Here is a 57,671-nt window from a genome sequence, read left to right as displayed (position 1 = left end):
CCGCGCCTGATCCCCCTGCGCGGTCCGGCGCCCGACACGCCCCCGGTATGCCTCCTTGCTGACCCTCCGTGTCCGTGGGAGCCTGAGAGTCCCTCCGCTTGTGCGTTTGTGAAGCGGTTCTCCAAGGGGCGCTCACGAGTGCACCCACCCAAGCGGGGGACTCACCCAGGAGGTGGCTCTCTTCATGCTCGTCCGTGACGCCATGAGCACCGTGATCCTCACCCTCGGACCCGCGCACACCCTTCGTCAGGCGGCTTCCCTCATGTCCGGCCGGCGCGTCGGCGCGGCCGTCGTCCTCGACCCCGAGCACAGCGGCATCGGCATCCTCACCGAACGCGACATCCTCAACTCGATCGGCGCGGGCCACGATCCCGACCGGGAGTCGGTGGGCGCGCACACCACGAACAACGTCGTCTTCTGCACCCCCGAGGCCACCGTCCAGGAGGCGGCCGAGGCCATGGCCCTGGGCGGCTTCCGGCACCTGATCGTGCTGGAGGACGGCGGCCCGGTGGGCATCGTCTCCGTCCGCGACGTCATCCGCTGCTGGGTCCGGGCCCGCGGCGCCGTCCCCGCGTAACGCGACGACGGCGGGCCGGGAGCCCCTAAGGGGATCCCGGCCCGCCGTCCTGCCACGACAAGCGGCCGGGTACTAGCCGCGGAGGGCCTGGACCGCGGCTTCCAGCCGCTTGCCGAAGTCTTCGTCCGCCCGGCGGAAGTTCTCGATCGCCCGCTCGGCGATGTCGTCACGGGAGACCTTGGCGATGAAACCGGACAGGTTCTCGACCAGCCGGGTCTTCTCGTCCTGCGAGAACAGCCGGTAGAGGTCGCCCGCCTGGACGAAGTCGTCGTCCTCGGCGTGCGCCGGGTTGGCGTGGCCGCCCGTACCGCCGGTGACGGCGGCGGGCTGCCACAGCGGGCGGTCCGTCTGGACGGGCCCGCCGAAGCTGTTCGGCTCGTAGTTCTTCGCGCCCTTGTGGCGGCCGTCGTACAGGGAGCCGTCACGCGAGTGGGTGCGCGCTTCGGTGGCGTGCGGGCGGTTCACCGGCAGGTGGTCGGCGTTGATGCCGACGCGGTAGCGGTGGGCGTCCCCGTACGCGAAGAGGCGGCCCTGGAGCATCTTGTCCGGGGAGGGGCCGATGCCGGGGACGAAGTGGGCCGGGCTGAATATGGACTGCTCGACCTCGGCGAAGACGTTCTCCGGGTTGCGGTTCAGCTCCAGCTTGCCGATCTCGATCGGCGGGTAGTCCGCGTGCGGCCACACCTTGGTGAGGTCGAACGGGTTGAAGCGGTACGCGGCCGCGTCGGCCGCGGGCATGATCTGGACCTGCACGGTCCAGCTCGGGAAGTCGCCGCGCTCGATGGACTGGCGCAGGTCGCGCTGGTGCGAGTCGGGGTCCTCGCCGGCGAGGGCGTTCGCCTCGGCCTGGGTGAGGTTCTTGATGCCCTGGTCGGTCTTGAAGTGGTACTTGACCCAGAAGACCTCGCCGGCCTCGTTGTTCCACTGGAACGTGTGCGAGCCGTAGCCGTTCATGTGGCGGTAGGACGCCGGGATGCCGCGGTCACCGAACAGCCAGGTCACCTGGTGGGTGGACTCGGGCGACAGGCCCCAGAAGTCCCAGACGTTGTCCGGCTCCTGCGAGCCCGTGTACGGGTCGCGCTTCTGGGTGTGGATGAAGTCGGGGAACTTGATCGCGTCCCGGATGAAGAAGACCGGGGTGTTGTTGCCGACGAGGTCGTAGTTGCCCTCTTCGGTGTAGAACTTCAGCGCCCAGCCGCGCGGGTCACGGCGGGCGTCCGCGCCGCCGAGGCTGTCGGCGACGGTGGAGAAGCGCAGGAAGGTCTCCGTCTCCTTGCCGACCTCGGAGAGGAACTTCGCCCGGGTCCACTGCGTCACGTCACGGGTGACGGTGAAGGTGCCGTAGGCGCCGGCGCCGCGGGCGTGCACCACGCGCTCCGGGATGCGCTCGCGGTTGAAGTGGGCGAGCTTCTCCAGCAGGAGCTGGTCCTGGACGAGAACGGGCCCGCCGACGCCGGCGGTCTCGCTGTTCTGGTTGTCGGCGACCGGAGCCCCGGCCTCCGTGGTGAGCGGTCCCTGCTGCGTCACGTGCGCCTCCAGCGTCATTCCTGCGAATCCTGTCCTCGGCGTCGCCAGATCCTCGGCGCTTCCGGAACTGATCCTACAATGGACATTGTCTAAGTCAAGCAAGCATCCAAGTCCGCACTGGTTCGGGATCTGCACCGAATCCCCACTGTTAGGCTGGCGTGTATGAGTGACCTGCTGGAACGACTTCGCGGACGCGGCTGGCGCATGACGGCGCAGCGGCGCGTCGTGGCCGAAGTGCTCGACGGTGACCACGTACACCTGACGGCCGACGAGGTCCACGCCCGCGCCGTGAGCAAGCTGCCCGAGATCTCGCGGGCGACGGTCTACAACACCCTCGGGGAGATGGTGACCCTGGGCGAGGTCCTGGAGGTCTCCACGGACCAGCGCGCCAAGCGGTACGACCCGAACGCCCACCGCCCCCACCAGCACCTGGTCTGCGCCCGGTGCGGCGCCATCCGCGACGTCCACCCGGCGGGCGACCCGCTGGCCGACCTGCCCGACGGCGAGCGCTTCGGCTTCGTGGTCTCGGCGGTCGAGGTGACGTACCGCGGACTGTGCCCGGGCTGCGCGGGCGTCTGACGCGGATCCGGCGCACTGCCGGGCGGGGCCGGGGGCCGGGGGCGCGAGCCTCCGGCCCTTTTCGTCGCGCGTTCACAGGTGGACGCACGTTCACAGACAGAAACGACTCGAGGCCCGGATCCATGGGATCCGGGCCTCGGGCCTTCAGTAGCGGGGACAGGATTTGAACCTGCGACCTCTGGGTTATGAGCCCAGCGAGCTACCGAGCTGCTCCACCCCGCGTCGGTAAACACGACTGTACGTGAGGCTGCCCGGCAGATGCAAATCAGTGAACGGGCCGCCGCCGCGGGGCTCAGGCGGAGAGCTCCTCGGCCAGCGCGTCCCGCAGCCGCGCCGCCCGCTCCGACACCTCCGCCGGACCGAGCTCCATGGCCCGCACGCACCACTTCTGCCCCTCCGAGAGGTCCCCGTGCCGGGCCGCCAGCAGGCCCAGCCGCAGCGCCGCCCGGCCGTGCCCGGCCACCGCCGCGCGGGTCCACCACAGGGCCGCCTCGGGCTCGTTCCCCTCACGGGCCAGCAGCAGCCCGAGGTTGAAGGCGCCGTTGCGGGAGCCGGCCTCGGCCGCCTCCCGGTACCACCGCGCGGCGACCGCCAGGTCGCCCCGGGCGGCGGCCAGCATCCCGACCCGGACCTGCGCCCGCCGGTGGCCCTGCTCGGCGGCACGCTCGTACCACTCCTCGCTCTCGGTGCGCGCGACCCCGCCGAGCGGCTCGCCCAGCGCCACCGGCTCCGGCGGCGGGGCCAGCGACTCCAGCAGCGAGGCCAGCCGGAACGCCGCCTCGGCGCTGCCGCCGCCCGCCGCGCAGCGCAGGTGCCGCTCGGCGGCCCGCTCGGCGCCGTCGCGGACCAGGGCGATGCCGACCTGGAGCGCCGCGTCGGTGTGCCCGGCCGCGGCGGCGCGCTCGTACCACTTGAGCGCGGTGCGGTCCTCGTCCCGGCTGGCGAAGAGGATCCCGAGGTTGAAGGCGGCGTCCACGCTGCCGGCCTCGGCCGCCTTGGAGAACCACGGCTCGGCGCCGGCCGCGTCCCCGCCCTGGAGGAGCAGGATCGCGAGGGCGTTGGCGGCTTCGCGGTGACCCGCGTAAGCCGCCCGGCGGTACCACTGCTCGGCCTGGGCGGTCCGCTCCTGCGCGGCGCACAGCAGCGCGAGGTTGTACGCCCCGTTCTGGTCGCCGGCGTCCATCGCGGCCCGGTACCACTTCTCGGCCGTCTGGGTCTCGCCCCGGGCGGCGTGCAGCGCGCCCAGGGCGTTCGCCGCGTTGCCGTCGCCGTCCTGGGCGGCGCGCAGCCACCAGGAGGCCGCGCTCTCCTCGTCCCCGGCGTCGCGCAGCAGGAAGCCCAGGGCGCAGGCGGCCCGGGCCTCGCCCTGCTTCGCCGAGCTGAGGTACCAGCGCCCGGCCTCCTTGAGCTCGCCGCGCGCCTCCAGCAGGGCGCCCAGGTGCAGCCCGGCGCGCCGGTGCCCGCGCGCGGCGGCCTGCCGGTACCACTGCTCGGCCTCGGCGGGATCACCCTTGCGCAGGTGCCGCGCCAGGCGGTACGCCGCCTCGCGGTGCCCCTGCTCGGCGGCGGCCCGGAACCAGCGCTCGACGCCCTTGTCCCCCCGGTGCTCCAGCAGGTCGGCCAGTCCGAACGCACCGAGGGCATGGCCGGACTCCGCCGCCTGGCGCAGCCAGTACTCGGCGGCGGGCTCGTCGCCGCGCTCGCGGTAGTGGCGGCCCAGGGCGTGCGCGGCCGGGGCGGACCCGGCGACGGCGGCGACCCGCCACCACCCGGCGGCCTCGTCGGGGTAGCCGCGCTGGTGCAGCAGGACGCCGAGGTTGTTCGCGGCGGCGCGGTCCCCGGCCGCGGTGGCTCCGCGCAGGTAGGGCTCGGCCCCGGTCAGGTCTCCGCGGCGCAGCAGGAGCGCGCCGAGCACGCTCATGGCCCCGGCGTCGCCCTTGTCGGCGGCCACCCGGTGGCGTGCCTCCAGCTCGGCGTCGGTGGCCCCCTCCGCCTCTCCGAAGGCTTCTTCCGAGAACACCGCATCGGTCAGTGCGGTCTGCGCGTTGACAGCCTGAGCCGCCTCAGCGGACTCCGTACCCGATTCGGCCTCCGCCCTCACAAACCGCCCTGTCTCCAGCAGAGTTGACCTGTCCCCCATAAATCCCATCGTCGCATCACCTGCTACCCGCGTACACCTGGTATGTCGCAGCCAGTGAGGTCACTACAGCGTTTTGTCGACATGCCCACAGAGAGACAAGTCAAACACGCTCATACCCCAACTCACCCGCCCCAGTGACCTCGTGTCGCCCAGGTTCCTCATCCGGACATGACGAAGGCCCGGATCCCATTGGATCCGGGCCTTCGTCTTCAGTAGCGGGGACAGGATTTGAACCTGCGACCTCTGGGTTATGAGCCCAGCGAGCTACCGAGCTGCTCCACCCCGCGTCGGTGAAACCACAGTATCACGACGCGGGAGGGAGCCATGACCACGTTTTCCCTAGCCTCCCGGCTTGGGCGACGTCGGCTTCGCCTCGGCGTCGAGTGCCCGCTTCAGCGCCGCCTTGATGTCGTCCTGCGCCTTGCCGAAGGCCGTCCAGTCGCCGGACTGCCTGGCCTTCTCGGCGGCCTCGACCGCCTTCTGGGCGTCGTCCAGGGCCGCCTTGACCGTCGGGTCCTGGCTGGTGGGCGGAGTGGTGGTGCCCTCGCCCGGCGGGGTCGTCGTCGGGGGCGTCGGCGTGGTGGGCGTGGTCGGGGCCTCGGCCCCGAAGACCACGTTCAGCGCCTTCTCCAGGGTGTCCTCGAAGGCCGTCTGGCCGCCGTAGGTCACGAGCACCTTGCGCAGCAGCGGGTACTTCAGCCCGGAGCTGCGGACGTACACCGGCTCGACGTACAGCATCCCGCCGTCCAGCGGGACCGTGAGCAGGTTCCCGTACTCGACCTCGGAGTCGCCGCCGCGCAGCAGGCGGATCGACTCGGCGATCTTCGTTTCGGAGTTGAACTTGCTCTGGACCTGCTTGGGACCGTCCACCGGGCTGCTGGTCGGCAGCTTCAGGAGTCTGATCTTCCCGTAGTCCGCGGTCCCCGGGTCGGCGTTGACCGCCATGAAGGCGCTCAGATTGTCCCGGCCGTTCGGCGTGAAGGTGGTGGTCAGGGAGAAGACCTGGTCCTTCTGCTTCTGGTCCGGCATCTTCATCGACAGGTAGTACGGCGGAACCGCCGTGCCGGCCTTGGTCGTCGGGTCGTCCGGGACCTGCCAGGCCTCGCTGCCGCTGAGGAAGGTCTGCGGGTCGGTGACGTGGTACCGGGTGAGCAGCTCGCGCTGGACCTTGAAGAGGTCCTGCGGGTAGCGCAGGTGGTCCATGAGCGACTTGTCGATCGCGCTCTTGGGCTTCACCGTGCCGGGGAACGCCTTCATCCAGGTCTTCAGGACCGGGTCCTCGGTGTCCCACTGGTACAGGCTGACCGTGCCGTCGTACGCGTCGACGGTGGCCTTCACCGAGTTGCGGATGTAGTTGACCTGGTTCTCCTGGGCCACCACCGCGCGCTGGCTGTTGGTGAGCGAGTCCGCGGTGCTGTCGCCCAAGGTGGTGCGGGAGGCGTACGGGTAGCCGTTCGTCGTCGTGTAGGCGTCGACGATCCACTTGATCCGGCCGTCCACGACCGCCGGGTACGGGGCCCCGTCGATGGTCAGCCAGGGCGCGACGGCCTCGACGCGCTCCTTGGGGGTGCGGTTGTAGAGGATCCGCGAGCCCTCGCCGATGGCGCCCGAGTACAGGATCTGCGGCTCGCTGAAGGCGAGCGCGTACGCGGCCCGGTTGACCGGGTTGTCCAGATTGACTCCGGAGCCGCCCTTGTAGCTGGTCTCCTTCTCGCCCTTGTCGTCCGAGTAGTCGAGCTCCTTCTGCGGACCGCCGACGATCGAGTACTGCTTCGTCTGCTCGCCGTAGTAGACGCGCTGCTCGAAGTCCGTGCCGAACATGCCCTTCGAGGGCAGGTCGTACTGGGTGAAGTCCGGGGCGCCCTTGTCCGTGGCCGTGTTGCCCTTGGCGGCGACCACGCCGAAGCCGTGCGTGTAACGGAAGTGGTCGTTGATCCAGTTGTTCTTCGGGATGCCGCCGATGTTCAGCTCGCGGAGCCCGATGACCGTGTCCTGGCCGCTGTAGCGGTCCACGGCGAGCGTGGACGGGAAGGCGTAGTAGCCCTTCACCTGCTGGAGCTGCTGGAAGGCCGGCGAGACGATGTTCGGGTCGAGGAGGCGGACGCTGGCGGTGGTGTCCGCCGTCTTGCGCAGCTGGTCCTTGTTCGTGCCCGCGTTGGGCACGCCCGGGTAGTCCTTGACGTCGGAGCCGGCGATCCCGTAGGCGTCGCGGGTGGCCTTGATGTTCTTCTCGACGTACGGGGATTCCTTGGCCTGCTCGTTCGGCTGGACCTGGAACTTCTGCACGATCGCCGGGTAGAGCCCGCCGATGAGGATCGCCGACAGGACCATCAGGCCGAAGCCGATGACCGGCAGCTGCCAGGTGCGGCGCCACAGCGTGGCGAAGAACAGCACCGCGCAGATCGCCGCGATGGCGACGAGGATCGTCTTCGCGGGCAGGTAGGCGTTGGCGTCGACGTAGCGCAGACCGGTCCAGTTGTCGGCGGCCTTGAAGTCACTGGACTTCACGGCGAGGCCGTACCGGTCGAGCCAGTACGCGATCGCCTTGAAGGTGACGAAGAGGCCGAGCAGCACCGACAGGTGCCCGGTGGCCGCCGCGGTGGCCCGGGCTCCCGGGCTGGTCACGCGCAGTCCGCCGTACAGGTAGTGCACGACGACGGCGGCGATCACCGAGAGCACGACGGCGGCGAAGCCGAAGCCGAGCAGGAAGCGGTACCAGGGCAGGTCGAAGGTGTAGAAGGACACGTCCAGACCGAACTGGGGGTCCTTGCGCCCGAACGGCACGCCGTTCACGTACATCAGCCAGGTCTTCCACTGGCCGGCGGCGGAGGCGCCCGCGATCAGCCCGACGACCGCGGAGATGGCGAGGAGCAGCCACTTCTTGTACGCGGCGACGCTCATCCGGTAGCGGTCGAGGCTCTGCTGCTCCATCGACATCGCGCTGAGCGGCGGCCGCAGCAGGTGCGCCAGCCAGATGTTGAACCCGACGGCACCGGCCATCAGCAGGCCGAAGACGGCGAACAGCCCGATCTTGGTCCACAGGGTGGTGGTGAAGACGGTGGAGTACTTGACGGAACGGAACCAGAGCCAGTCCGTCCAGAAGCCGGCGAACATGGTGAACGCCATGGCCAGGACGGCCAGGACTCCGAGGGTCATCAGAAGAGTCCGGGCACGCCGGGACGGGCGGCCGACTCTCATCCGTGGCCCGGAAGGGCCTCCGCCGCGGTCCGGCATCTGGAAAGCCAAGGTGCGCACCTCGAAAGTCGCTGTGGTCTGGTCGGTCTCTGGCGTACTGAAAAGTTTCCAAAGCTGGGCCCCCGATCGTAGGGCCCACCCATGCAACTTACTGAGGCTTTAGTCAGTTCCCGGTATCGGGGAGAAAGGAGGCAGGATGTTGCCCATGTCCAACCTTTCGCCCTCCCCCGGCACCCCGATGGCGGCCAGTCCGCTCACCCGCGCCGTCCTCGAGATCGACGAGTACGCCTCCACCCTCGGCTGGGACAAGCCCGCCCGGCTCTTCGCCCTGGTCGACACGGCCCGGCTGCGCAGGTCGGAGCCCGGGCTCGCGAACCAGCTCGGAACCGACCAGGACGACACCGGCAAGAACCAGCTGACGCCGATCGAGCAGGACCAGGTGCCGGCCGGGATGCCGCTGGACAAGTTCCTGGGAACCATCGCGTGGCCCGACGCGATCCTCGGCTGCGCCCTGACCGTCGAGCGGCTGATGCTCCCGCCGTCCGCGGAGGCCTCCGTACCGGAGGGGCTCAGCGACAAGCAGCTGGCCAAGTGGGTCGCCGCGCACCCCGACCGGCAGGAGGTGCGGCTGACCGTGGGCGTGCTGCGCGACGGCTCGCGCGAGTCCGCGGTGCGGCTGCGGGAGAAGGACTCCTCCAGCGAGGTGCTGACCGGGGCGACCCTGGTGCCGGGCCTGGCCGAGGCCCTGTCCGCGACCTTCCTGGACTAGCCGCGCCCGCCGGCGGGGGCGGTGGGGACGGCCGCGCCCACGGCCCCGGCCACGGCCCCGGTCAGGACTTCGTGCACCGCGGCAGCCCCGCCGTGTCGCCCTTGCCGATCTTCTGCAGCGCCTTCGTGGCGTCGTCGATGGTGTCCACCTTGACCAGGGTCAGGCCGTCGGGCACGTGCGCGGCGGCCGCGGCGCAGTTGTCGGCCGGGGTGAGGAAGTACTCGGCTCCGGCCTGGCGGGCGCCGATGGTCTTCATCTGGATGCCGCCGATGGGGCCGACCTTGCCCGCGTCGTCGATGGTGCCGGTGCCCGCGATGAACTTCCCGCCGGTGAGGCTCTCCGGGTTGAGCTTGTCGACGATGCCGAGGGCGAACATCAGCCCGGCGCTGGGCCCGCCGACGTCGGCGAGCTTGATGTCGATGGGGAACGGGAAGGTGTGGTCGGTCCCGGCGCGGATGCCGACGATGGCGTGGCCGTCCTCCGGCGCCTTGCCCGCGGTGACGGTGACCTTGCCGGTGGCCGTCGGCTCGCGGCCCGCCTTCTCGGCCTCGGCCGCCTCGGCGGCCGGGACGATGGTGAACTCCACCGGCTCGCCGGGCTTGTGCTTGGTCACCAGCTTGGCCACGTCGCCGGGGGCGGTGACCGGCGCGCCGTCGACTTCCCTGATCACGTCCCCGGCGTGCAGCCGGCCCTCGGAGGGGCTGCCCTTGACCACGGTGGAGACGATGACGCGGGCGGACACCGGGATGCCGAGCTGCTTGAGGGCGGCCACCTTGGCGCTCTCCTGCGACTGGCTGAACTCCTCGGCGTTCTCCTGCGTCGACTCCTTGTCCGTCTTGCCGTTCGGGTAGAGGTTCTCGTGCGGTACGACGATGTTGTCGTCGGCCAGCCAGCCGTACACGGCCTCGAGCAGGTTCATGTCGTAGTCGGCGCCGGTGACGCGGACCGTGGTCATGTTGAGGTGACCGCTGGTCGGGTACGTCTTGTGGCCCGAGATGTTCAGGACCGGCTCGCCGCGGGAGTCCCCGAGGGTGTTCACGGTCGGGCCGGGGCTCATCTCGGAGTACGGGACCTTGATGAACACCCCTGCGCAGAGAAGCGCGAACAGCACGAGGAAGGAGGCGAGCATCGTCGCGGTGCGGCGTGGCATGGACCGACAGTACGGGACGGCCTCGGGGGGCGGCCCGTGGGGCCGGTCCGTCCGGGGTCCGCGGGCGGAACTCTCAGGGGATTCTCAGCTCGTGCGCTCTGCGGAGCGGCTCGGAACGGCTCGGCGGAACTCTCTCGCGGGCCGGACGCCGGGTGGGAAGGGGCTCACGGGACGCGTCAGACGGCGTCGGAACCGGAGTGCGCCTTCTCTTTCGTCCGGGCCCGATGGGCTCGGTCGGCCTTGTCCATGACCTCGCGGAACCTCGCGTAACCGGCGAGTTCCGATATGTCGCCTTGAGTGCGGTCGCGCGCCGCCCAGCTGCCCCATATCGCCGCTCCGATGGCGGCGAACAGCGGAATCAGCAACCACGCCAGTGACGCCATGGACGTGCCTCCCTGCCCCGAAAGTACGTGTCGTTGGTGGCTTCAACGCTCGTGCCCGGGAAGGGGTTACGCAAATCGAGGGCGTGTTGCGCGGCCGAACGGGTGTGAGGGTACCGCCACCCGGGTCGAGTCCCACGCCCGGGGCACCGGGACGGCCCCCTCGCCCGTTCGGCGGCGCCGCCGCAGCGCCGCCTCAGCAGGCGCCGACCCACTCCTCCGTGCCGTCCGCGAAGGTCTGGTGCTTCCAGATCGGGACCTCGTGCTTGAGGTCGTCGATCAGCATCCGGCAGGCCTCGAAGGCCTCGCCGCGGTGCGGGCAGGAGACGGCGACGACCACAGCCAGGTCGCCGACGGCCAGATCGCCGATGCGGTGGACCGCCGCCAGGGCGCGGACCGGGTACTTCGCGACGACGCGCTCGGCGACGCGCCGCATCTCGGCCTGCGCCGTCGGGTGGCAGGAGTAGCCGAGCGAGTCGACGTCGGCGCCGCCGTCGTGGTCGCGCACCGTGCCGACGAACAGGGTCGTGCCTCCGGTCGCGTCGTCGCCGACGGCCCGGAAGACCTCGTCGATCGAGAGCGGGGAGTCACGGATGTCGAGCAGGCGGATCGGGTCCTGAGCGGCCTGCTCGCCGGGGTGGTCGAAGTGCGGTGCCATGTCTTCCATCGTGCCCTAGGGGCCGGGGTGGCGGAATAGCCGTTTCGCCCGGGGCGGGCGCACCGGCTTGGGAGCCTCCTACAGGAGCCCCGCGGCCCGGGACCCGGGCCGCCCGCAACCGGCGGGGCCGGCGGGGCGCGCGGGGGCGGCGGGGCGCGCCGGGCCGACGGGGCGCGCGGGGCCGCCCCCGCGCCCCGGCCCGGTCACAGGCCCCGGCGCTTGCGGGCCCGGCGGACCGCAGCGGCGGCGCCCAGCAGGGCCACCGTCGCGCCCGCGGCGCCCGCGGCCGTGGCGGCGTCCTTGCGGCCCAGCCTGCGGCCCACCACGGTGTGCCGGCCCGCCACCTCCTGGAGCAGCTCCGCCAGCACCTCCTCGTTGGTCCAGCGGGGCCGCCAGCCGGCCGCGTGCAGCCCGCTGACGCTGACCACCCACGGATGCATCGTGTACGCGAGGTCCCCGGCCGGGGACGGCGTCAGGCCGATCCGGTGCAGCCGGGCCGCCGCGCCCAGGGCGACCGCCGAGGGCAGCTCCATGCGGCGGATGCCGCTCAGCTCCTCGACCTCCTCCTGCTCCAGCCAGCCCTCGCAGCCGACCGCCAGCTCGCCCTCGGCCTTCTCCAGCGCCGCGTACTCCAGGGCGCTGACCAGGTCCTCGACGTGGCAGAACTGCCAGGTGGGCCGGGAGCCCGCGACGACGAGCAGGCGCGGGGACTCGAAGTACCGGGTCAGGGCGGTGTCGGTGCCGCCGACCAGGACCGCCGGACGGACCACCGTCACGTTCAGCCCGGGGTGCGCCCGGGGCGCCCGGCGGCCCAGGCGCTCGATCTCCAGGAGGTCGCCGACGCCGGTCGCCTCGGCGGTGGCGCGCAGCTCGGAGTCCTCCGAGAGCGGGATGTCGTTGTCCGGGAGGGCCCCGTAGACCATCGCGGACGTGCAGAGCACGACCCGGTGCACCCCGGCGGCCGCGGCGGCGGTCAGGACGGTCTGGGTCCCGCGCACGTTGTACGCCGTACGGGCCGCCGGGTCGGTCTCCAGGTCGAGGTCGAGCGCGAGGTGCACGACGACGTCCGCGCCGCGCAGCTTCTCGGCGATCGCGGGGTCGCGCACGTCCAGGACGTGCCACTGCGCGGCCGCGCAGTCCCCGCGCCGTTCGTCGATGGCGACGACCTGCTTGACCTCGTCCGATGCGACGAGGCGGCTCACCAGGGCCGCGCCGACCCCGGACGCGGCTCCCGTCACCGCGATCACGGGGCTGTGCCGTCGGGGTTCGGGCTGGTTTCGCGGCTGGCGAACGCCGGGGGCGCTGTCACCGTGCTCAGGGCGGTTTTCGGCGTCGTGCGGCGCGCGAGCCTGCGGATCTGGGGAACTCACCGGGCGTCTCCAGCGGTTGTCTTCAGTGGGGGCGCGCCGTGACGCGTACCCACCAGGTGATGTCCATCCTGCCGCAGCCCAGGAGTCGGCGGAGCACCGAGCCCGGAAGCGGGAGGGGTGTCTACGCTGGGTGGTGTTGTCGGACCATTGCCCGTCGGCTCCCGCCGGCGGCCCTACGAGCCGAGGAAACCCGTGAGCGACACCCCATTCGGATTCGGCCTTCCGCCGGAGGAGCCGGAGAACGGCGACGAGGGCAAGAAGGGCGGGCAGGGCGGTCCCGCGAATCCGTTCGGGTTCGGCCCGGGCGGCCTGCCGGGCGGTGCGGACAATCCGTTCGCCGCGATGTTCGGTGCGATGAACCCGAACGACCTGGGTGCCGCCTTCCAGCAGCTCGGCCAGATGCTGAGCTACGAGGGCGGTCCGGTCAACTGGGACATGGCCAAGGACATCGCCCGCCAGACCGTCGCGCAGGGCACGGCGGACGGCGTGAAGGACCGGAGCGTCGGCGTCGCCGAGAAGTCGGCGGTCGAGGAGGCGGTGCGCCTCGCCGACCTGTGGCTGGACGGGGTGACCTCCCTTCCGTCGGGTGCCAACGCCGCCGTGGCGTGGAGCCGGGCGGAGTGGGTCGAGGCGACCCTGCCGGTGTGGAAGGAGCTCGTCGACCCGGTCGCCGAGCGCGTCGGCGCGGCCATGGGCGGCGTCCTGCCCGAGGAGATGCAGGCCATGGCGGGCCCGCTGCTCGGCATGATGCGTTCCATGGGCGGGGCCATGTTCGGCCAGCAGATCGGCCAGGCCGTGGGCACCCTCGCGGGCGAGGTCGTCGGCTCCACCGACATCGGGCTGCCGCTGGGCCCGGCCGGGCGGGCGGCGCTGCTGCCGCTGAACATCGAGGCCTTCGGCAAGGACCTCGGCGTCCCCTCGGACGAGGTACGGCTGTACCTGGCGCTGCGCGAGGCGGCCCACGCCCGGCTCTTCGCCCACGTGCCGTGGCTGCGCTCGCACCTGTTCGGTGCGGTCGAGGGTTACGCCCGCGGCATCAAGGTCGACACCTCGAAGCTGGAGGACGTGGTCGGCCAGCTCGACCCGACGAACCCGGAGCAGCTCCAGGAGGCGCTCCAGGGCGGCATGTTCCAGCCGCAGGACACCCCGGAGCAGAAGGCCGCCCTGGCCCGCCTGGAGACGGCGCTCGCGCTGGTCGAGGGCTGGGTGGACGCGGTCGTGCACGAGGCGGCCAAGCCGCGTCTGACCTCGGCCGACGCCATGCGCGAGACGATGCGCCGGCGCCGTGCCTCGGGCGGCCCGGCGGAGCAGACCTTCGCGACGCTGATCGGGCTGGAGCTGCGGCCCCGGCGGCTGCGCGACGCCTCGCGGCTGTGGGCCTCGCTCACCGACGCGCGCGGTGTGGACGGCCGGGACGGGCTGTGGGAGCACCCGGACATGCTGCCGACGGCCTCCGACCTGGACGACCCGGACGGGTTCGTGCACCGCGAGCAGCTGGACTTCTCCGAGATCGACAAGATGCTCGGAGAGGCCGCGCGCAAGCGCGACGGAGCCGCCGGCGAGACCGGCGGCAAGACCGGCGGGGAGCCCGGCGGAAAGACCAGCGGGGAGCCCGGCGGCAAGGGCGAAGGCAAGAGCGGCGAAGAGAACGGCGAAGACGAGAAGTGAGCCTGCACGAAGACGCGGTCCTGGTCCTGAAGCGGTACGAGGACCAGCCCGAGCTCCGCGACCTGTACCTGGAGCACCTCGCCGCCCACCCGGACGGGCTCTACAAGCCCTGCACGGCGGGGCACATCACCGGCAGCGCCCTGGTCGTCGACCCGGAGGGCGGGCGCGTCCTGCTGACCCTGCACCGGAAGCTGGGCGTCTGGCTCCAGATGGGCGGTCACTGCGAGCCCGGTGACGCCACCCTCGCCGACGCGGCGCTGCGCGAGGCCGTCGAGGAGTCCGGGATCGCCTCCGGGCTGACGCTGCTCGCGGGCGGCCCGGTGCGGCTGGACCGGCATCCGATCCCGGCGCCGTGCAACTGGCACCTGGACGTGCAGTACGCCGCGCTGGCTCCGGCCGGTGCGGTGGCGGAGATCAGCGAGGAGTCGCTGGACCTGCGCTGGTTCGCGTACGAGGAGGTGGCGGCGGTGGCCGACACCTCGGTCGTGCGGCTGCTGGAGGCCACCCGGGCCCGCCTCGGCGGCTGATCGCGGGCGCATGGCGAGAGGGGCGGCCCCGTGCGGGGCCGCCCCTCTCGGCGCGTGCGCGCACGGTCCGGCGCCGTGTGCGCGGCCGGACCGGTGCCGGTCAGTTCCAGGCGTTGTTCTGGTTCTGGGCGTGGGCGCCGTGCTGGCCCATGCCGTACTGCGCGGCCATGCCCTGCCCGAGCACGGCGTTCTGCGGCGGCAGCGCCTCGCTGGGCTGGACCAGCGCGAAGCCGGTGCCGAGGAAGCTGAGCTCCCAGCCCTCGCCGGTGTTGCCACGGCGCCGCCAGACGCCCGTGGAGTGCGTCTGGGCCTGCATCTGCACGCGCAGCGAGGTGGACCAGGCGACGATGGCGTCGGCGTCGGCGTTGACGTACTTGTCCGGCGTGACCTGCATCATCAGCGGCTGTCCGGAGGTCATGAGGGCGACCTTGCCGCGTCCGCTGATGTTGAGCTGGTACTTGCCCGAGCCGGAGATCCCGTACTGGCTGTCCACGGCGATGGCCTCGGTGTGCAGGGTGGAGTCCAGGGCCAGCACGTAGCCGCTGTCGACGGTGAGGCCGTCCTGGTCCACGTCCACGACGTGCACGTACTGGGCGAGGTTGGCCAGGTAGACCGTGCCCTGCCCGGAGCAGCGCATCAGGTCGAGGCCCTCGCCGGTGCGGGCGCGCGAGGTGCGCTGGGTCGTGCTCTGGTACTCGCCGTCGAAGTCGATGATGCCCTGGTAGGCGACCATGGCGCCCTTGCGGGCGAGGACGTCGTCGGAGCCGGTCAGCGAGACCCTCAGGAGCTGGGGGTTCTGGACGGTGTACCGGTCCTGGGACTGCGCTTCCGCGTAGCCGAAAAGTGCGCTCTGCATGTTGTCCGCTCCCCCTCAGCCCCGGGTCCGGAGCCGGTCGGTGCTGTCCTCGCTGGGCTGTACGACGACGATGCCCTGGCCGGAGAAGGCCATCTGGTAGGCCTCCCCGCTGCCCCGGCCGATCATCGACGAGGCCTTGAAGCTGCGCTTCCCCTTGACCTTGAGCTTCGGGGACCAGGCGACGAGCGCGTCCGGGTCGACGTACGTCTCGTCCTCGCCGCGGCCGCAGTCGACCACGATCGGGGTGCCGCGGGAGGTGATGGCGACCCATCCGGTGCCGGAGACCTGGACGTTGAAGAGGCCCTGGCCGGCGAACTTCGCCATGCCCTTGACCCGCTCGACGCCCCACTGGAGGTGGGCGTCGAAGGCGAGGAGGTTGGTGCCGTTGACGGAGAGGGCGTCGTTGTCGAGGTTGATGCAGACGACGTCGGCGCCGTAGTCGGCGAGGTAGAGCAGGCCGTCGCCGGTGGCCTTCATCAGCGGGGCGCCCTCGCCGGTCAGCCACTGCGAGGCCATCTGGCGCACGGCGGGCGGGTTGGGCTCGTACTGGACGAAGCCCTCGTAGGCGACCATCGAGCCGGTGCGGGCGAAGAGGTCCTGGCCGCTCTGCATGGCGACCTTGAGCATGGCGCGGCCGTGGTTCTCCATGCGGGCCGTGACGGGGGTGGGGGCGTAGCCCGCGAGCTGCTGGTTCATTGCGTTCATGGCGTTCATGTGGGGCTCCCTCAGACCTCGTACGGCTGGACGACGATGAAGTTGCCGGGGGCGCCGCGGAACTGGAGGTTCACGGTCTCGCCGCTGTGGCCGGGGTAGGCGTTGCGGCGCAGGCGCACCTGGCTGGAGATGATCACCTGGGAGGCGGCCGACCACGCGACGATGGCGTTGCTGTCCGCGAAGGTGGTCGGGGTGACGGGCAGGACGACCGGGACGCCGTGCGTCTTGACGATCACGGTGCCGGAGCCCTGGAAGAGCATCGTGAACAGGGCGCCGCCGGGGATGCCGTGGCCCTCGATGCGGCGGACCTCGTGCTGGAGGGACTCGTCGAAGGCGAGGACGGACTCGGCGGAGACGCAGATGCCGTCGCCCTGGAGCTCGATGGCGTGCAGGTGGGCGCCGTTCTCGGCGAGGAAGACCTGGCCGCGGCCGGTGCAGCGCATCAGCTGCATCTCCTGGCCGGTGGCGTTGCCGACGATGCGGCCGGCGAAGCCCGCTCCCTTGTAACTGAAGTCGACCTTGCCCTGGTAGAGGACCATGCTGCCCTGGCGGGCGAGGACGGCCTGGCCGCCCATCGACAGGTCGACGCGCATGAGCTGCTGGTTCTGCGGGGTCCAGCGGGCGCCCGTGGGGGCTTCCTTGTACGGCTGGAGGGCGGCGGCGAGACCGGCCCCGGCGGCGGCCTGCGGGGCGTGGCCGTAGGCGGGCGGGGGCTGCTGCCCGTACGGCTGGCCGGGCTGCTGCCCGTACGGCTGGGCCGGGACCTGGCCGTAGGGGGCCTGGGGGGCCTGGCCGTACGGGGCCTGCGGGGCCTGGCCGTAGGGCGGGGCGGGGGCCGGGGGCGGGACCTGGCCGCCGTACGAGGAGTGCGGCTGCTGCTGGCCGCCGTACGAGGGCGGGCCGGGCTGCTGCGGCGGGTGGGGCGGGTGGCCGTACGGGGCCGCGGGGGCGGGCGGCACCAGCGGGGCGATCATCGTCGGCGCCGAGTGCACCGGCGCGGGGGCCGGGGGCTGCGGCGGCGCCGCGTAGGGCGCGGGCTGGTGCGGCTGGTGGTGCTGGGGCTGCGGCGGCTGGGGCTGGTGGTGCGGCTGGGCCGGGGCTGCGAAGGACGGCGCCGGGGCGGCCTGCTGCGGGGGCGGGGCGAAGCCGGGCGCGGCCGCCTGCGGCGGGGCCTGGGCCGGCACCTGCTGCTGCGGCTGCTCCTCTTCCTCGGCGACCTCGCCGCCGAAGTTCCGCAGCAGCGCGTCGAGACCGCCGTCGAAGCCCTGGCCGACGGCGGCGAAGCGCCACACGTCCTTCAGGTAGAAGTCGCCGATCATCAGGGCGCGCTCGGTGCTGAACTCGGAGCCGGTGAAGGAGTACCGGACGACTTCCTCGCCGCCCGCCACGACCCGGATGTAGCCGGGGCCGATCTGCGACATCTGGCCGGGGCCGTCGAGGGTCGCGGTGAACGACAGCCGGTGGATCGCCGCGGGCACCCGGTCGAGCGTCACCCGGAAGGATTCCGTGTCCCCGGCCTGCGCGCCGAGCTGCTGGATGGACTCCTCCGGCGACTTCGGCTGGTTGTAGAAGACGAAGTAACGGTCGTCCGAGAGCCGTTCGTCGGCGTCGAGGCCGAAGCAGCTGATGTCGAACGCGAGCCCGGGCCCGGTGATCTGGACGCCCACGTACAGATCGGTACCCGCCGTCAGATCACTGATCTTGGCCTTGTGGCCGCGTTGGAATTCCCTGGCCATACGTCCGACCGTCCCCCATCCCGACTGTGAATCCGTGCCGCCGGACCGCCTCGCGGCGATGCCTCGCCGGCATGCGTGCCGCTCAGGCTAACGGCTCCCGCCGACATCCGGCCAAGTCGGTACCGACCCGGTACACAATCGCCTTCCGTGACGGAAGGTCAGCGTCCGGATCACTCCTCCCGGTCCTCCGCGGGCCCCGGGAGGCGCTCCGCCGCGACGATTCCCTCCAGGAAGCCGCGGGCCCGCTCGGTCTTCGGGTAGGCCTCCAGCAGCTCCCAGAACCGGGGGCCGTGGCCGGGCACCAGCAGGTGCGCCAGCTCGTGGAGCAGCACGTAGTCCACGACGTACTCCGGCATGCCCTGGAGGCGGTGGGAGAGCCGGATGCTGCCCTCGGCCGGGGTGCAGGAGCCCCAGCGGGTGTTCTGGTTGGTGACCCAGCGGACCGACGCCGGGCGGGCGCGGCCGTCGAAGTACTGCTCCGAAAGACGTTCGGCGCGCTCGGTGAGTTCCGTGTCGCCGAGGGTGCGCTTGCTCTCCTGGGCGGCGAGCTTGTCCAGCATGACGCCCACCCAGCGGCGTTCCTCCGCCTCGGACATCCGGGCAGGGATCAGCACGACCGTCCGGTCACCCTCGCGGTAGGCGGAGACGGTCCTGCGGCGGCGCGCGCTCCGGCGGACTTCGACGGCGCGCTGGGGTGGGTCGGCGGACACGCCTCGAAGGTACCCGGTCGCCGTGGCGGAAGTCCCGCGCGTCCGCGGTTCGAACATGATCGATTCGGCGGGGATTCCGCGAACGCCCCCTTTCCCCATCTCATATGCCTTATGTGCCTGCCTGTGGACAACCCGGCGCACGGTGCGCGGCGGCCGGGCAAGGTGGTGCGGGACAGGGGAAGGCAGCGGAATCGGTCTCTGGGGGGATGTCGTGTATCCGAAGGTGAAGCCCGCGCTGGCACGGGCCTGGCGGGATCTGCAGACGGTCCAGTTCGGTGTGACGCCGGCCCACGCGGTGGTGCTCGGGCCGGTGGACACGGCCACCGGCTGGCTCATCGACCGGATCGACGGGACGCGCGGGATGGAGCTGTTACGGGCCGAGGCCCGGGCGGCGGGGCTCGCGGAGGGCCGGCTGGACGAGCTGGTGCGGCGCCTGGCGGGGGCCGGGCTGCTCGACGACCTCACCGCGGGAGGGCCCCGCGCCCAGGCGGTGCGCCGCCGCCCGGAGGCGCTGGAGCGGCTCGGGCCCGATCTGGGTTCGCTCTCCCTGGTGCACCGGGAGCCGGGGGGTGACTTGCGGGGGCTGGCGGCGCGGCGTGCGATACGGGTCCAGGTGCGCGGGAGCGGCCGGGTCGGGGCGGTGGTCGCGGCCGTCCTGGCGGGGGCCGGGGTGGGGCGGGTCGAGGTGCTCGACGGGGGCCGGGTGACGGCGGCCGATGTGGCTCCGGGCGGGCTGGGTCCCGCGAGCGTGGGCCGGCTGCGGGCGGAGGCGGCGGCCGCCCTCGTACGGGAGTCGGCTCCGGGCCGGGCGCCGCGTACGGGGGACCCCGAGGGGCCGGGGCCGGCGCCCGCGCTGGTGGTGGTCGCGCCCCGGGACGGGCTCCAGGCGTGGGCGCCCGATCCCGCGGTGGCGGCCGACTGGGTGGGCGCGGGCACCCCGCACCTGTACGCGGGGGTGCTGGAGGGGACGGGGCTGGTGGGGCCGCTGGTGTTGCCGGGGGCCACGGCCTGCGCCGGGTGCATGGAGCGCGACCGCGTCGACCGGGATCCGGCCTGGCCCCGGATGCTGGTGCAGTGGCGTTCGGCGCACCGCCGCCGGGCCACGGGGGCCTGCGATCTGGGGCTGTCCACGGCGGTGGCGGGACTGACCGCGGCCCACGCCCTGGCTTTCCTGGACGGCGAGCTCCCCGCCTCGACCGCCACCCGCTGGGAGGCCGCCCTCCCGGGGCTGCACTGGGAGCACTCCGCGCTACGGCCCCACCCGGACTGCCCGTGCGCGGCTGCGGCCCCCGCCGTGGAGGCCGGGGCGGTGCGGTCGTGAACGGCCGGACTCCGGCCGGACCGGGGCCGGACCGGGGGCGGGTGCCCGGGTCCGCCCGCGCAGGGGGTCATGACAGGATGCGTCGGGGGCCGAGGGGCCGTCCCGGAACCGCCGCTCGCGGCGCAGCCGTCTGGGAACTGGAGGGGCGAATGTCTGATCTTCCCCGGAAGGCGGTCACCCGTACCGTCAAGCTGGCCGCGCTGCCGCTGGGTATCGCGGGGCGCGCGACCTGGGGCCTGGGCAAGCGCATCGGAGGCAAGTCGGCCGAGATCGTGGCCCGTGAGCTCCAGCAGCGCACCGCCGAGCAGTTGTTCCGCACCCTCGGCGAGCTGAAGGGGGGCGCCATGAAGTTCGGGCAGGCCCTTTCGGTGTTCGAGTCGGCGCTGCCCGAGGAGGTCGCGGGCCCCTACCGGGCGGCGCTGACCAAGCTCCAGGAGGCGGCCCCGCCGCTGCCGGCGGCGCGGGTGCACCAGGTGCTGGCGGAGCGGCTCGGCGAGGACTGGCGCGAGCTCTTCGAGGAGTTCGAGGACAAGCCTGCCGCGGCGGCCTCGATCGGGCAGGTCCACCGAGCGGTGTGGCACGACGGCCGGCAGGTGGCGGTCAAGGTCCAGTACCCGGGGGCCGGGGAGGCGCTGCTGTCCGACCTCAAGCAGCTGAGCCGGTTCGCCGGGCTGCTCGGTCCGCTGATTCCGGGCATGGACATGAAGCCCCTGATCACCGAGCTGCGGGACCGGGTAGCGGAGGAGCTGGACTACGAGCTGGAGGCGCAGGCGCAGCGGATCCACGCGGACGCCTTCGACGGCGACCCGGACGTGGTCGTCCCGGATGTCGTCCACCAGGGCGACCAGGTGCTGGTGACCGAGTGGATGGAGGGCGTGCCGCTGTCGGAGATCGTCGCCGACGGCACGCCGGAGGAGCGCGACGGCGCCGGTCAGCTGCTGGCCCGGTTCCTCTTCTCCGGACCCGCGCGCACCGGGCTGCTGCACGCCGACCCGCATCCGGGGAACTTCCGGCTGATCACGGGGGCGGACGGCCGGCTGCGGCTGGGCGTGCTCGACTTCGGCACGGTCGACCGGCTGCCGGGCGGCTGGCCCGAGCCCATAGGCCGCTCGCTGCGGATGACCCTGGACGGGGACGCCGAGGGGGTCTACGGACATCTGCGGGCCGAGGGCTTCGTGAAGGAGTCCATCGCGCTCGACCCGGACGCGGTGCTCGACTACCTGAAGCCGATCATCGAGCCCGCCGAGGCCGAGGAGTTCACCTTCACCCGTCCGTGGCTGCGCGGCCAGGCGGCGCGGATCGCCGATCCCCGCTCCCCCGCGCACCAGTTGGGGCGGCAGATCAACCTGCCGCCCTCGTACCTGCTGATCCACCGGGTCACCCTGAGCACCATCGGGGTGCTGTGCCAGCTGGGCGCGACGGTACGGCTGCGCGACGAACTGGAGGCGTGGCTTCCGGGGTTCCTGCCCGAGGGCTGAGTCCCGGGCCGGGGCCGCAGGCGGCCGGTGTCACCACCAGGCGGAGTCGAGGCGGCCCTCGATCGCCCGGAGGTTGGCGCGCGCGCAGTCGACGCAGAAGTACTGTCTGGTCCCGTTCTCCACCGAGCAGGTCCAGGTGGGCGGGGCGCCGTCCGGGGAACGGGCCCCGCATCGCGCGCAGACGACGGGCTGGGCCCCGGATCCCGGCGGCGAGGGCTGGGGAGGGTGCTGGTCCACCTCCAGACGATATCCCCGCGGGGGCGCGGGCCGCTCCGCAACGCACCGGGGGGACCGGTCCGTTCGGACCGGTCCCCCCGGGTGGTTCAGTCGGTGGCTCGCGGGCTCACCGGCCGTCAGTGCATGACGGCCATGGCGAGCGCGCGCCGGGCGCGCAGCGAGACGCGCTCGGCCTTGCGCTGCATGCGCCGGGCGGCGACCAGGCGCAGGGCGTGACGCTCGGCGTCCGCCTCACGCATGCGGTCGTCCATATGGGCACGAGCCAGGGCTTCTGGGATGAGTTGCATTTCGCGGGTCCTGTTCTGACGCGAGGTGATCGCGCCGGCGGTGATGAAGTCTGCGGTGGCGGAGCCGTGCGGCTGCTCGCTCGTGGTGGCGTGGGGGGACATGAGGGCCTGCTTCAGGGGGTCGTGCGTCAGGGGGCGGTCGATGGTTCCGATGGCGGTCATGCCGCTGCAACCGGGTTCTTGCGCGGACGGCCACGCGGACGCTTGCGCGCCACGACGACGCCCTGGACGAAGAGCTCGCCGCCCCAGACGCCCCAGGGCTCGCGACGCTCCTTGGCCCCGGCGAGGCAGGCCTCGACCAGCGGGCAGGTGCCGCAGAGGGACTTGGCGTACTCGACGTCGGCCGGGGACTCGGCGAAGAAGACCTCGGGGTCAAAGGTGCGGCAGGGAACCGGGACGCCGAGGTTCTCGATGGCGTCGTCGAGCGCGGTGAGCGCGGTGAGGGGGGTCAAGGTGGAGTCCTCCGGGACTGCGGGCGGGGAGATCGTTTGGCTCTGCGGTACGGACGGGGCGTGCGCTTCGAGTTGCACGGTGTTTTTCTTCCTCGTCTTGTTCGACTAGTCGTTCCGGCCGGTCGGCCGGTCGCGGCTTGGTACCTGGTCTTGCCAGTCCCGAGGCCCCTTCGCTCCGCCGTCCCCGTTCGGGGACAAACAGAAGGGCCGCGGATCCCGGGTGGGGTTCCGCGGCCCTGAAGGCGCCGGCCTGATCATGAGATCAGGCTGGATCACTCCAGGGTTCGAGCCCGCGGAAGGCCCACATCAGGTGGTGCTGGTGCTTCTTGGTCTGCGTCTGCGTCTGGGATCCGGCACCGGCTGCGGCCGCGAAGCCATAGGCGGCGTGCGCCTGGGCTTCCAGTACTGCCACCGGTGCCTGGGTCGGTCGCTCGTTGCGCTCGCTGACCCGAAGGGTCGCCAGGAGGGCGGGGCTGCCGGCGGAAATCGCGGACAGACCGGTACCCAGGTTGGAGACGGAGCCGAGCAGGCAGGAAGCGTCGACCGAGCGATCGGTCATTTTGGTGAAGGTCTTGAAGCTGGCCACTGGTCTCGCCTCCTCTCGGCGTCTCGGGGACGGGGCCCGGGGGCCTGTCCCATGCGTATTCGGATAAGTACAGCACGGATCCAGGGCTTCGGAGAAGCCACCGTTTCCGTTGCTAAGAACCTATGGGGATCCGCCGGGCATGTGCAAACTATTTTTCCGACGAGTTTCTACGCGTCGTCAGAATCCGCCCCGGCAGGCTCCTGGCCTGCGCAGATGGCCAGGACATCGGCGCCGTACCGCTCGAGCTTGCGGCCACCCACGCCGGAGATCATCGAGAGCTCCCCGGCCTCGGAGGGCGAGGCCTCCGCGATGGCCATGAGGGTCTTGTCGGTGAAGACGCAGTACGCGGGCAGCCCCTGGGCCTTCGACTGGGCCGCGCGCCAGTCGCGCAGCCGCTCGTAGAGCCCTTCGTCCATGTCGGACGGACAGTCCTCGCAGCGCATCAGTTTGATGTCGCCGGCCTCCGTCAGGGTCCGGCCGCAGACCCGGCACAGCGCCGGGCCGCGGCGGCCGCGCTTGCGGGCGCCGCCCTCGGCCGGGGCCCCGGTCCGGCTCGCGGGGGCCGCGGAGCCCGGCCGCAGGCCGTTCAGGAAGCGGCTGGGGCGACGGGAGGCCCGCCCGCCCGGAGCCCGGGAGAGCGCCCAGGAGAGCGTCAGGTGCACCCGCGCGCGGGTGACGCCGACGTACAGCAGCCGGCGCTCCTCCTCGACCTGCTCGTCGGTCTTGGCGTAGGTGATCGGCACCATGCCGTCGGTGAGGCCGACCAGGAAGACGGCGTCCCACTCCAGGCCCTTCGCCGCGTGCAGCGAGGCCAGGGTGACGCCCTGGACGGTCGGCGCGTGCTGGACGGCCTTGCGCTCCTCCAGCTCGACGGCGAGGTCGGCCAGGGTCGCGCCGGGGCGGGCCCGGGCGAAGTCCTCGGCCAGGCGGACCAGCGCGGCCAGGGATTCCCACTGGTCGCGCACGGCGCCGGAGCCGGCGGGCGGCTCGGCGGTCCAGCCGGTGGAGCTGAGCACGGCCCGGACCTGGGAGCCCAGCTCCACGACGTCTTCGAGCAGCGGATCGTTGCTGCCGCCCGAGCGGGCGGCCCCGCGCAGGGCGAGGACGGCCTTCTGCACCTCGGCCCGCTCGAAGAACCGCTCGGCCCCGCGCAGCTGGTACGGGACCCCGGCGTCGGCCAGGGCCTGCTCGTACACCTCGGACTGGGCGTTGATGCGGTAGAGGACGGCGATCTCCCCGGCGGGGACGCCGGCCGCGATGAGGTCCCGGACCCGGCCGGCGACGCCCTCGGCCTCGGCGGGCTCGTCCGGGTACTCGGCGTACACGGGGGCGGGGCCGGGCTCGCGCTGGGAGACCAGCTCCAGGCGGTGTTCGGCGGCCCGGCCCTTGGCCTGGCCCAGCAGGCCGTTGGCGAGGTGGACCACCTGGGGGGTGGAGCGGTAGTCGCGGACCAGCTTGACCACGGTGGCCTGCGGGTAGCGGTTGCGGAAGTTCAGGAGGTGGTCGGGGGTGGCGCCGGTGAAGGAGTAGATGGTCTGGCTGGCGTCCCCGACGACGCAGAGGGAGTCGCGCTCGCCGAGCCACAGGTCCAGCAGGCGCTGCTGGAGCGGGCTGACGTCCTGGTACTCGTCCACCACGAAGTGCTGGTACTGGGTGCGGATCTGCTCGGCGATGTCGTGGCGGTCCTGGAGGATGCCGACGGTGAGCAGCAGCACGTCCTCGAAGTCGATCATTCCGCGGTCGCGCTTGAGCTGTTCGTACACGCCGTAGATCTGGGCGGTCTCGGCCAGGTCCCGGGGGGCCTCGCGGCCCGCCTTGAGGGCGGCGGCCGGATAGTCGGCGGGCACGGTCTGGGTGACCTTGGCCCATTCGATCTCGCCGGTGACATCGCGCAGCTCGCCGCGGTCGAGGCGGATGCGGCAGCGGGCTCCGGCCTCGGCCACGAACTGGATCTTGCGCTCCAGGAGCCGGGGCACCTCGCCGCCCACGGCCCGGGGCCAGAAGTACTGGAGCTGGCGCAGCGCCGCGGAGTGGAAGGTGCGGGCCTGCACCCCGCCCGCGCCGAGGCTGCGCAGGCGCCCGCGCATCTCTCCGGCGGCGCGGTTGGTGAAGGTGACGGCCAGCACGCTGGCGGGCATCAGCTGGCCGGAACGCACCCCGTAGGCGATGCGGTGGGTGATCGCGCGGGTCTTGCCGGTACCGGCGCCCGCCAGCACGCACACCGGGCCGCGCAGGGTCGTGGCGACCTCGCGCTGCTCCGGGTCCAGGCCCAGGAGCACGGCGTCGGCGTCCGCCGCGCCACTGCCGGTGGCGGCCGGGAAGTCTGAGGAGTGCGTTGCTGATGTCACCCCGCCATGCTGCCAGGTCCCGGGAGGCGGACGGGATGACCGTCCACAGGTGGGGCCGTTCATCACACCGGTTCGCGGCCCCGGCAGCCGGTTGGATCAGTCGGATCCGTCACACCGCCCGGCCGGGGCGGGGCGGCCGGGAATGGTGGGGCGACGGCGTGCGTTCGACTACTCGGACCAGCCGAGAGACCTCGGTCCACCGAGACCTCACAGAGGAGCGAGCATGCAGGACACGGGCACCGTCACGATGTACAGCACGACCTGGTGCGGCTACTGCCGTCGGCTGAAGACCCAGCTGGACCGGGAAGGCATCGCGTACAACGAGATCAACATCGAGCTCGACCCGGAGTCCGCGAAGTTCGTCGAGCAGGCCAACGGCGGCAACCAGACCGTCCCCACCGTGCTCGTGAAGTCCTCCGCCGGCAACGAGTCCGTCATGACGAACCCGAGCCTCGCCCAGGTCAAGCAGGCCCTGGCCGTCTGACCCGGTCCGTTCTCGGCCACAGACCGGCCCCCGCTGCGGCGGGGGCCTTCTGCGTGTCCGGCCCCGTGCCCCCGCCCGCGCCGGGGCCGGGTTACGGGACGCGGGGGGGGGCGGCGGGTCAGACCGACGCGGCCGGCTTCGGGAGGGGCTGGCCGTACCAGAGCTCGATGAGGCGGGCCGCGATGGAGATGCCCGACGGGGGCAGGACCTCGCCGGACTCGATGGCGGCGCGCAGGTCCTCGCGGGAGAACCAGCGGGCCTCCTGGATCTCCTCGCCGTCGACCGTGATCTCCGAGGTGACGGCCCGGGCGGTGAAGCCCAGCATCAGGCTGTACGGGAACGGCCAGGGCTGGCTGGCCACGTACTCGACGGTGCCGACCTTGACCCCCGCCTCCTCCCACACCTCGCGGACCACCGACTGCTCGATGGACTCGCCGGGCTCGACGAACCCGGCCAGCGTCGAGAAGCGGCCCTCCGGCCAGTGCACCTGGCGGCCCAGCAGCGCGCGGTCCTGCTCGTCCGTGACCAGCATGATCACGGCCGGGTCGGTGCGCGGGTAGTGCTCGGCGCCGCAGCCCGGGCAGCGGCGGATGTGGCCGGCGGCCGCGACCACGGTGCGCTCGCCGCAGCGGGAGCAGAAGCGGTGCATGCGCTGCCAGTTCTCCAGCGCCACCGCGTGCACCATCAGGCCGGCGTCGCGCGGCGACAGCAGGAGCCCGGCCTCGCGCAGACCGGCCGGGCGGGCCGACTGGTCCATGCGGCCCGGCAGCGAGTCCTTCTGCAGCGCGAAGTACCGTACGCCGTCCTCGTCGGTCCCCAGGAAGTAGCGGTGGGTCTCGGTGACGGGGGCCTCGAAGGCCGGGGTCATCACGATGCCGGTGCCGCCGTCGGCGGTGTCGTCGATCAGGACCTGGCCGCCGGAGACGACGAAGACGCGGGTCGTCGGGTGGCTCCAGGCCGCGGCGAGCCATGCCTCGTCGAGGCGGTGGTGCGCGGCGCGGTCGATTCCGCTGGGCGCGGAGAGCGAGATCGGGCGCTCGGGCTCGGTATGGGTGCTCACAGGTACTTCCAACTCCCCCGGTGTGTGGGACAAGGCAGGCTGGTGTGGTGCGAGTGGTGCGGGCGGCTGCGCGCGGGTGGGTGGGTGCGCGCGGGCGGCGCGATCGTCAGGCGGTGGGCTTCCAGTGCTCGGCGAGGTCGCCCCACAGGTAGGCGGCGGTCTCCACGCCCTTGAGGAGGAGGTCCAGCTCGACCTTCTCGTTCGGCGAGTGCCAGCCGTCGGAGGGCACGGAGATCCCGAGGAAGAGGACCGGCGCGTCCAGGACGTCCTGGAGGTCGGCCGCCGGGCCCGAGCCGCCCTCGCGGGTGAAGCGGACCGGCTGCCCGAAGGCGCGGCCCATGGCGCGCACGACCGACTGCAGGGCCGGGTGGTCCAGCGGGGTCAGGCAGGGCCGGGTGGGGGCTCCGAAGACGATGGAGTGCCGGATGCCGGCGGGCACGCGGGCCGCGACCCAGTCCCGTACGGCCGCCTCGACCTCGTACGGGTCCTGCCCCGACACCAGGCGGAATGACAGCTTCAGGTGTGCGGAGGCGGGCACGATGGTCTTGCCGCCGGGGCCCTGGTAGCCGCCGCCGATGCCGTTGACCTCGGCGGTCGGGCGGGCCCAGACCCGCTCCAGGGTGGAGTACCCGGCCTCGCCCGCCGTCGCGTGGGACTTCGCGGTGCGCAGCCACTCGGCCTCGTCGAAGGGCAATTCGGCGATGAGCGCGCGTTCGGCGTCGGTCAGCTCGGTGATGTGGTCGTAGAAACCGGGGATCGTGACCCGGCCGTCCTCGTCGTGCAGGGCCGCGACGAGGCGGGCGGCGGCGGTGGCCGGATTGGGCACGGCGCCGCCGAAGGCGCCCGAGTGGATGTCCTGGTCGGGCCCGTGGAAGTCGATCTCGCAGTCGGCGACGCCGCGCATGCCGGTGCAGACGGTCGGGGTGGTCTCGGACCACATGCCGGTGTCGGACACGATCACGACATCGGCGGCCAGCCGGCCGGCCCGCTCCTCGACGAGCGCCCGGAAGTTCGGGGAGCCGGACTCCTCCTCGCCCTCGATCAGGAGCTTGAGGTGCACGGCGGGGGCGGCGGCCCCGGTGGCGGCGAGGTGGGCGCGCACGCCGAGGGTGTGGAAGAAGACCTGGCCCTTGTCGTCGGCCGCGCCGCGCCCGTACATGCGGCCGTCCGCGACGACCGGCTCGAAGGGCTCGGTGTGCCAGCCGTCGGCCAGGGCGGCGGGCTGGACGTCGTGGTGTCCGTAGACGAGGACGGTCGGGGCGGCCGGGTCCTCGGCGGGCCATTCGGCGAAGACGGCGGGGGCGCCCGCCGTCGGCCAGATCTCGGTGACCGGGAAGCCGGTCTCCTTGAGCTTCGCGGAGAGCCATTCCGCGCTGCGGCGCACGTCGTCGGCGTGCTCGGGCTGGGCCGAGACGGACGGGATGCGCAGCCACTCGGCGAGGTCGCCGAGGAAGGCCTCGCGGTGGGCGTCGATGTACAGGCGGACGGCGCTGTCCGGCAGGGTTTCGCTCATGGCCACGAGCCTAGCCGTCCACCTGAGGGTCACCGTCCGTGCCCGTTTCGCCTTGGAGGATCCGCTCAAGCCGGGCCCTGCCGGGGAGGTCGCGGGGGCGGATCACGCGGCCGCTGCGGACGTGGAGGAACGCGGCGGAGACCCGCTCCAGGGGGGTCGCGGTGGCTTCCGCCCAGGCGAGGCGGTACACGGCGAGCTGGAGGGGGTCGGCCTGGGTGGTGCGGCCGGTCTTCCAGTCGACGACCTCGTACGAGCCGTCCGGGTGCCGGTAGACGGCGTCGATCCGGCCGCGGATCACCCGGCCGGCGAGGGTGATCTGGACCGGGGCCTCCATCCGGTACGGGGTCCGCTCGGCGTATTCGCTGCGCTCGAAGGCGGCCTTGAGGGAGGCGAGGTCGGCCTCGTCGGCGACCTCCTGGTCGGAGCCGGGCAGCTCGGTGGCGGGGTCGAGGAGCCCGTCGAGGAGGGGCAGGGGCAGTTCGTCGAAGCGGGACTCGACCCAGGCGTGGAAGCGGGTGCCCTGGCGGGCGGCGGGCTGCGGCGGCTTGGGCATGGGACGGGCCAGATCCCGTACGAAGCCCTGCTCGTCGGCGGCGAGGCGCAGGAGCTGGCTCGCGGACAGGGCGGAGGGCAACTCGACCTCGCGGACGGCTTCGCGGGCGCGGCGGAGCTCGCCCTCCAGGGCGTCGAGGTCACGGTCCCAGGAGGCGATGGCGCGGGCCTCTTCGGGGGTGAGCGGGGGCGCGGCCGGGCCGGTGGCGGCGCGGCGGGGGGCGGGCAGCCGGGGGGTGCCGGGCGCGGCGGCGGGGTGGGGGCCGGGGTACGCGGGCTCGCCCGCCCAGAGGTCCTCGGGGTCGGCGGGCTCCTGCGCCCAGGGGTCGGCGGGGAGGTGGTTCTCCCCCGCCCCGCCCCTTCCCGGAACCGGGGCCGCGCCCCGGACCCCGTCCCGGGCGGGGCCCTGCGGCGGGACCGCCCAGGGGTCTTCGGGCACGGCTTCGCCCGCCCACGGCCCCCGCCCGGGCAGGGGGTGAGCGGCGTCCCCGGACCCCTCCGCAGCCCCGTCCACCGGGCCGCCGGAGGACGGGGCGCCGGGGGCCGGGTCCCCGTAAGCCGGGTCGCCGGAACTCGGGTCCCCGTAAGCCGGGTCGCCGGAGCGCGGGTCCCCGTAAGCCGGGTCGCCGGAGCCCGGGTCCCCGTAAGACCCGGCGCCGGGAGCCGGGTCCCCGTAAGCCCGGTCCCCGGAGCGCGGGTCCCCGTAAGCCGGGTCCCCGGAGCTCGGGTCCCCGTGAGACCCGGCGCCGGGGCGCGGGGCGCCGGAGGGACGGCGCTCGGAGTGCGGGCTCCCGGGGGCGGGGCCGCCATGGAAGGGGCCCTCGGAATGCGGGTCCCCCTCGGGCGGGGTGGCGTACGGCTCCTCGTCGGGCGGGGGCTCCTCGTCGTAGGAGGGGTCTTCGCAGTCGGGGGGCCAGAGGTACGGGTCCGTCGGGGGCTGGGGCTGGGGCGGGGTCGGGGCCGACAGGTGGGACTCGACCAGGGCGGCGGCCGCGCGGCGCAGGGTGAGGGAGGCCGGATCCAGCGGGAGGGGCCAGGAGTGGTCCGGGCCGGTGGAGTCCAGGGCCGGGTTCTCCGCGTCGGCGGCGGGCTCCTGCGCCCAGACCTCGATCTCACCGAAGCCCGCCTCGCAGTGGGCGCGGAGGGACTCCAGGAACGCCGAAGGGCCCCGGCGCCGCTTCTGCGTCGGCCCCCACCAGTGGCCGGAGGCCAGCAGCAGGGAGCGCGGGCGGGTGAAGGTGACGTACCCGAGGCGGAGTTCCTCGGTCTGCTTGTGGGTCTTGAGGGCGGCCTTGAAGGACTTCAGTCCGGCCGGGGTCCACTCCGGGTCGGCGGGCAGCGTGGGGGCGTCCCCGCGCAGGCCGTACGGGAGCACCTTCGCGTACGAGGTCCAGGCCTCCGGGGCCTTCTCCTTCGGGAAGGAGCCCGCGCACAGGTCGGGGACGACGACCACGTCCCACTCCAGGCCCTTCGACTTGTGGGCGGTGAGCACCTTCACGGTGTTCTCCCCGCCCGGCAGGGCGTGGTCGAGGCCCTTCTCGTACTGGGCGGCCGTGCGCAGGAAGCCGAGGAAGGCCAGCAGGGTCGCCTCGCCGTCCAGCGCGGCGAAGCCCGCGGCGATGTCCATGAAGTTCGACAGGGTCTCGCGGCGCCGGGCCGCCAGCGCGTGCGGGGACGCGGAGAGCTCCACCTCCAGGCCGGTGGTGGACAGCACCCGGTGCAGTACGTCCATCAGCGGGTCGGCGAGCGCCCGCCGCAGGTCCCGCAGCTCCTGGGCGAGGTGCGCGAAGCGGACCCGGGCGGCGGCGGAGAAGGGGAGGTCGTCGGGGGCCTGGCCGGCGCCGTCCAGGAAGGTCTCCAGCGCGTCGGCCAGCGAGACGACCTCCGCCGGGTCCACGCCCTCGACCGCCGCCGCGAGCCGCCCGTCGGGCCCGGTGTCGGAGGGGGCGCGGGCCACCAGCTGCCGGGCCCGGCGTCCGAGGAGCGCCAGGTCGCGGGCGCCGATGCGCCAGCGCGGCCCGATGAGCAGCCGGACGAGGGCCGCGTTGGCCCCGGGGTCCTGGAGCACCTCGCAGACGGAGACCAGGTCGGCGACCTCGGGGAGGTGCAGGAGGCCGGACAGGCCGACGACCTCCACCGGCACGTCACGGGCGACGAGGACGGCCTGGATCCGCGCGAAGTCCGCGGCGGAGCGGCACAGCACCGCGATCTCGCCGGGCTCCTTCCCGGTGCGCACCAGGTGGGCGACGGAGTCCCCGAGCCACTCCAGCTCCTCCGCGTGGGTCTCCAGCAGCGCGCAGCGCACCGACCCGTCCCGTTCGGCGCCCGGGGCGGGGCGCAGCGCCTCGACCCCCTCGTGCATGGCGCGCAGCGGGGCGGCGAGCCCGTTGGCCAGGTCGAGCAGGCGGCCGCCGCTGCGCCGGTTCTCGCTGAGAGACAGGCGGGTGGCGGGGCGGCCGTCGGCGTGCGGGAAGTGCTCGGGGAAGTCGTCGAGGTTGGCGACGGAGGCTCCGCGCCAGCCGTAGATGGCCTGGCAGGGGTCGCCGACGGCGGTCACGGCGTGCCCGGTACCTCCGCCGAAGAGGCCGGACAGCAGGAGCCGCTGGGCGACGGAGGTGTCCTGGTACTCGTCGAGCAGGACGACGCGGAACTCCTCGCGCAGCAGCGCGCCGACCTCGGGGCGGGTGGTGGCGAGCCGTGCGGAGAGGGCTATCTGGTCGCCGAAGTCGAAGAGGTCGCGGGAGCGTTTGGCGGCGCGGTAGCGGCTGACGAGTTCCAGCAACTCCAGGCGGCCGCGGACGGCCTCCGGGACCTTGCGCAGGTCCTCGTTGGTGAGCTTGACCCCGACGAGGGAGTCGAGCAGCGCCGTGTCGTACGCGCGCAGCCGGTCCGGTTCGACGAGGTGCTCGGAGAGTTCCCCGTCGAGCGCGAGGACGTCGCTGACCAGGTCGGGGACGGATTTGGTGAGCGAGGGGTAGGGGCCGGGGGCCTCGCGGATCACCTTGGCGGCGAGCTGGAAGCGGGTGGCGTCGGCGAGGAGGCGGGCGCTGGGTTCCAGGCCGATGCGCAGGCCGTGGTCCTTGAGGAGCTGCCCGGCGAAGGCGTGGTAGGTGGAGATGCGCGGTTCGCCGCCGGCCGCCCCGGCGTCGGCCGGGGAGGGGTCGGGGTCGGTGACCCCGGCCCGGGCGAGGGCCTTGCGGACGCGCTCGGCGAGCTCGCCGGCGGCCTTGTTGGTGAAGGTCAGCCCGAGGACCTGCTCGGGGGCGACCGCGCCGGTGCCGACGAGCCAGAGCACGCGGGCGGCCATGACGGTGGTCTTGCCGGAGCCGGCGCCCGCGACGATCACCTGCGGGGCGGGCGGGGCGGTGACGCAGGCCAGCTGTTCGGGCGTGAAGGGGATCCCGAGGAGCTCCTTGAGCTGCTCGGGATCGGTGAGTGCGGGGGCGCGCCCGGACTCGTACGCGGTCACAGCGGTCACCACAAAAGGCTAGCCGCCGCCACCGACAACGCGGTCCGGCGTCTCATTCGACGCTCTGGCGGCCCTCGGGGCGGGCGCTGCAGGCGCTGCGGAAGGAGCAGCGCTTGCAGTGCTCGCCGGTGGCGGGGGCGAAGCGTTCGTCCAGGACCCGGCCCGCGGCGGTGGCCAGCAGGTCGCCGACCCAGGCGCCGGAGGGGCCGCCGTCGAGCGGCTGCTGGGCCTGGACCTTCGGGACCTCGTCCCCGCCGTCCTTCTTGGCGGCCCCTTGGCGGAGCTGGACGAGTTCGGCCCCGCCCGTCTCGGGCCGCAGGCCGTCGAACACCTCGTCGACGGCGCCCTCGCGGACGGCGAGCTGGTAGACGGCGAGCTGGGGGTGGCGGGCGACCTCGTCCTTGGTCGGGGCGCCCTTGCCGGTCTTGAAGTCGACGACGTACGCACGCCCCTGCGGGTCGGCCTCGACGCGGTCCATGGAGCCCCGGATGCGGACGGCGTACTCGCCGGCGTCGAGGGTGACGTCGAAGTCGTGCTCGGTGGCGACGGAGGTGCGGCCGCCGCGGTCGGTGGTGTGCCAGCGCAGGAACCGTTCCAGGGCGGCGCGGGCGTTGTCCTTCTCCTGGCGGGACTTCCAGGGGGCGTCGAAGGCGAGGGCGTCCCAGACGGAGTCGAGGCGCTCCATGAGGACGGCGAGGTCGGCGGGGGTGCGGCCGGAGGCGACCTCGTCGGCGAGGACGTGGACGACGTTGCCGAAGCCCTGGGCGGCGGTGGAGGGGGCGTCGGCCTTGACCTCCCGGCCGAGGAACCACTGGAGGGAGCAGGTGTTGGCGAGCTGGTCCAGGGCGCTGCCGGAGAGGGCGACGGGCCGGTCGCGGTCGCGCAGGGGCACGGTGGAGGCGGTGGGCTCGTACAGGCCCCACCAGCGCTGCGGGTGCGCGGCGGGAACCAGGGGGCGGTCCTCGTCGTCGGTGAGCGCGGCGAGCCGGGCCAGCCGGCGGGCGGCGGCGTCGCGCAGGGCGGGCGAGGCGGCGGGGTCGACGGTGGTGGCGCGGAGTTCCGCGACGAGCGCGGGGACGGCGAGCGGGCGGCGGGGGCGGCCGGTGACGTCCTTGGGGGTGACGCCGAGTTCGGTGAGGAAGCGGGAGGGCTGGTCGCCGTCCTCGGCGGGGGCCTTGACGGCGGTGACGACGAGGCGGTGGCGGGCGCGGGTGGCGGCGACGTAGAAGAGCCGGCGTTCCTCCGCGAGGAGCGCGCCGGGGGTGAGGGGTTCGGCGAGGCCGTCGCGTCCGATGCGGTCGGCTTCGAGGAGGGAGCCGCGGCGGCGGAGGTCCGGCCAGAGGCCCTCCTGGACCCCGGCGACGACGACGAGTCCCCACTCCAGGCCCTTGGAACGGTGGGCGGTCATCAGGCGGACGGCGTCGGGCCGGACGGCGCGGGTGGTGAGGGTGTCGGCGGCGATGTCCTCGGCGTCGAGCTGTTCGAGGAAGTTGAGGGCGCCGCGGCCGCCGGTACGTTCCTCCGCGCGGGCGGCGTTGTCGAAGAGGGCGCAGACCGCGTCGAGGTCGCGGTCGGCGTTGCGGCCGGTGGTGCCGCCGCGGCGGGCGCGGCGTTCCAGGCGCTGCGGCCAGGGGGTGCCGTCCCAGAGGGTCCAGAGGGCCTCTTCGGCGGTGCCGCCGCCCTGGAGGAGCTCGCGGGCCTTGCGCAGCAGCAGGCCGAGGCGTTGTGCTCCGCGGGCGTACGCGGGGTCGTGCGCGGTGAGCCGCTCGGGCTCGGCGAGGGCGCGGGCCAGCAGGACGTCGGAGGGCGCGGGGACGGTGACCCCGGCGGCCCGCTCCTCGTCGCGCAGGGCCCGGCCGAGCCGGCGCAGGTCGGCGGCGTCCATCCCGCCGAGCGGCGACCCGAGCAGCTCGATGGCGGCCTCTACCCCGACCCACCCCTCGCCCGCGCCATCCCCGGCGGCGGCGGGCTGCGCCACGGCGCCCGGGTCGGCGGCGGCGCCGTCGGGCAGGGCGGCCGCAGCGGCGGCGGGGGCCGCGCCCGGCGCAGCCTCGGCGGCAGCGTCCGGCGCGGCGGGCGCACAGGCGTCCCCGACGGCGGCGGGCTGCGCCACGGCACCCGGGTCGGCGGCGGCGCCGTCGGGCAGCGCGGCCGCAGCGGCGGCGGGGGCCGCGCCCGGGGCGGCCTCGGCGGGGGCATCCGGCTCGACGACACCAGCGGCGGCCTCGGGGACGGCGCCCGGTGCGGCGGGTGCACCGGCGTCCGGGGTGACGGTGGTGGCGGCTGCGGCCTTGGCCGTGATGCGGAGGGCCGTCAGGAGGGGGGCCACGGCCGGTTCGTGGCGCAGGGGGGTGGCCGAGGCGTCCGTTTCCGCCGGGACCCCCGCCGCGATCAGGGCGCGCCGCATCGCCGGGAGGGTGCGGCCGCCGGAGCGGACCAGGACGGCCATGTCCCGCCAGGGCACGCCGTCCTCCAGGTGGGCCCGGCGCAGCACGTCGGCGATGTTGTCGAGCTCCGCCCCGGCGGTCGGGTACGTGTAGACCTCGACCCGGCCCCCGTCCCGTACGGGCTCCAGCGCCCGGTGGGCCCGTACGGCGGCCGACGGCAGGCGCGGCAACGGCATGCGGGTGGTCAGCAGCCGGGTGGCGGCCAGCAGGGCGGCGCCCGAGCGGCGGCCGATCGTCAGCGCGCGGACCCGCGCCCCGGGGAAGGCCGACTCGAAGTCGAGGACGTTGTTGATGTCGGCGCCCCGGAAGGCGTAGATCGACTGGTCCGGGTCGCCGAAGGCGATCAGGGTCCCGCCCGGGCCGTTCAGCGCGCGCAGCAGCCGCAGCTGGGAGGCGTCCGTGTCCTGGTACTCGTCCACGAGGATCACGTCGTAGGCGGAGGCGAGCGAGGGCGTGCGCTCCGCGAGGAGCACGGCGCGGTGCAGGAGCTCCGCGTAGTCCAGGGCGCCCTGGAGGTCCAGGACGTCGAGGTACTCGGAGAGGAAGGCGGCGGCCGCCTTCCAGTCGGGGCGGCCGATGCGGTCGGCGAAGTCGGAGAGGGCCTCCGGCCCCAGGCCCAGTTCGCGGGCGCGGGCCAGGACGGCCCGGACCTCGTCGGCGAACCCGCGGGTGGTCAGCGCGGCCCGCAGGTCGTCCGGCCAGCGGATGGAGCCGAGCCGGCGCTGCCCCTCCAGCAGGGTGCGGACCGTGACGTCCTGCTCGGGCCCGGAGAGCAGCCGCAGCGGGTCCGCGAACAGTTCGTGGTCCTGGTGGGCGCGGACCAGGCCGTAGCAGAAGGAGTGGAAGGTGGTGGCCTGCGGGGCGCGGGCGCCGCCGAGCCGCAGGGCCGCGCGGTCGCGCAGTTCCACCGCGGCCTTGCGGCTGAAGGTGAGGATCAGGACGCGCGCCGGGTCGGTACCCGCCTCGACCCGGGCGGCGGCCGCCTCGATCAGCGTGGTCGTCTTGCCCGTGCCGGGTCCGGCCAGCACCAGCAGGGGTCCCCGGGTGTGATCAACCACCGCGCGCTGCGCTGCGTCCAGGACAGGGGGAGCCACCCGTCCCGGCCCGGTGCGCACCAGCCGGTACGCGTCGGGGGTGCGCGTACGCCGCTGCGGGCGGCCGGAGGAAGAGGTGATCACGTGGTGTGCCGGTCCTGGTGGGTCTGCGGTCGCCGCGGTGGCCGCGGCCGCCGCGGGTGCGGTGACGGAGTCGCCGGCGCCGGCGGCCTGCGTGGCCGCCGCGTGCGCCGAAGAGGCAACGCTACGCCAACCGCGGTGGCGGCCGCAGTCCGTCCCGGGGGGCGGGAACGTCGCCCCGGAGGCCTCCGGGGTCGTCCCCCGTACGGGCCTTCGACCCTCCGCCCGCGTCCCGCATGGCCGAAGCTGTCAGGTGTGAGCCTCGTCGCCTCCGACCCGCCCGTCCCGTCCGTCCCAGCGCGCCCGGCGCATCGCCAGCCGGGGCCCGCCGGACGGCGTCTCGCGCAGCGGGGTGCCCTCCGCGCGGTAGTGCTCCAGGGCCCGGCGCTCGCTCCCGGGCAGCGGCACGCCGTCCGCCCGCACCACCCGCCACCAGGGCACGGCCGCTCCGTACAGGGCCATGACACGGCCGACTTGGCGGGGTCCGCCCTCGCCGAGCCACTCCGCGACGTCCCCGTAGGTCATCACCCGGCCGGGCGGAATCCGCTCGGCCACCTCCAGCACCCGCTCCGCGTAGGCGGGAAGCTCTTCGCTCATTCGGGACATGGTGCCGGACGCCGGGGAGGGATCGGCGGAAGTCTCGCTTCCGTACCGGCGCGCACCCTGCTGCCCCGCTCGGCCGCCGGTCCGTGCCACCATCTTCCGGGCGGTGACTGGTGATACGTGATCAAGAAGAGACGGATGTGACGGCGAAGGAGCAGGGCGTGGGCCCTCCGGACGGTGCGTCGAGGGACGACCGCGCGCGCCCCGAGGGCGGCGCGTCCGCGGACTCCGGCGCATCCTCGGACGGCGACGCGCACCCAGACGGCGACGCGGATCAGGCGACAGCCGCGGATCCGGCGACGGACGCGCACCCGGCGACTGACGCGCGCCCGGACCCCGGCCCGGGCCGGGACCCCGGCGCGCCCGCGGACGGCGACGCCCGCCCCGGCGACGCCGCGCGCCCCGACGAGGTGCCCCTCTGCGACCCACACCCCGACGACCCGCCCGGCCACACCCCGACCGCGGCCGACCGCGTCGAGGTCGACGAGCCGCTGCTCGCCGCCCGCGTGCACCGGCCCTCCGACCTCGTCCGGCTCCTCGTCGGCGTCCTCGGGATCGCCGTCGTCCTCAGCATCGCCGCCTTCGCCCACGGGACGACCGCGGGCCTGGAGGAGGACATCACCAAGGGCACCGGCCAGGCGCCCGACCTGCTGATCAAGGTCGCCGGCCTGGTGTCCTCGATCGCGGTCCTGCTGGTCCCCGTCGCCTTCGCCATCGAGCGGCTGATCAAACGCGACGGCCTGCGCATCGCCGACGGCGTCCTGGCCGCGGTGCTCGCGCACGGCGTCACCCTCGCCACCGACCTGTGGGTCTCCCAGGCCGCCCCCGGCACCATCCAGGAGGCCCTGACCCGCGCGACCGACACCGCGGGCGGCTCCACCGACCCGGTGCACGGCTACCTCGCGCCCGTGATCGCGTACATGACCGCCGTCGGCATGACGCGGCGGCCGCGCTGGCGGGTGGCGCTGTGGGTGGTCCTGCTGCTGGACGCCTTCGCGATGCTGGTCGGCGGGTACACCACCCCCTTCTCGATCATCCTGACCGTGCTGATCGGCTGGAGCGTCGCGTACGGAACCCTGTACGCCGTCGGCTCGCCGAACGTCCGGCCCACCGGACAGCACCTCCTCGCGGGGCTGCGCCGCGTCGGCTTCCAGCCGGTCAGCGCGATGCGCGCGGAGGCCTCCGAGGCGGACGGCTCCGAGGCCGGCGACCGGGGCCGGCGCTACCACGTCACGCTGGAGGACGGGCCGCCGCTGGACGTCACCGTCGTGGACCGCGAACAGCAGGCGCAGGGCTTCTTCTACCGGGTCTGGCGGCGGCTGACCCTGCGCGGCATCACCACCCGGCGCAGTCTCCAGTCGCTGCGCCAGGCGCTGGAGCAGGAGGCCCTGCTGGCCTACGCGGCCATCGCGGCCGGGGCCAACGCGCCGAAGCTGATCGCCACCTCCGAGCTCGGCCCGGACGCCGTGATGCTCGTGTACGAGCACCTGGGCGGCCGGACCCTCGACGCCCTGCCCGATGAGGAGATCACCGACGACCTGATCCGCAACGCGTGGGAGCAGGTACGGGCCCTCCAGTCGCGGCGGATCGCGCACCGCCGCCTCACCGGCGACGCGCTGGTGGTGGATCGTGCCGGCAACGTCGTCCTCACCGACCTGCGGGGCGGCGAGATCGCGGCGGGCGACCTGGTGCTGCGCATGGACATCGCGCAGCTGCTGACGACGCTCGGCCTGCGCGTCGGCGCGGAGCGGTCGGTGGCCTCGGCGGTCTCGGTGCTCGGCCCCGACGCGGTGGCGGACTGCCTGCCGCTGCTCCAGCCGATCGCGCTGAGCCGCTCCACGCGGGCGACCCTGCGCAAGCTGGCCCGGGAGCGGGCCGACCGGCAGCGGGAGGCCGTACTGGAGTCCTCGCGGGCGGCGAAGGCGGCCCGCGAGGCGGGGGCCGCGGCCGGGGCGGAGGCCGCCGCGGCCAGCCCGGCCGCCGACCGCAAGGCCGAGAAGCGGGCCCTGGACGAGGCGCTGGAAGACGCGCGCGAGGAGGACCTGCTGAGCCAGATCCGCCGGCAGGTGCTGCTGATCCGCCCGCAGGCGCCGGTGGAGCCGGCCCGGCTGGAGCGGATCCGGCCGCGCACGCTGGTGTCCTTCATCGCGGGCGCGTTCGGTGCGTACTTCCTGCTGACGCAGCTGGCCCACGTGGACTTCGCGACCGTCGTCGGCGAGGCGCAGTGGGGCTGGGTCGGGGCGGCGCTCGCCTTCTCGGCGCTGAGCTACTTCGCGGCGGCGATGAGCCTGCTGGGCTTCGTACCGGAGCGGGTGTCGTTCCTGCGGACGGTGGTCGCGCAGGTCGCGGGGTCCTTCGTGAAGCTGGTCGCCCCGGCGGCGGTCGGCGGCGTCGCGCTGAACACGCGTTTCCTCCAGCGGGCCGGGATCCGGCCGGGGCTCGCCGTGGCGAGCGTGGGGGCCTCGCAGCTGTTCGGGCTGGCCAGCCACATCCTGCTGCTGCTGGCGTTCGGCTACCTGACCGGCACCGAGAAGACCCCGGAGATGACCCCGTCGAGGACGGTCATCGCGGGGCTGCTGACGGTGGCGGTCCTGGTCCTCGTCGTCACGGCGGTGCCGTTCCTGCGGAAGTTCGTCGCGACGCGGGTGCGGGCGCTGTTCGCCGGTGTCGTCCCGCGCATGCTGGACGTGCTCCAGCGGCCGCAGAAGCTGATGACGGGCATCGGCGGCATGCTGCTGCTGACCGGCTGCTTCGTGATGTGCCTGGACGCCTCGATCCGCGCCTTCGGGGGCGGGGAGGCCATCAGCTACGCGAGCATCGCCGTGGTCTTCCTGGCGGGCAACGCCCTGGGTTCGGCGGCGCCGACGCCGGGCGGCATCGGCGCGGTCGAGACCACGCTGACGCTGGGTCTGATCGCGGCGGGCCTGGAGAAGGAGGTCGCGATCTCCGCGGTGCTCCTCTTCCGCCTGATGACCTTCTGGCTGCCGGTCCTGCCGGGCTGGATCTCGTTCAACTTCCTGACCCGCAAGGAATCGATCTAGGCCGTCTCTTTTCGGATCTTGCCTGGCGGCGCGGCCTCAGAAGGCCAGGAGCAGGGTCCCGAGCAGGGCCGCCGAGCAGGCCAGTTCCACCGCGCCGACCACGGCGGGCCGCAGGGCGCGCCCCGGGAGGGCGGCCGCGCGGGCGAGGTAGGCCGTGAAGGGCGGGAGCAGCCAGGGGGAGAGCGCGGCCGCGGCCGGCACGGCCGCCGCGTGGCAGGCCACCGAGCCGCGGCGGTACGCCCGGGAGCCGCGTTCGCGGATCATCGTCTTCACGTACGGGACGGTCCCGGCGAAGTACAGCAGGCAGGCCAGCGCCGGCCGCCAGGAGCCGCCGGGCCCCAGACCGCCCAGGCCGGCCGCCACCATCAGCATCCCGCAGGCCGGGACCACCGCCGCCAGGCCGTTGAGCAGGTCCCGCTCCCGGCCGCGGCGCGCGTGGACGGTGTTGACCGCCACGAAGGGCGCCGCCGCCGCGCCCGCGAGCAGCAGCCACGGGTGGCGCACGGCGAGCGGGAGGGCCGCCGCCGCGCAGGCCGTCCCGAAGACCAGCGCGGGCCGTACGTGCCGCCGCGCGGAGCGCAGCCGGCGGGTGGCCAGCCGCAGCCACTGCTGGGCGTGGAAGGCGGCCGCGTAGCCGAGCAGCCAGGCCGTCAGGAGCAGCGCGTGCTCCGCGCCGGGGCGGGGGGCGAGGAGGGTACCGGCGAGGAAGGGCACGACGAGCATCGCCCAGGCCCCGTGCTGGTCGGGGATCCACACCTGTACCCACCGTCTGCGCGCAGCCATTTCCGCCCCGCTTCCCGTTCCCTCTCAGGGCGTTCCGGAATTCCGGCATTGCGGCATTGCGGAATTCCGGCTTTCCGGGGCGCAATGCCGTTCCCGCCCCCGGACGTTCGTGTTCCGCGGGGCTCCGCCGTGTTCCTCCAGCCTGCCATCCGCTCGGCCCGGAAAAGACCGGCAGGAGGTCACCCGCACTGGGGACCTTTGTCACCGGGTTCGTCTTCCGGGCGGGCGTAGCGTCGTTCACGGGTCCCCTCGTCCGGAGACCGCAACACCCGTTTCCCGGCCTGGAGGTCGCTGTGGACGAGCGTCAGAAGAGGCGTCAGAAGAATCGGGCGGCGCACGAGGCCGCCGTCGACGCACTCGTCAAGGCGGGCGGTTTCTTCACCCGCGCCGAGGTCTCCGACGACCTGCGCACGGTGCACCGCACGGGCGGCCGCGCCGCGGAGGCGTTCTACCGGGACCGCTGGAGCCACGACAAGGTCGTGTATTCGACGCACGGCGTGAACTGCACGGGTTCCTGCCGCTGGAAGGTGTTCGTCAAGGACGGCATCATCACCTGGGAGACGCAGGCGACGGACTACCCCTCCGTCGGTCCCGACCGGCCCGAGTACGAGCCCCGCGGCTGCCCGCGCGGCGCCTCGTTCTCCTGGTACTCCTACTCCCCCACCCGCGTGCGCCACCCCCTCGTGCGCGGCGCCCTCCTGGAGATGTACCGCGAGGCCAAGGCGCGGCTGGGCGACCCGGTCGAGGCGTGGGCCGACATCCAGCGCGACCCGGTGCGCCGGCGCGCGTACCAGCAGGCCCGCGGCAAGGGCGGCCTGGTCCGCGCCGACTGGGAGGAGGCGACCGAGCTCGTCGCCGCCGCGCACGTGCACACCATCGCGGAGCACGGCCCGGACCGGATCGCCGGCTTCTCCCCGATCCCGGCGATGTCGATGGCCTCGCACGCCTCCGGGGCCCGTTTCCACTCGCTCATCGGCGCCCCGATGCTCAGCTTCTACGACTGGTACGCCGACCTCCCCGTGGCCTCCCCGCAGGTGTTCGGGGACCAGACGGACGTGCCCGAGTCGGGTGACTGGTGGGACGCGGCGTACCTGATGATGTGGGGCTCGAACGTCCCCGTGACCCGCACCCCGGACGCGCACTGGATGGCGGAGGCCCGTTACCGCGGGCAGAAGGTCGTCACCGTTTCCCCGGACTTCGCCGACAACACCAAGTTCGCCGACGAATGGATGCACCCGCACCCCGGTACGGACGGTGCGCTGGCCCTGGCAATGGGGCACGTCATCCTCAAGGAGTTCTTCGTGGAGAAGGAGACCCCCTTCTTCACGGACTACGTCCGCCGGTACACGGACCTGCCCTTCCTGGTGTCGCTGCGGGAGACGGAACACGGTCTGGTCCCGGGCAAGTTCGTCACCGCCGCCGATCTGGGCCGGGAGACGGAGAACGCGGCGTGGAAGACCGTCCTCGTCGACGACGTCACCGGTGATCCGGTGGTCCCGAACGGCACGCTCGGCCACCGCTGGGGCAAGAACGAGACCCCGGAGTGGAACCTCGACCTCGGCGCCACCGTGCCCCGGCTCTCGCTGATCGGCGAGGCCGCGGGCGAAAGCGCGGAGATCGTGCTGCCGCGCTTCGAGGACGACGAGCGCGGCGGGACCGTCCGGCGCGGGGTGCCGGTGCGCCGGATCGGCGAGCGGCTGGTGACCACCGTCTTCGACCTGATGCTGGCCCAGTACGGGGTGGCCCGCGCGGGCCTGCCCGGCGAGTGGCCCACCGGCTACGACGACGCGGCACAGCCCGGGACCCCGGGCTGGCAGGAGTCGCTGACCTCGGTGCCGGCCGCCCAGGCGGCGCGCGTGGCGCGGGAGTTCGCGCGGACCGCGCAGGAGTCGAAGGGCCGCTGCATGATCCTGATGGGCGCGGGGACGAACCACTGGTTCCACTCCGAGACCATCTACCGCGCCTTCCTCGCGCTGCTCACCCTCACCGGCTGCCAGGGCCGCAACGGCGGCGGCTGGGGCCACTACGTCGGCCAGGAGAAGTGCCGTCCGGTCACCGGCTGGGCCACGCTCGCGGCCGCGTCGGACTGGTCGCGTCCGCCCCGCCAGATGATCGGCGCGGCCTGGTTCTACCTGCACACCGACCAGTGGCGGTACGACACCCTGCCGGCCGGGGCGCTGGCCTCCCCGCTCGCCGGGGGCGCCTTCGAGGGGATGAGCGGCGCGGACTGCCTGGCGGCGAGCGCCCGCATGGGCTGGATGCCGTCCTACCCGACCTTCGACCGCAACCCGCTGGAGCTGGGGGAGGCCGAGGATCCCATTGCCGAAACGATTCAGCAGCTCAAGGACGGCACCCTCGGCTTCGCCGGCGAGGATCCCGACGCCCCCCGCAACTGGCCGCGCGTGCTCAACGTGTGGCGGGCCAACCTCCTCGGCTCCAGCTCCAAGGGCAACGAGTACTTCCTCAAGCACCTCCTCGGCACCCACTCCAACCTCCCCGCGGACGGCCCGCGCTGCACCCCGCGCGACGTCGCGTACCGGCCCCAGGACGTGGAGGGCAAGCTCGACCTCCTGACGACCATGGACTTCCGGATGACGTCCACGACGCTCCTGTCGGACGTGGTCTTCCCGGCGGCCACCTGGTACGAGAAGCACGACCTGTCCTCCACGGACATGCACCCCTTCCTGCACGCCTTCACCCCGGCCGTCGACCCGCCCTGGCAGGCCCGCTCCGACTACGACGCCTTCCGCGGCCTCGCCGAGAAGTTCGGCGAGCTCGCCGGGCCCCGCCTCGGGGTGCGCAGGGACCTGGTCGCGACCGCGCTCCAGCACGACACCGCGGGCGGGGAGATGGCCCAGCCCGGCGGGGTCGCCCTGGACTGGTCGAAGGGCGAATGCGAGCCCGTACCGGGCCGGACCATGTACGGCCTGACGGTCGTCGAGCGGGACTACGGCGCGGTCGGCGAGAAGTTCGGCGCGCTCGGGCCGCTCGTGGACCGGCTCGGCGTGACCACCAAGGCCGTCACCTTCGACGTCGCCGAGGAGATCGCCTACCTCGGTGAGAAGAACGGACTGGTGCGCGGCGGGGCCGGCGCGGGCCGCCCGCGCCTGGACACCGCCCAGCGGGCCTGCGAGGCGATCCTCGCCCTGTCGGGCACCTCCAACGGCCGCCTGGCCACGCAGGGGTTCGAGACCCTGGAGAAGAAGGTCGGCAGGCCCATGGCCCAGCTGGCCGCCGAGGCCGAGGGCAAGCGGATCACCTTCGCCGACACCCAGGCCCGCCCGGTCCCGGTGATCACCTCGCCGGAGTGGTCGGGTTCCGAATCGGGCGGCCGCCGCTACACGGCCTTCACCGTCAATACCGAGCACCTCAAGCCCTGGCACACCCTCACCGGCCGCCAGCACTTCTTCCTCGACCACGACTGGCTGCACGAGGTCGGGGAGTCCCTCCCCGTCTACAAGCCGCCGCTGAACATGCACACGCTGTACGGGGAGCCCGAGCTGGGCGTCGTCGACGGGAAGACGGTCGCCGTGCGCTACCTGACCCCGCACAACAAGTGGGCGATCCACAGCCAGTACCAGGACAACCTCTACATGATGACGCTGGGCCGCGGCGGCCAGACCGTGTGGATGTCCCCGCAGGACGCGGAGGCGATCGGCGTCGCCGACAACGACTGGATCGAGGCGGTCAACCGCAACGGCGTGGTCACCGCCCGGGCGATCGTCTCGCACAAGATGCCGCCCGGCACGGTCTACATGAACCACGCGCAGGAGCGCACGGTCGGCGTCCCCAGGACCGAGAAGACCGGCCGCCGCGGCGGCATCCACAACTCGCTGACCCGGGTGATGCTCAAACCCACCCACCTCATCGGCGGCTACGCCCAGCTGACCTGGGCCTTCAACTACCTGGGCCCGACGGGCAACCAGCGCGACGAGGTGACGGTCATCCGCCGCCGCTCGCAGAACGTGGAGTACTGATCCGGATGCGCGTCATGGCACAAGTGGCGATGGTCATGAACCTCGACAAGTGCATCGGCTGCCACACCTGTTCGGTCACCTGCAAGCAGGCGTGGACCAACCGGCAGGGCACCGAGTACGTCTGGTTCAACAACGTCGAGACCCTCCCCGGCCAGGGCTACCCGCGCCGCTGGGAGGACCAGGAGAAGTGGAAGGGCGGCTGGGAGCGCACCCGCTCGGGCCGTCTGCGGCTGCGGGCCGGCGGCCGGCTGAAGAAGCTCGGCGGCATCTTCGCCAACCCCCACCTCCCGGAGCTCGGCGACTACTACCAGCCCTGGACCTACGAGTACAAGAACCTCACCGAGGCTCCGGCGGGCGACGACCTGCCCACCGCCCGGCCGGTCTCCCAGCTCACCGGCGAGCCCCTCGACACCATCGAGTGGGGGCCGAACTGGGACGACAACCTCGGCGGCGCACCCGCCCACGCGCCCCGGGACCCGGTCGTGGAGAAGATCCGCGACCGCGTCGGCGAGCGGATCCGCTTCGAGTTCGAGCAGAGCTTCATGTTCTACCTGCCGCGGATCTGCGAGCACTGCCTGAACCCGGCGTGCGTCTCCTCCTGTCCCTCCGGCGCCATGTACAAGCGCGAGGAGGACGGCATCGTCCTCGTCGACCAGGACCGGTGCCGGGGCTGGCGCATGTGCGTGACCGGCTGCCCCTACAAGAAGGTGTACTTCAACCACCGCACCGGCAAGGCCGAGAAGTGCACCTTCTGCTTCCCGCGCGTCGAGGCCGGCATGGCGACCGTGTGCTCCGAGACCTGCGTCGGCCGCATGCGCTACCTCGGCGTGATGCTCTACGACGCCGACCGGGTCGCCGCCGCCGCGGCCGTGGAGGACGAGCACGACCTCTACCCGGCGCAGGTGGACTGCTTCCTCGACCCGCGCGACCCGGCCGTGATCGCCGCCGCCGAGCGCTCCGGGATCACCCACGACTGGCTGGAGGCGGCCCGCCGCTCCCCCGTCTACGACCTGATCGCCACCTACCAGGTCGCCCTCCCCCTGCACCCGGAGCACCGGACCGCGCCGATGGTCTGGTACGTGCCCCCGCTCTCCCCCGTGGTCGAGGCCGTCGCCGCCACCGGCAGCGACGGCGAGGACGCGGGCAACCTGTTCGGAGCCATCGACGCCCTGCGCATCCCCGTCGAGTACCTCGCCGAGATCCTCACCGCGGGCGACACGGTCCCCGTCGAGGCGGTACTGCGCCGGATGGCCGCGATGCGCGCCTACATGCGCGGGATCAACCTGGGCGGGGAGCGGGACGAGTCGATCGCCCGGGCGGTGGGCCTGAGCGGCGCCGAGATGGAGGACATGTTCCGCCTGCTCGCGGTCGCCAAGCAGGAGGACCGCTTCGTGGTGCCGAGCGCCGCCCGCCCCGAGGCCGACGCCCTCGCCGGGTCCCACCCGCTCGACGAGGCGTCCTGCCCGGTCGGGGACCACGGCGCGCCGCAGTCCCGCGTACTGCTGAACCTCGGTCCCACCCGGAGGAGTTCATGACCCCGAACGCGCTGGTGCGGCTGGTCGCGGGCACCGTCCTGCAGTACCCCGGCGAGCACTTCCACGACGAACTGCCCCGGCTGCGCGCGGCCCTCGCCGGGGCGGGCGCCGAACCGGAGCGGCTGATCGGCGCGTTCCTCGACCGCGCCGCGGCGATGACCCCGATCGAGCAGTGCGCCGAGTACACCGCCACCTTCGACACCCGCAACCGGCGCTGCCTCTACCTGACCTGGTGGACCGACGGCGACACCCGCCGGCGCGGCCTGTCCCTCGTCCGGCTGAAGCGGATCTACCGGGACTTCGGCCTGGAGTTCGCGGGCGAGGAACTGCCCGACTTCCTGCCCGCGGCCCTGGAGTTCGCCGCACTGCGCGAGGAGGCCGGCACCGAGCTGCTCCAGGAGCACCGGGCCGGGCTGGAGCTGCTGCGCCTGGCGCTGGCCGAGTCCGCGTCCCCGTACACGGGGGTGCTGGAGGCCGTCTGCGCGACGCTGCCCGGCCCCTCCCCCGAGACCAGGGCCCAGGCGAAGGCCCTCGCGCGCGGCGGCCCGCCCCAGGAGCTGGTCGGCGCGGGCACCGCCCTCGAACCCTTCGGCCCGGGCATCGACGCCCCCGCCGACCTCCCGTGGCCCACCGCACCCGAAAGGCAGAGCGCCTGATGGACCTCCTCCTGTGGGGCGTGCTCCCGTACGTCTCGCTCGCCCTGCTGGTCGCGGGGACCCTCTGGCGGGCGCGTTTCGACGCCTTCGGCTGGACCAGCCGCTCCTCGCAGCTGCACGAGTCGCGGCTGCTGCGGATCGGCTCGCCGCTCTTCCACTTCGGGATGCTGTTCGTGGTCCTGGGCCATGTGGTGGGGCTGCTGATCCCGAGGGGCTGGACGGACGCGGTGGGGCTGAGCGACCACGCCTACCACCTGCTCGCGGTCTCCACCGGCGCGGTCGCGGGCCTCGCCGCGGCCGCCGGGATCGCCGTCCTCGTGCACCGGCGCCTGACCGTCCCGGCCGTGCGCCGGGCCACGCTCAAGAGCGACCACCTGATGTACGCCTTCCTGCTCGGCGCGATGGCGCTCGGACTGGCCGCCACCGTCCTCAACTCGACGGGACAGACCCGTGGTTACAACTACCGCGAGGGCGTCTCGGTGTGGTTCCGCAGCCTGTTCGCCCTCAGTCCCGACTACCAGCTGATGGCGGCCGCCCCGCTCGTCTTCAGACTGCACGTCCTGTTCGGCTTCACGCTCTTCGCGCTGATCCCGTACTCGCGGCTGGTGCACGTGTTCTCCGCGCCGCTGGCGTACCTGGTCCGCCCGTTCGTGGTCTACCGCAGGCGGGATCCCGCGCAGCTCGCCGCGCGCCCGCCGAAGCGCGGCTGGGAGCGGGTCTCGTGAGCCGCCCCGCCCCGGGCGTGGTGCGCCGCCCCCGGCACGCCGTCGCCGAGCGCCCGTTCATCGTCATCTGGGAGGCCACCCGGGCCTGCCCGCTGGCCTGCCTGCACTGCCGCGCCGAGGCGCGGACCGAGCGGGACCCGCGCGAGCTCGGCGGGGCCGGCGCCCGCCGGGTGATGGACCAGGTCGCCGCCTTCGGCAGGCCGGCCCCGCTGTTCGTGATCACCGGCGGCGACCCGTTCCAGCGGGCCGACCTCACGGACCTCGTCGCGTACGGGACCTCGCTGGGCCTGCGCGTCGCCGTCTCCCCCTCCGGTACGCCCACCCTGACGCGGGAGAACCTGAGCGCGGTGCGCGACGCGGGCGCGGTGGCCCTCTCCCTCTCCCTGGACGGCTCCACCGCCGCCCGCCACGACGCCTTCCGTGGCGTTCCCGGGGTCTACGACCGGACCCTGGAGGGCTGGCGCGCCGCCCGCGAGCTGGGCCTGAAGGTGCAGATCAACACCACGGTCACGCGGGACAGCCTGGAGGACCTGGCCGACATCGCGGCGCTGGTGCGGCGCGAGGGCGCGATGCTGTGGTCGGGCTTCGTCCTGGTCCCCGCCGGCCGCGGCGAACGGCTGGACTCCCTGACCGCCGGGGAGACCGAGGACGTCCTGCACTTCCTCTACGACTGCGGGGCGGTGCTGGCCACCAAGACGACCGAGGGCCACCACTTCCGCCGGGTCGCCCTCCAGCGCAGCATCCTCGACGCGCGCGGGGAACGGCCGCGGCTCGGCGCACTGTACGGGCGCCTCGGCGAGCGGGCCGCCCGGCTGGGCCTCTTCGAGGGGCGCCGGCGGCCGGTGCGGCGGCCGCCGATGGACGTGTCCTCGGGGCGCGGCTTCGTCTTCGTCTCGCACACCGGGGAGGTGCACCCGAGCGGCTTCCTGCCGCTGTCGGCGGGCAACGTCACCCACCATCCGCTCACCGCGATCTACCGGGGATCGGCCCTGTTCACCACCCTGCGCGATCCGTCACTGCTGCGCGGCAAGTGCGGGGCCTGCGAGTTCAAGACGGTGTGCGGGGGCTCGCGCTCGCGGGCGTACGGATTCACCGGGGACGTGCTGGAGGCGGATCCGTACTGCGCGTACGAGCCGGGCAGCTTCCCGTACCAGGCGGAGCTGAGAGCCCTGACCGAAAGCACGATGCGCTGAGGCCCGCTCCTCCCCTACGTTCAGAGCGGGGGCATATCGTCACAGGAGATGACAATGCGATCAGTGATCGTCGTCGGCGGCGGAATCAGCGGTCTCGCGGCCGCCTGGCAGCTGCGCGGCCACGCGGACGTCACCGTGCTGGAGAGCCACACGAAGGTCGGCGGCAAGCTGCGCACCGGCACCATCGCCGGAATCTCCGTGGACGAGGGCGCCGAATCCCTGATGTCCCTGCGCCCGGAGGCCGTCGAACTGGCCGCCGCCGTCGGACTCGGCAACGCCCTGTGCGATCCGGCCGCGTCCCCCACCACCGTCTGGACCCACGGCGCGCTGCGCCCGCTGCCCCCCGGTCACGTCATGGGCGTCCCGACCGACCCCGCGGCGCTGGCCGGCACCGGCCTGCTCTCGGCGGAGGGCATCGCACGGATCGCCGCCGAGGAGGGCCTGCCCGCCGAGCCGCTCACCGAGGACCTCTCCGTCGGCGCCTACCTCGGCGCCCGCTTCGGCCGGGAGGCCGTGGACCGGCTGGTCGAGCCGCTGCTCGGCGGGGTCTACGCGGGCCGCGCGGACCGGCTCTCGCTGCGCGCGGCCATGCCCCGGATCGCGGCGCTCGCCGAACAGGGCGGCCCGCTGCTGCCCGCGCTGCGCCGGATGAAGGCGGCGGGCGCGCCCCGCTCGGGCGCGGTGGCCGTCCAGGGCGTCGCCGGCGGCACCGGCCGGTTCCCGCAGGCGGTGGCGCGGGCCTGCGGGGCCCGGATCCTGACCGGGACCACGGCCCGCTCCCTCCAGCGGCTCCCCGGCGACCGGTGGCGGGTGCTGGCCATGACGGCGGACGGACCGCTGACGATGGAGGCCGACGCGGTGGTCCTGGCCCTGCCGGCCTTCGCCGCGGCCGAGCTGCTGCGCCCGCACGCGCCGCTGGCGGAGGCCGAGCTGGCGGCGATCCCGCACGCCTCCACCGCGGTCATCACCATGGCCTTCTCCCGCCCCCAGGCGCACTTCCTCCCCGAGGGCAACGGCTTCCTCGTCCCGCCCGTGGACGGCCACCTGCTCAAGGCGGCGTCCTTCCTGTCCAACAAGTGGGCCTGGCTGCACGACGCGGCGCCCGCCACCTTCGTCCTGCGGGCGTCCATCGGGCGGATCGGCGAGGACGAACTGCTGTCCCGCCCCGACCGGCACCTGATCCGGGCCGCCATCGCCGAACTGCACCGGGCGGTCGGCCCGATGGGCGAGCCCCTCGCCGCCCGAGTGACCCGCTGGGACCGGGGCCTGCCGCAGTACGGGGTCGGCCACCGCGAACGCGTGGCCCGCATCCGCGAGGCGGCCTCGAAGCTCCCGGGCCTGGCCCTGTGCGGAGCCGCGTACGAGGGCGTGGGCGTGGCCGCCTGCGTGGCCACCGGCCGCGCCGCCGCCCGCCGGGTCGCCGTCCCCGCCTGACCGGGCCCCGGCCGCGCGGGGACGTCGGGTCCCCCGAACGGGTCAGCGCGGGGGCGCGCGGGCGGCCCGCGGCAGAGGATGGGGCCATGCCCAGAATCGTCCTGCGGACAGCCGCTGCCGCCACCCTCGCCGCCGCGCTGCTCACCACCAGCGCCTGTTCCGACGGCGGCGGGACCGAGAAGAAACCGCGGGCCGGCGGCACCAAGGACGCCAAGCCCCTGAAGTGGGGGGAGTGCTCCGCCCCCACGGCCGCCGAGGGCGGCGGGCAGACGCCCGGCAAGGACTGGCAGTGCGCCACCCTCGACGTGCCCCTCGACTACGCGGACCCCGGGGGCGAGACCGTCCCCATCGCCCTGATCCGCGCCAAGGCCCGCGACCAGAAGAACCGTCTCGGCTCGCTCGTCTTCAACTTCGGCGGCCCCGGCGGCTCCGGCATCACCACCCTGCCCGGCGCCGCCCAGGAGTACGCCGCCCTGCGCGACCGGTACGACCTGGTGAGCTTCGACCCGCGCGGGGTCGGCCGCAGCGCCCCGGTGCGCTGCGAGGACGACAGGCAGCTGGACGCGTACTACGCGCAGGACAACACGCCCGCCACCCCGCAGCAGGAGAAGGCCTTCGTCGACGGGATCAAGAAGTACGGTCAGGCCTGCCAGGCGAACTCCGGCAAGATCCTGCCCCACGTGGGCACCGAGAACGCCGCCCGCGACCTGGACCGCATCCGCCAGGCCCTGGGCGACGAGAAGCTCAACTACTTCGGGATCTCCTACGGCACGGAGCTCGGCGGGGTCTACGCCCACCTCTTCCCGAAGAACGTCGGCCGGGCCGTCTTCGACGCCGTCGTGGACCCGACCGCGACCTCCGAGCAGGGCTCGCTCGGCCAGGCCAAGGGCTTCCAGCTGGCCCTCGGCAACTTCGCCCAGGACTGCGTCAACCGGGGCGACGAGTGCCGGCTCCAGGGCAGCACGCCCAAGGAGATCGAGGCGAACGTCATCGCGCTCCAGAAGCGGCTGGCGGCCAAGCCCATCGCCGGCATCGGCGACCGCATGCTCACCGAGTCCGCCGCCGCCAACGGCATCGCGCAGGCCCTGTACTCCAAGGAGCTGTGGCCGCTGCTGGAGCAGGGGCTGGACGAGGCCGAGGGCGGTCAGGGCCAGCTGCTGATGGCCCTGTCGGACGCCCTCAACGGCCGTGACCAGCAGGGCCGGTACAGCAACATCGGCGCGGCGAACACCGCCATCAACTGCGCCGACACCAAGGAGCGTTACACCCTCGCGCAGACCAAGGCCAAGCTGCCGGAGTTCCGCGCGGCCTCGCCCGTCTTCGGGGACTTCCTCGGCTGGTCCATGCTGAGCTGCACGGACTGGCCGGTCCCGGGCGCCTGGCACACCCCGGACGTCTCCGCCCCCGGTTCCGCCCCGATCGTGGTGATCGGCAACACCGGTGACCCGGCGACCCCGTACGAGGGGGCGCGCAAGATGGTGGAGCGACTGGGCAAGGGCGTGGGCGTGGAGCTCACGTACAAGGGCGAGGGCCATGGCGCGTACAACAGCGGCGACAAGTGCGTGCAGCAGGCGGTGAACTCGTACCTGCTGGACGGGAAGGTGCCGCCCGCCGGCACCGTCTGCACCCCGGCCCCGGCCCCGACCCCCACCTCCACCTCCACCTCCACCTCCACCTCCAGCCCCGCGGCCGCCTAGCCGTACGCGGAAGGGGCCGTACCCGGTGTGGGTACGGCCCCTTGCGGACGGGCTGGTGCGGGGTGCGCCGCGGGGCGGTTAGTAGACCGGCTTCTCGGGCTCGATCTGGTGGACCCAGCCGATGACGCCGCCGCCGACGTGGACCGCGTCCGAGAAGCCCGCGGACTTCAGGACCGCGAGGACTTCCGCACTGCGGACACCCGTCTTGCAGTGCAAGACGATGCGCTTGTCCTGCGGCAGGTCCTGGAGGGCGGTGCCCATCAGGAACTCGCCCTTGGGGATCAGCTTCGCGCCGGGGATCGAGACGATCTCGTACTCGTTCTTCTCGCGGACGTCGATGATCTCGATGGGCTCGTCGGCGTCGATCCACTCCTTGAGCTGCTTGGGAGTGATCGTGGAGCCGAGGGCCGCCTCCTGGGCCTCCTCCGACACGACGCCGCAGAAGGCCTCGTAGTCGATGAGCTCGGTGACCGTCGCGTTCGGGCCGCAGACCGCGCAGTCGGGGTCCTTGCGGACCTTGACCTGGCGGTACTGCATCTCCAGGGCGTCGTAGATCATCAGGCGGCCGACCAGCGGCTCGCCCACGCCCGTGAGGACCTTGATGGCCTCGGTGACCTGGATGGACCCGATGGACGCGCAGAGCACGCCCAGCACGCCGCCCTCGGCGCAGCTCGGGACCATGCCCGGCGGCGGGGGCTCCGGGTAGAGGCAGCGGTAGCACGGGCCGTGCTCGGACCAGAAGACCGAGGCCTGGCCGTCGAAGCGGTAGATCGAGCCCCATACGTACGGCTTGTTCAGCAGCACGCAGGCGTCGTTCACCAGGTACCGGGTGGCGAAGTTGTCCGTGCCGTCCACGATGAGGTCGTACTGGCTGAAGATCTCCATCACGTTCTCGGCTTCGAGCCGCTCTTCGTGAAGGACCACGTTGACGTACGGGTTGATGCCCAGCACGCTGTCACGGGCCGACTCGGCCTTGGAACGGCCGATGTCCGCCTGGCTGTGGATGATCTGGCGCTGCAGGTTCGACTCGTCGACCTCGTCGAACTCCACGATGCCCAGCGTGCCCACGCCGGCCGCGGCCAGGTACATGAGGGCGGGGGAGCCGAGGCCGCCCGCGCCCACGGCCAGCACCTTGGCGTTCTTCAGGCGCTTCTGGCCGTCCATCCCGACATCCGGGATGATCAGGTGGCGGGAGTACCGACGGACCTCGTCAACGGTGAGCTCAGCAGCTGGCTCTACCAGGGGTGGCAGCGACACGGGGACTCCGTAGATGGGTATGTCTGAACGGTGGTTCTCCCCGTAACACTGCCACGCCCTTCTTCATTCCGAGACACCCGGTCCGATACGCGAGACGATTTCGTCCCAGTACCCGGGCATCGAGGCCCACGGGTCCCGGTCCCCGGCGGCCCGCCGGTCCGTGAACCAGACCGTTCCGGCGCCCTGCCAGCGGGCGATCCGCATCGCCTCCTCCAGGTGGCCGCGCGGCACCCCGTGCACGAGGTGGCAGAACCGCTCGGGCGGGTGCTCGGCCGTCCACTCGGCCACCTGCGACCAGCGGTAGTCGGCCCAGGACCCGGAGAAGGTGACCAGCTGGTCGGCGGCCTCCGTATAGCCCTCGCACGGGTGCGTGCCGTGTCCCAGCACGATCCGCAGCTCCGTGCCGAGCCCGCGCAGGGCGTCGGTGACCCGGCGGACCGGGGCGAGGTCGTCCCGGTCCCCGGGGGCGCCGGCGAGGTAGAAGCCGCCGACGCCGTACCAGTCGCGGAAGCGGTGGGCGTCGGAGACCAGCTCCCCGAAGGACCGGGCCCCGTCCCGCATCGCGAGATGCCCGAGGACGACGCCGCCCGCCTGCCGGAGCCTGGCCGCGGCCTCGGTGCAGTGCGGGTCGGGCCGGCCGCCCGGCCCGTCGGCGACGTTGAGCACGGCCCAGTGCAGCGGGGTGCCGGGGCGCGTCAGCTCGGCCCACTCGACGGGGGCGAGCAGCGGGTGCGCGTAGCCGGGGATGCCGAGACCGAGGCGGCCCGCCCCCGTCCCGGCCGTCGCCGTGGCCCCCGGCGGGGTGGTCAGATGCGGCACGCCGCCTCCATCCAGATGTCGGCCAGGGACTCCTCCAGGTTGATCCGGGGCCGCCAGCCGAGCCGGTCCCGGGCGGTGCGCACGTCGGCCTGCTGCCAGGCGCCGCAGCCGTCGGGATAGGGGAACGGCTGGGGGGCCGCGGCGGCGATCTGCTCGGCGGTGGCCTCGGAGCGGGGCGAGCCGATGGCGGCCAGACCCTGCGGGCGGCCCGGGTGACCGTGGCCGCCCGCGCCGTGGCCGCCGTGCTGCGTTCCGCCGTGCTGGGCCGCGCCGTGCGGGACGTCCAGCTCGTGCAGGGCGCCGCCGTACCCGGCGACCCGGGCCAGGACGGACGCCGCGTCGCGCAGCCGGACCGCACGCCCGGTGCCGATGTTGACGACGCCCTGGGCGGCGGACAGCGAGGCGGCGTGCACGGCCCGCGCGACGTCCCGTACGTCGACGAAATCGCGCTGGACGCCGAGGCCGCTCAGCTTGAGCTCGCCGTCCCCGGACTGCATGGCGCGGCGCATGGCCTCGGCTAGCCGTCCCAGCGGGGAGCCCGCCGGGGTGCCGGGGCCGACGGGCGAGAACACCCGCAGGACGACGGCGTCCAGCCCGGACCCGAGCACCAGCTCGGTCGCGGCCAGCTTGCTGACCCCGTACGGCCCGCCGGGTCTCGGCACGGCGTCCTCGGCCGTGGACGAGCCGGGCTGGCTGGGCCCGTACTCGGCGGAGCAGCCGAGCTGGACGAGCCGGGCCCCACAGCCGCTGCGGCGCAGCGACTCGCAGATGGTGGCGACGGCGACGGTGTTGTGCCGGGTGAGTTCCCGGGCGCCGCCGCGGGTGGCGCCCGCGCAGTTGATGACGACGCCGGGGTGGACGGCGTCCAGGAACCGGGTGAGGGCGCCGGGGCTGCCGGTGGCGAGGTCGAAGCGGACGTCCGCGTCGTCGCCGCGGCCGAGCGCGGTGAGCTGGACGGCCGGGTCGGCGAGCAGCCGGTCGGCGACGTAGCGTCCGAGGTAGCCGTTGGCTCCGATCAGCAGGACTCTCATCGCGCGGCCCCTCGGTTGGTTGGCTGGCCGGTCATCCTGTTTCTCCTTGAGTGGGGTGGGCTGGGCAGAGGGGGTGGGCAGAGGGGCGGGGTGCTCAGGGCCGCGCGTGGGCGGAGGCCCGGGACAGCGCCAGGGCGGCGTGTACGAGGAGCCCCGCGGCCGCGGCGGCCACCGCGGCGGGGACGGGGACCAGGGCGAGCGCCAGGGCCAGGGCCACCGGTGCGCGGTGCGTGCCGTGCCGCAGCAGCAGCCGGACCAGGAACAGCAGCACCGCGAGCGGTACGGCGACGCCCGGGGCGGCTCCGGTCACCGCGGCCGCCCCCGTGGCGGCCGCGGTGAACAGCAGCAGGACCCCGGCGAGCAGCGGCCGCGCCCCGGCGGCGAAGTCCTCCAGGGCCCGGCTCCGGGTGAGCCGGCGCCGGGCCCGGGCCGCGTACAGCGCCGCCGCGAGGTGGGCGGGGGCCACGGCCAGCGCGAGGGCGGCCCCGAGCGCCGGCCCGTGCCGGTGGACGGCCCAGCCGACGGCGGCCGCCGCGAGCAGATGGGCGGCCCAGGGCAGCCGGCCGCCCGCGCTCCGGCCGGGCCACACCAGCGCGCCGACGGCGCCGAGCACCGCGAGGGGGCCGGCCCCCGGCATCCCGGTGGCGGCCGCGGCGCAGGCCAGGGCGCCGGGCAGCAGGGCGTACCCGAGGCGGCGCACCGCGCGGGGCCCGGCCGGCGGCGGCCGCCGCGCGGGGTCCGCCGGGGCCTCGCCGCGCGGGGTGCGGGCGTACAGCTCCTCGGCGAGGGAGAAGACGTCCCGGTGCCGGAAGCGCGTGGCGGTGCGGTCGCTGATGCCGTGCGCCTCCAGCCCGGCCGCGATCTCCAGCGGGTCGACGGCCCGTTCGCAGAGCTCCCGGTGCCGGTGCAGCAGCGCCTTGACGGGATCCCCGCCGCTCCTGCGCCGGACCGCCTGCGGTGCCGCCGCCGGGAGCGCCCCCCTGCCCCGGGCCCGCGGCCCGGCCTCCCCGCCGGTGTGCGGGGCGCGCGGATCCCGGTCGCCGCGCCCCGGCCGCTCCTCTCCCGCCGCGCCGCCGACCGCCGCGCCGCCGATCGACCCGCCGCCGATCGCCGCGCCGGTCACCGCCGCGCCGACGCTCGGCACGGGCGCCGCACCCGCGATGTCCGAGGTGGTCATACCCCCGCCTCCGCACCGGGCGCCGGGACGACGGGCGCCCACGTCGGCGTGGTCCAGTGGCCCGGCACCCGCGCCTCGGCCGGCCGCTCGAAGGGGACCTCCCCGTCGGGCCGGGCGGAGCCGCGCACCAGGAGGCGCAGGTAGCTGTCGCCGAAGGCCGCCACGTTCTGTTCTACGGTGAACAGCTCCAGCGCCCTGGCCCGGGCCGCCGCGCCGAGCCGCTGGGCCCGCTCGGGATCCCCCAGCAGGGCGAGGCAGGCGTCGGCCAGTGCGCGCGGGTTGCGCGGCGGGACGACGAGCCCGGTGCCGCCGATGACCTCGCAGACGGCCCCGACGTCCGTGGAGACGGTGGCGCGGCCGCAGAACATGGCTTCGGCGAGGGTGATGGGGAAGCCCTCGATCACCGAGGACAGCAGCACGATCCGGCCGGCCCCGTACGCGTCGGCGGCCGAGGGCGCCTCGGGGCCGCCGACCTCCTCGAAGCTGACGGGGTTCTCCCCCGCCGTGCGGGCGTCGGCGGCCTCGTCGGGGAAGAGCTGCGCGGCCAGCGAGCGGCAGTCGGCCAGGTAGCCGGGGGCGACGGCGGTCGCGAAGATCCGCAGCCGGGTCCCGGGCCGGGCCCGGCGGACCTCGGCGAAGGCGTGCAGCAGGCCGATCAGGTCCTTGGCGGGTTCTATCCGCCCGACCCACACCAGCGTGTCGGGGTCCCCGCAGTCCGGGTCCTCGCCGACGGCGGCGAATCGGTCCGCCTCCATCCCCGGGTACACGGTCCGCAGCCGTTCCCGGGGCGCCCCGCAGCGTTCCTGCCAGCGGCGGGCGTGCGCGTTGCCGGGGGTGAGCAGGTCGGCGCGGGCGTAGATCTCCCCGGCCAGCCGGACGTGGAAGGCCGCGAGGAGGGCCCGGACGGCGGGCCGGTCGTCCGCGCCGTGCTCCAGGTAGTGGGCGCGCAGCTGGACCCCGTACTCGGTGACCAGCAGCGGGACTCCGAAGAAGCGTTTGGCCAGGAGGCCGGGGAGGGCCGCGACCCCGCCGGCCGCCGCGTGGCAGACGTCGGCGGCGCCGAGCCCGGGCTCCTCGTACCAGTCGAGGGACAGCGGCCGCAGCATCCGCTCCAGCGCGTCCACGAACTCCAGCAGGTCCGGTACCCGGGCCGCCGCGACCGCGCGGCCCGCTCCCGGGGCCCGGCAGCCCGCCTCCACGGCCCGTACGGCCTTCTCGGAGCGCAGGGCCGCGTACATCCCGCCCTGTTCGCGGGCGAGTTCGGCCAGCCCGTAGAGCCCGGTGGCGAAGGGTTCGGCCGCGTCCGCGCAGATCCCCCGGACCAGCTCCGCGAGACTGTCGGTGAAGCGGCGCCGCTCGCGCCGGGAGTACGTGCGCCCGTCGTCGGCCGGCGCCCACAGCGGGGCGGTCCGGACCCGGGTGACGTGCGGCGGGAGCGGGACCCGGCCGCGCTCCTCCTGGCCGGCGCTGCGGCTCAGCGCGTAGAGCTCGAACTCGTGCTGCGGAAGGCCGCGCACGAGCCGGTCGCACCAGAGCCACGCCTCTCCCGCCGCATACGGATAACCGCCTTCCGTGAGCAGTGCGATCCGCACGAGTGACACCCCCGATCTCCGGTCCGGGCGGTCGCCGTCGGTCCGGCGGCCCGCCGCGGAAGAACTCAAGCGGATGTGCCGGTGGCGGGGGGGGGGGGGGGGCGGGGCCCCCCCCCGCCGGGGGGGGGGTGTTTAATATTAACGGGGCGTTACCTTTGGAGCCGCGGGCAAAAGTCACGCCCCCCC

The 57,671-nt window shown here is 73.8% G+C and carries 44 protein-coding genes and 2 tRNA genes (1 of these 46 only partly in view); 17 read left to right on the top strand and 29 right to left on the bottom strand.

All coding sequences use genetic code 11. The annotated features are described in order from the left end of the window. Both hisN and ACFYYT_RS05815 read left to right on the top strand, forming a co-directional pair. On the top strand, positions 1–10 hold the end of the coding sequence (gene hisN, locus ACFYYT_RS05820; protein WP_351829303.1) for a histidinol-phosphatase. It extends 794 nt beyond the left edge of the window; the window shows 10 of its 804 coding nt (coding positions 795–804); its start codon lies off the left edge, out of view; the stop codon is at positions 8–10. A 174-nt stretch (positions 11–184) separates the two neighbouring features. Continuing rightward, positions 185–577, top strand: a complete 393-nt coding sequence (locus ACFYYT_RS05815; RefSeq protein ID WP_351829301.1) for a CBS domain-containing protein — start codon at positions 185–187, stop codon at positions 575–577. Positions 578–649: 72 nt separating this feature from the next. Here the strand turns inward: ACFYYT_RS05815 and ACFYYT_RS05810 are convergent, their stop codons facing one another. Continuing rightward, on the bottom strand, positions 650–2,122 hold the full coding sequence (locus ACFYYT_RS05810; RefSeq protein WP_351829300.1) for a catalase: 1,473 nt from the start codon (positions 2,120–2,122) through the stop codon (positions 650–652). A 144-nt stretch (positions 2,123–2,266) separates the two neighbouring features. On the opposite strand from ACFYYT_RS05810, the gene ACFYYT_RS05805 reads away from it, so the two are divergent. Beyond that, positions 2,267–2,683 carry a Fur family transcriptional regulator gene (locus ACFYYT_RS05805; protein ID WP_351829297.1) on the top strand — a complete coding sequence of 139 codons (417 nt, stop codon included), beginning with the start codon at positions 2,267–2,269 and terminating at the stop codon, positions 2,681–2,683. A gap of 148 nt (positions 2,684–2,831) precedes the next feature. Here the strand turns inward: ACFYYT_RS05805 and ACFYYT_RS05800 are convergent. The 4 genes from ACFYYT_RS05800 to ACFYYT_RS05785 all read right to left on the bottom strand — a co-directional run bounded on the left by ACFYYT_RS05800 (position 2,832) and on the right by ACFYYT_RS05785 (position 8,057). After that, positions 2,832–2,905, bottom strand: a tRNA-Met gene (locus ACFYYT_RS05800). Positions 2,906–2,975: 70 nt separating this feature from the next. Further along, positions 2,976–4,832, bottom strand: a complete 1,857-nt coding sequence (locus ACFYYT_RS05795) for a tetratricopeptide repeat protein (protein ID WP_362124415.1) — start codon at positions 4,830–4,832, stop codon at positions 2,976–2,978. A gap of 204 nt (positions 4,833–5,036) precedes the next feature. Beyond that, positions 5,037–5,110 (bottom strand) — tRNA-Met (locus ACFYYT_RS05790). 52 nt (positions 5,111–5,162) lie between these two features. Further along, a complete protein-coding gene (locus ACFYYT_RS05785; protein ID WP_351829325.1) occupies positions 5,163–8,057 on the bottom strand; it encodes a UPF0182 family protein in 2,895 nt (964 codons plus the stop codon). Between the two features lie 157 nt (positions 8,058–8,214). Between ACFYYT_RS05785 and ACFYYT_RS05780 the strand changes: the two genes are divergently transcribed. Then, the gene (locus ACFYYT_RS05780) at positions 8,215–8,787 is read left to right on the top strand and encodes a PPA1309 family protein (RefSeq protein WP_351829295.1); all 573 of its coding nucleotides are present in this window, start codon (positions 8,215–8,217) and stop codon (positions 8,785–8,787) included. 61 nt (positions 8,788–8,848) lie between these two features. Here ACFYYT_RS05780 and ACFYYT_RS05775 read toward each other — a convergent pair whose 3' ends face one another. The 4 genes from ACFYYT_RS05775 to ACFYYT_RS05760 form a co-directional block, all read right to left on the bottom strand. Next, on the bottom strand, positions 8,849–9,937 hold the full coding sequence (locus ACFYYT_RS05775) for a PDZ domain-containing protein (protein ID WP_351829292.1): 1,089 nt from the start codon (positions 9,935–9,937) through the stop codon (positions 8,849–8,851). 176 nt (positions 9,938–10,113) lie between these two features. Beyond that, positions 10,114–10,320, bottom strand: a complete 207-nt coding sequence (locus tag ACFYYT_RS05770; RefSeq protein ID WP_266574041.1) for a hypothetical protein — start codon at positions 10,318–10,320, stop codon at positions 10,114–10,116. Positions 10,321–10,513: 193 nt separating this feature from the next. After that, positions 10,514–10,975, bottom strand: a complete 462-nt coding sequence (locus tag ACFYYT_RS05765) for a molybdenum cofactor biosynthesis protein MoaE (protein WP_351829290.1) — start codon at positions 10,973–10,975, stop codon at positions 10,514–10,516. Between the two features lie 203 nt (positions 10,976–11,178). Next, entirely contained in the window at positions 11,179–12,345 is a 1,167-nt protein-coding gene (locus ACFYYT_RS05760) for an SDR family oxidoreductase (protein WP_362861544.1), read from the bottom strand. A gap of 192 nt (positions 12,346–12,537) precedes the next feature. Here ACFYYT_RS05760 and ACFYYT_RS05755 point away from each other — a divergent pair, with 192 nt between their 5' ends. Next, positions 12,538–14,013, top strand: coding sequence for a zinc-dependent metalloprotease (locus ACFYYT_RS05755; protein ID WP_351828711.1), 1,476 nt, complete (start codon positions 12,538–12,540; stop codon positions 14,011–14,013). Beyond that, positions 14,010–14,540: an NUDIX hydrolase gene (locus ACFYYT_RS05750; RefSeq protein WP_351828709.1), complete on the top strand. Its 531-nt coding sequence runs from the start codon at positions 14,010–14,012 to the stop codon at positions 14,538–14,540. The genes ACFYYT_RS05755 and ACFYYT_RS05750 overlap by 4 nt, the downstream gene beginning before the upstream one ends. Before the next feature lie 100 nt (positions 14,541–14,640). Here ACFYYT_RS05750 and ACFYYT_RS05745 read toward each other — a convergent pair whose 3' ends face one another. The 4 genes from ACFYYT_RS05745 to ACFYYT_RS05730 form a co-directional block, all read right to left on the bottom strand. After that, on the bottom strand, positions 14,641–15,396 hold the full coding sequence (locus tag ACFYYT_RS05745) for an AIM24 family protein (protein WP_351828707.1): 756 nt from the start codon (positions 15,394–15,396) through the stop codon (positions 14,641–14,643). A 15-nt stretch (positions 15,397–15,411) separates the two neighbouring features. Continuing rightward, complete coding sequence (locus tag ACFYYT_RS05740; RefSeq protein ID WP_351828720.1) at positions 15,412–16,092, bottom strand: AIM24 family protein; 681 nt, start codon at positions 16,090–16,092, stop codon at positions 15,412–15,414. A 29-nt stretch (positions 16,093–16,121) separates the two neighbouring features. After that, a complete protein-coding gene (locus tag ACFYYT_RS05735; protein WP_351828704.1) occupies positions 16,122–17,846 on the bottom strand; it encodes a TerD family protein in 1,725 nt (574 codons plus the stop codon). 170 nt (positions 17,847–18,016) lie between these two features. Then, positions 18,017–18,613: a M48 family metallopeptidase gene (locus ACFYYT_RS05730; protein WP_385323163.1), complete on the bottom strand. Its 597-nt coding sequence runs from the start codon at positions 18,611–18,613 to the stop codon at positions 18,017–18,019. A gap of 154 nt (positions 18,614–18,767) precedes the next feature. On the opposite strand from ACFYYT_RS05730, the gene ACFYYT_RS05725 reads away from it, so the two are divergent. Both ACFYYT_RS05725 and ACFYYT_RS05720 read left to right on the top strand, forming a co-directional pair. After that, positions 18,768–19,877, top strand: coding sequence for a ThiF family adenylyltransferase (locus ACFYYT_RS05725; protein WP_351828700.1), 1,110 nt, complete (start codon positions 18,768–18,770; stop codon positions 19,875–19,877). Between the two features lie 149 nt (positions 19,878–20,026). Continuing rightward, positions 20,027–21,355, top strand: coding sequence for an AarF/ABC1/UbiB kinase family protein (locus ACFYYT_RS05720; protein ID WP_351828697.1), 1,329 nt, complete (start codon positions 20,027–20,029; stop codon positions 21,353–21,355). Between the two features lie 30 nt (positions 21,356–21,385). On the opposite strand, the gene ACFYYT_RS05715 is transcribed toward ACFYYT_RS05720, so the two are convergent. From ACFYYT_RS05715 to ACFYYT_RS05695, 5 genes are all read right to left on the bottom strand, one after another. Further along, positions 21,386–21,592 (bottom strand): hypothetical protein, encoded by a 207-nt coding sequence (locus ACFYYT_RS05715; RefSeq protein WP_351828696.1) that lies wholly within the window; start codon positions 21,590–21,592, stop codon positions 21,386–21,388. Positions 21,593–21,708: 116 nt separating this feature from the next. After that, a complete protein-coding gene (locus ACFYYT_RS05710) occupies positions 21,709–22,041 on the bottom strand; it encodes a hypothetical protein (protein ID WP_351828695.1) in 333 nt (110 codons plus the stop codon). Continuing rightward, the gene (locus ACFYYT_RS05705; RefSeq protein ID WP_351828693.1) at positions 22,038–22,409 is read right to left on the bottom strand and encodes a WhiB family transcriptional regulator; all 372 of its coding nucleotides are present in this window, start codon (positions 22,407–22,409) and stop codon (positions 22,038–22,040) included. The genes ACFYYT_RS05710 and ACFYYT_RS05705 overlap by 4 nt, the downstream gene beginning before the upstream one ends. 184 nt (positions 22,410–22,593) lie before the next feature. After that, entirely contained in the window at positions 22,594–22,917 is a 324-nt protein-coding gene (locus ACFYYT_RS05700; protein ID WP_351828690.1) for a hypothetical protein, read from the bottom strand. Positions 22,918–23,084: 167 nt separating this feature from the next. Further along, positions 23,085–25,328 (bottom strand): ATP-dependent DNA helicase UvrD2, encoded by a 2,244-nt coding sequence (locus ACFYYT_RS05695; RefSeq protein ID WP_351828687.1) that lies wholly within the window; start codon positions 25,326–25,328, stop codon positions 23,085–23,087. Positions 25,329–25,488: 160 nt separating this feature from the next. On the opposite strand from ACFYYT_RS05695, the gene ACFYYT_RS05690 reads away from it, so the two are divergent. Next, the gene (locus ACFYYT_RS05690) at positions 25,489–25,749 is read left to right on the top strand and encodes a mycoredoxin (RefSeq protein ID WP_045949161.1); all 261 of its coding nucleotides are present in this window, start codon (positions 25,489–25,491) and stop codon (positions 25,747–25,749) included. Positions 25,750–25,867: 118 nt separating this feature from the next. Here ACFYYT_RS05690 and nudC read toward each other — a convergent pair whose 3' ends face one another. The 5 genes from nudC to ACFYYT_RS05665 form a co-directional block, all read right to left on the bottom strand. Further along, positions 25,868–26,821 (bottom strand): NAD(+) diphosphatase, encoded by a 954-nt coding sequence (gene nudC / locus ACFYYT_RS05685; protein ID WP_385321667.1) that lies wholly within the window; start codon positions 26,819–26,821, stop codon positions 25,868–25,870. A gap of 94 nt (positions 26,822–26,915) precedes the next feature. Continuing rightward, a complete protein-coding gene (locus ACFYYT_RS05680) occupies positions 26,916–28,322 on the bottom strand; it encodes a dipeptidase (RefSeq protein ID WP_351828682.1) in 1,407 nt (468 codons plus the stop codon). A 10-nt stretch (positions 28,323–28,332) separates the two neighbouring features. After that, the gene (locus ACFYYT_RS05675) at positions 28,333–32,352 is read right to left on the bottom strand and encodes a UvrD-helicase domain-containing protein (RefSeq protein ID WP_388607003.1); all 4,020 of its coding nucleotides are present in this window, start codon (positions 32,350–32,352) and stop codon (positions 28,333–28,335) included. Between the two features lie 43 nt (positions 32,353–32,395). Continuing rightward, the gene (locus ACFYYT_RS05670; RefSeq protein WP_388607145.1) at positions 32,396–35,965 is read right to left on the bottom strand and encodes an ATP-dependent helicase; all 3,570 of its coding nucleotides are present in this window, start codon (positions 35,963–35,965) and stop codon (positions 32,396–32,398) included. A gap of 249 nt (positions 35,966–36,214) precedes the next feature. Further along, complete coding sequence (locus ACFYYT_RS05665; protein WP_351828679.1) at positions 36,215–36,562, bottom strand: MGMT family protein; 348 nt, start codon at positions 36,560–36,562, stop codon at positions 36,215–36,217. Between the two features lie 119 nt (positions 36,563–36,681). Between ACFYYT_RS05665 and ACFYYT_RS05660 the strand changes: the two genes are divergently transcribed. Beyond that, positions 36,682–39,609 carry a lysylphosphatidylglycerol synthase domain-containing protein gene (locus tag ACFYYT_RS05660; protein ID WP_388607001.1) on the top strand — a complete coding sequence of 976 codons (2,928 nt, stop codon included), beginning with the start codon at positions 36,682–36,684 and terminating at the stop codon, positions 39,607–39,609. A 36-nt stretch (positions 39,610–39,645) separates the two neighbouring features. Here ACFYYT_RS05660 and ACFYYT_RS05655 read toward each other — a convergent pair whose 3' ends face one another. Next, complete coding sequence (locus tag ACFYYT_RS05655) at positions 39,646–40,392, bottom strand: YwiC-like family protein (RefSeq protein ID WP_351829482.1); 747 nt, start codon at positions 40,390–40,392, stop codon at positions 39,646–39,648. 293 nt (positions 40,393–40,685) lie between these two features. On the opposite strand from ACFYYT_RS05655, the gene ACFYYT_RS05650 reads away from it, so the two are divergent. From ACFYYT_RS05650 to ACFYYT_RS05620, 7 genes are all read left to right on the top strand, one after another. Beyond that, positions 40,686–44,369, top strand: coding sequence for a nitrate reductase subunit alpha (locus ACFYYT_RS05650; protein WP_351829479.1), 3,684 nt, complete (start codon positions 40,686–40,688; stop codon positions 44,367–44,369). 5 nt (positions 44,370–44,374) lie between these two features. After that, positions 44,375–45,904: a nitrate reductase subunit beta gene (gene narH, locus ACFYYT_RS05645; RefSeq protein WP_351829476.1), complete on the top strand. Its 1,530-nt coding sequence runs from the start codon at positions 44,375–44,377 to the stop codon at positions 45,902–45,904. After that, complete coding sequence (gene narJ, locus ACFYYT_RS05640; protein WP_351829473.1) at positions 45,901–46,560, top strand: nitrate reductase molybdenum cofactor assembly chaperone; 660 nt, start codon at positions 45,901–45,903, stop codon at positions 46,558–46,560. Before narH ends, narJ begins: the two co-directional genes overlap by 4 nt. Further along, positions 46,560–47,285, top strand: a complete 726-nt coding sequence (gene narI, locus ACFYYT_RS05635; RefSeq protein WP_351829470.1) for a respiratory nitrate reductase subunit gamma — start codon at positions 46,560–46,562, stop codon at positions 47,283–47,285. The genes narJ and narI overlap by 1 nt, the downstream gene beginning before the upstream one ends. Then, entirely contained in the window at positions 47,282–48,478 is a 1,197-nt protein-coding gene (locus ACFYYT_RS05630) for a TIGR04053 family radical SAM/SPASM domain-containing protein (protein ID WP_351829467.1), read from the top strand. Before narI ends, ACFYYT_RS05630 begins: the two co-directional genes overlap by 4 nt. Before the next feature lie 54 nt (positions 48,479–48,532). Then, complete coding sequence (gene hemG, locus ACFYYT_RS05625) at positions 48,533–49,912, top strand: protoporphyrinogen oxidase (RefSeq protein WP_388606998.1); 1,380 nt, start codon at positions 48,533–48,535, stop codon at positions 49,910–49,912. Positions 49,913–49,998: 86 nt separating this feature from the next. Next, a complete protein-coding gene (locus ACFYYT_RS05620; protein WP_351829464.1) occupies positions 49,999–51,609 on the top strand; it encodes an alpha/beta hydrolase in 1,611 nt (536 codons plus the stop codon). A 78-nt stretch (positions 51,610–51,687) separates the two neighbouring features. Here the strand turns inward: ACFYYT_RS05620 and moeZ are convergent, their stop codons facing one another. The 5 genes from moeZ to ACFYYT_RS05595 form a co-directional block, all read right to left on the bottom strand. Further along, positions 51,688–52,866, bottom strand: coding sequence for an adenylyltransferase/sulfurtransferase MoeZ (gene moeZ / locus ACFYYT_RS05615; protein ID WP_351829461.1), 1,179 nt, complete (start codon positions 52,864–52,866; stop codon positions 51,688–51,690). A 63-nt stretch (positions 52,867–52,929) separates the two neighbouring features. Next, positions 52,930–53,685, bottom strand: a complete 756-nt coding sequence (locus ACFYYT_RS05610; protein ID WP_351829458.1) for a spherulation-specific family 4 protein — start codon at positions 53,683–53,685, stop codon at positions 52,930–52,932. Then, positions 53,673–54,716, bottom strand: coding sequence for an NAD-dependent epimerase/dehydratase family protein (locus tag ACFYYT_RS05605; protein WP_351829456.1), 1,044 nt, complete (start codon positions 54,714–54,716; stop codon positions 53,673–53,675). The genes ACFYYT_RS05610 and ACFYYT_RS05605 overlap by 13 nt, the downstream gene beginning before the upstream one ends. A gap of 94 nt (positions 54,717–54,810) precedes the next feature. Then, entirely contained in the window at positions 54,811–55,893 is a 1,083-nt protein-coding gene (locus ACFYYT_RS05600; RefSeq protein WP_351829453.1) for a hypothetical protein, read from the bottom strand. Next, complete coding sequence (locus tag ACFYYT_RS05595; RefSeq protein ID WP_351829450.1) at positions 55,890–57,485, bottom strand: DUF3492 domain-containing protein; 1,596 nt, start codon at positions 57,483–57,485, stop codon at positions 55,890–55,892. Before ACFYYT_RS05595 ends, ACFYYT_RS05600 begins: the two co-directional genes overlap by 4 nt. Positions 57,486–57,671 lie beyond the last annotated feature (186 nt).

It is taken from the genome of Streptomyces sp. NPDC002032 (assembly GCF_042890765.1).
In the GTDB taxonomy this organism is placed as follows: domain Bacteria; phylum Actinomycetota; class Actinomycetes; order Streptomycetales; family Streptomycetaceae; genus Streptomyces.
Note: the sequence above shows the minus strand (reverse complement) of the source record. Positions and strands in the feature narration are given on the sequence as shown.

Bases quoted from the DNA above. Each gene is read 5' to 3' on its own strand.
- ACFYYT_RS05815 (WP_351829301.1), top strand. From the start codon at position 185: ATGCTCGTCCGTGACGCCATGAGCACCGTGATCCTCACCCTCGGACCC.
- ACFYYT_RS05810 (WP_351829300.1), bottom strand. From the start codon at position 2,122: ATGACGCTGGAGGCGCACGTGACGCAGCAGGGACCGCTCACCACGGAG.
- ACFYYT_RS05805 (WP_351829297.1), top strand. From the start codon at position 2,267: ATGAGTGACCTGCTGGAACGACTTCGCGGACGCGGCTGGCGCATGACG.
- ACFYYT_RS05795 (WP_362124415.1), bottom strand. From the start codon at position 4,832: ATGGGATTTATGGGGGACAGGTCAACTCTGCTGGAGACAGGGCGGTTT.
- ACFYYT_RS05785 (WP_351829325.1), bottom strand. From the start codon at position 8,057: ATGCCGGACCGCGGCGGAGGCCCTTCCGGGCCACGGATGAGAGTCGGC.
- ACFYYT_RS05780 (WP_351829295.1), top strand. From the start codon at position 8,215: ATGTTGCCCATGTCCAACCTTTCGCCCTCCCCCGGCACCCCGATGGCG.
- ACFYYT_RS05775 (WP_351829292.1), bottom strand. From the start codon at position 9,937: ATGCCACGCCGCACCGCGACGATGCTCGCCTCCTTCCTCGTGCTGTTC.
- ACFYYT_RS05770 (WP_266574041.1), bottom strand. From the start codon at position 10,320: ATGGCGTCACTGGCGTGGTTGCTGATTCCGCTGTTCGCCGCCATCGGA.
- ACFYYT_RS05765 (WP_351829290.1), bottom strand. From the start codon at position 10,975: ATGGCACCGCACTTCGACCACCCCGGCGAGCAGGCCGCTCAGGACCCG.
- ACFYYT_RS05745 (WP_351828707.1), bottom strand. From the start codon at position 15,396: ATGCAGAGCGCACTTTTCGGCTACGCGGAAGCGCAGTCCCAGGACCGG.
- ACFYYT_RS05740 (WP_351828720.1), bottom strand. From the start codon at position 16,092: ATGAACCAGCAGCTCGCGGGCTACGCCCCCACCCCCGTCACGGCCCGC.
- ACFYYT_RS05735 (WP_351828704.1), bottom strand. From the start codon at position 17,846: ATGGCCAGGGAATTCCAACGCGGCCACAAGGCCAAGATCAGTGATCTG.
- ACFYYT_RS05730 (WP_385323163.1), bottom strand. From the start codon at position 18,613: ATGTTCGAACCGCGGACGCGCGGGACTTCCGCCACGGCGACCGGGTAC.
- ACFYYT_RS05720 (WP_351828697.1), top strand. From the start codon at position 20,027: ATGTCTGATCTTCCCCGGAAGGCGGTCACCCGTACCGTCAAGCTGGCC.
- ACFYYT_RS05710 (WP_351828695.1), bottom strand. From the start codon at position 22,041: ATGACCGCCATCGGAACCATCGACCGCCCCCTGACGCACGACCCCCTG.
- ACFYYT_RS05695 (WP_351828687.1), bottom strand. From the start codon at position 25,328: ATGAACGGCCCCACCTGTGGACGGTCATCCCGTCCGCCTCCCGGGACC.
- ACFYYT_RS05690 (WP_045949161.1), top strand. From the start codon at position 25,489: ATGCAGGACACGGGCACCGTCACGATGTACAGCACGACCTGGTGCGGC.
- ACFYYT_RS05680 (WP_351828682.1), bottom strand. From the start codon at position 28,322: ATGAGCGAAACCCTGCCGGACAGCGCCGTCCGCCTGTACATCGACGCC.
- ACFYYT_RS05665 (WP_351828679.1), bottom strand. From the start codon at position 36,562: ATGAGCGAAGAGCTTCCCGCCTACGCGGAGCGGGTGCTGGAGGTGGCC.
- ACFYYT_RS05655 (WP_351829482.1), bottom strand. From the start codon at position 40,392: ATGGCTGCGCGCAGACGGTGGGTACAGGTGTGGATCCCCGACCAGCAC.
- narH (WP_351829476.1), top strand. From the start codon at position 44,375: ATGCGCGTCATGGCACAAGTGGCGATGGTCATGAACCTCGACAAGTGC.
- narJ (WP_351829473.1), top strand. From the start codon at position 45,901: ATGACCCCGAACGCGCTGGTGCGGCTGGTCGCGGGCACCGTCCTGCAG.
- narI (WP_351829470.1), top strand. From the start codon at position 46,560: ATGGACCTCCTCCTGTGGGGCGTGCTCCCGTACGTCTCGCTCGCCCTG.
- hemG (WP_388606998.1), top strand. From the start codon at position 48,533: ATGCGATCAGTGATCGTCGTCGGCGGCGGAATCAGCGGTCTCGCGGCC.
- ACFYYT_RS05620 (WP_351829464.1), top strand. From the start codon at position 49,999: ATGCCCAGAATCGTCCTGCGGACAGCCGCTGCCGCCACCCTCGCCGCC.
- ACFYYT_RS05605 (WP_351829456.1), bottom strand. From the start codon at position 54,716: ATGAGAGTCCTGCTGATCGGAGCCAACGGCTACCTCGGACGCTACGTC.
- ACFYYT_RS05600 (WP_351829453.1), bottom strand. From the start codon at position 55,893: ATGACCACCTCGGACATCGCGGGTGCGGCGCCCGTGCCGAGCGTCGGC.